General features: G+C 62.3%; 45 protein-coding genes and 1 tRNA gene (1 of these 46 running past the window's edge). 22 read left to right on the top strand and 24 right to left on the bottom strand.

Features of this window, described 5'->3' with window-relative positions:
- Nucleotides 1-201 carry the beginning of an Lrp/AsnC ligand binding domain-containing protein gene (locus I6F35_RS31560; protein WP_225121545.1) on the bottom strand. The gene continues 264 nt to the left of window position 1, outside the view, so 201 of the gene's 465 nt are visible here — the first part of the coding sequence; the start codon lies at nt 199-201; the stop codon falls past the left edge of the window.
- Between the two features lie 112 nt (nt 202-313).
- On the opposite strand from I6F35_RS31560, the gene putA reads away from it, so the two are divergent.
- Both putA and I6F35_RS31550 read left to right on the top strand, forming a co-directional pair.
- The gene (putA, locus tag I6F35_RS31555; RefSeq protein WP_225121544.1) at nt 314-3,313 is read left to right on the top strand and encodes a bifunctional proline dehydrogenase/L-glutamate gamma-semialdehyde dehydrogenase PutA; all 3,000 of its coding nucleotides are present in this window, start codon (nt 314-316) and stop codon (nt 3,311-3,313) included.
- A gap of 212 nt (nt 3,314-3,525) precedes the next feature.
- The gene (locus I6F35_RS31550) at nt 3,526-4,731 is read left to right on the top strand and encodes a CoA transferase (protein WP_225121543.1); all 1,206 of its coding nucleotides are present in this window, start codon (nt 3,526-3,528) and stop codon (nt 4,729-4,731) included.
- 54 nt (nt 4,732-4,785) lie between these two features.
- On the opposite strand, the gene I6F35_RS31545 is transcribed toward I6F35_RS31550, so the two are convergent.
- The 8 genes from I6F35_RS31545 to I6F35_RS31510 all read right to left on the bottom strand — a co-directional run bounded on the left by I6F35_RS31545 (nt 4,786) and on the right by I6F35_RS31510 (nt 14,810).
- Nucleotides 4,786-6,342 (bottom strand): hypothetical protein, encoded by a 1,557-nt coding sequence (locus tag I6F35_RS31545; protein ID WP_225121542.1) that lies wholly within the window; start codon nt 6,340-6,342, stop codon nt 4,786-4,788.
- Nucleotides 6,343-6,449: 107 nt separating this feature from the next.
- A complete protein-coding gene (locus I6F35_RS31540; RefSeq protein ID WP_225121541.1) occupies nt 6,450-7,493 on the bottom strand; it encodes a hypothetical protein in 1,044 nt (347 codons plus the stop codon).
- A 230-nt stretch (nt 7,494-7,723) separates the two neighbouring features.
- A complete protein-coding gene (locus I6F35_RS31535; protein ID WP_225121540.1) occupies nt 7,724-8,221 on the bottom strand; it encodes a TPM domain-containing protein in 498 nt (165 codons plus the stop codon).
- A 1-nt stretch (nt 8,222) separates the two neighbouring features.
- Nucleotides 8,223-9,110: a YgcG family protein gene (locus I6F35_RS31530; RefSeq protein WP_225121539.1), complete on the bottom strand. Its 888-nt coding sequence runs from the start codon at nt 9,108-9,110 to the stop codon at nt 8,223-8,225.
- A gap of 22 nt (nt 9,111-9,132) precedes the next feature.
- The gene (locus I6F35_RS31525; protein ID WP_225121538.1) at nt 9,133-9,753 is read right to left on the bottom strand and encodes a LemA family protein; all 621 of its coding nucleotides are present in this window, start codon (nt 9,751-9,753) and stop codon (nt 9,133-9,135) included.
- A 204-nt stretch (nt 9,754-9,957) separates the two neighbouring features.
- Entirely contained in the window at nt 9,958-10,809 is an 852-nt protein-coding gene (locus I6F35_RS31520; RefSeq protein ID WP_225121537.1) for a division plane positioning ATPase MipZ, read from the bottom strand.
- A 445-nt stretch (nt 10,810-11,254) separates the two neighbouring features.
- Nucleotides 11,255-13,579: a xanthine dehydrogenase family protein molybdopterin-binding subunit gene (locus I6F35_RS31515; protein ID WP_225121536.1), complete on the bottom strand. Its 2,325-nt coding sequence runs from the start codon at nt 13,577-13,579 to the stop codon at nt 11,255-11,257.
- Nucleotides 13,580-13,721: 142 nt separating this feature from the next.
- Complete coding sequence (locus I6F35_RS31510; protein WP_225121559.1) at nt 13,722-14,810, bottom strand: trypsin-like peptidase domain-containing protein; 1,089 nt, start codon at nt 14,808-14,810, stop codon at nt 13,722-13,724.
- 351 nt (nt 14,811-15,161) lie between these two features.
- Here I6F35_RS31510 and ftsH point away from each other — a divergent pair, with 351 nt between their 5' ends.
- Nucleotides 15,162-17,000 carry an ATP-dependent zinc metalloprotease FtsH gene (ftsH, locus tag I6F35_RS31505; protein ID WP_225121535.1) on the top strand — a complete coding sequence of 613 codons (1,839 nt, stop codon included), beginning with the start codon at nt 15,162-15,164 and terminating at the stop codon, nt 16,998-17,000.
- 544 nt (nt 17,001-17,544) lie between these two features.
- On the opposite strand, the gene I6F35_RS31500 is transcribed toward ftsH, so the two are convergent.
- Genes I6F35_RS31500 through pgm form a run of 3 tightly spaced genes read right to left on the bottom strand, consistent with a single transcriptional unit; the run spans nt 17,545 to nt 21,034 of the window.
- Nucleotides 17,545-18,423, bottom strand: a complete 879-nt coding sequence (locus tag I6F35_RS31500) for a dihydrodipicolinate synthase family protein (protein ID WP_225121534.1) — start codon at nt 18,421-18,423, stop codon at nt 17,545-17,547.
- Nucleotides 18,416-19,372, bottom strand: coding sequence for an NAD(P)-dependent oxidoreductase (locus I6F35_RS31495; RefSeq protein WP_225121533.1), 957 nt, complete (start codon nt 19,370-19,372; stop codon nt 18,416-18,418). The genes I6F35_RS31500 and I6F35_RS31495 overlap by 8 nt, the downstream gene beginning before the upstream one ends.
- 18 nt (nt 19,373-19,390) lie before the next feature.
- A complete protein-coding gene (pgm, locus tag I6F35_RS31490; protein ID WP_225121532.1) occupies nt 19,391-21,034 on the bottom strand; it encodes a phosphoglucomutase (alpha-D-glucose-1,6-bisphosphate-dependent) in 1,644 nt (547 codons plus the stop codon).
- A 313-nt stretch (nt 21,035-21,347) separates the two neighbouring features.
- Here pgm and I6F35_RS31485 point away from each other — a divergent pair, with 313 nt between their 5' ends.
- Both I6F35_RS31485 and I6F35_RS31480 read left to right on the top strand, forming a co-directional pair.
- Nucleotides 21,348-22,361, top strand: coding sequence for a glycoside hydrolase family 16 protein (locus I6F35_RS31485; protein WP_225121531.1), 1,014 nt, complete (start codon nt 21,348-21,350; stop codon nt 22,359-22,361).
- Nucleotides 22,351-23,832, top strand: coding sequence for a GH1 family beta-glucosidase (locus tag I6F35_RS31480; RefSeq protein ID WP_225121530.1), 1,482 nt, complete (start codon nt 22,351-22,353; stop codon nt 23,830-23,832). Before I6F35_RS31485 ends, I6F35_RS31480 begins: the two co-directional genes overlap by 11 nt.
- A gap of 109 nt (nt 23,833-23,941) precedes the next feature.
- On the opposite strand, the gene I6F35_RS31475 is transcribed toward I6F35_RS31480, so the two are convergent.
- Both I6F35_RS31475 and I6F35_RS31470 read right to left on the bottom strand, forming a co-directional pair.
- Nucleotides 23,942-26,347, bottom strand: coding sequence for a patatin-like phospholipase family protein (locus I6F35_RS31475; protein WP_225121529.1), 2,406 nt, complete (start codon nt 26,345-26,347; stop codon nt 23,942-23,944).
- 454 nt (nt 26,348-26,801) lie between these two features.
- On the bottom strand, nt 26,802-27,149 hold the full coding sequence (locus I6F35_RS31470; RefSeq protein ID WP_225121528.1) for a cupin domain-containing protein: 348 nt from the start codon (nt 27,147-27,149) through the stop codon (nt 26,802-26,804).
- A 161-nt stretch (nt 27,150-27,310) separates the two neighbouring features.
- On the opposite strand from I6F35_RS31470, the gene I6F35_RS31465 reads away from it, so the two are divergent.
- Nucleotides 27,311-27,538: a hypothetical protein gene (locus I6F35_RS31465; RefSeq protein ID WP_225121527.1), complete on the top strand. Its 228-nt coding sequence runs from the start codon at nt 27,311-27,313 to the stop codon at nt 27,536-27,538.
- A 130-nt stretch (nt 27,539-27,668) separates the two neighbouring features.
- Complete coding sequence (locus I6F35_RS31460) at nt 27,669-29,297, top strand: DASS family sodium-coupled anion symporter (RefSeq protein WP_225121526.1); 1,629 nt, start codon at nt 27,669-27,671, stop codon at nt 29,295-29,297.
- Here the strand turns inward: I6F35_RS31460 and I6F35_RS31455 are convergent.
- A complete protein-coding gene (locus tag I6F35_RS31455) occupies nt 29,212-30,096 on the bottom strand; it encodes a hypothetical protein (RefSeq protein WP_225121525.1) in 885 nt (294 codons plus the stop codon). The genes I6F35_RS31460 and I6F35_RS31455 overlap by 86 nt on opposite strands.
- Before the next feature lie 319 nt (nt 30,097-30,415).
- Nucleotides 30,416-31,465 carry a transporter substrate-binding domain-containing protein gene (locus I6F35_RS31450; protein ID WP_346283222.1) on the bottom strand — a complete coding sequence of 350 codons (1,050 nt, stop codon included), beginning with the start codon at nt 31,463-31,465 and terminating at the stop codon, nt 30,416-30,418.
- A 734-nt stretch (nt 31,466-32,199) separates the two neighbouring features.
- Between I6F35_RS31450 and I6F35_RS31445 the strand changes: the two genes are divergently transcribed.
- Nucleotides 32,200-37,029 carry an NAD-glutamate dehydrogenase gene (locus tag I6F35_RS31445; protein ID WP_225121523.1) on the top strand — a complete coding sequence of 1,610 codons (4,830 nt, stop codon included), beginning with the start codon at nt 32,200-32,202 and terminating at the stop codon, nt 37,027-37,029.
- Between the two features lie 45 nt (nt 37,030-37,074).
- Here the strand turns inward: I6F35_RS31445 and I6F35_RS31440 are convergent, their stop codons facing one another.
- Nucleotides 37,075-37,425 (bottom strand): 2Fe-2S iron-sulfur cluster-binding protein, encoded by a 351-nt coding sequence (locus I6F35_RS31440; protein WP_225121522.1) that lies wholly within the window; start codon nt 37,423-37,425, stop codon nt 37,075-37,077.
- Nucleotides 37,422-39,122 (bottom strand): FAD-dependent oxidoreductase, encoded by a 1,701-nt coding sequence (locus I6F35_RS31435; RefSeq protein WP_225121521.1) that lies wholly within the window; start codon nt 39,120-39,122, stop codon nt 37,422-37,424. The genes I6F35_RS31440 and I6F35_RS31435 overlap by 4 nt, the downstream gene beginning before the upstream one ends.
- Before the next feature lie 555 nt (nt 39,123-39,677).
- On the opposite strand from I6F35_RS31435, the gene I6F35_RS31430 reads away from it, so the two are divergent.
- The 7 genes from I6F35_RS31430 (at nt 39,678) to I6F35_RS31400 (ending at nt 47,750) form a co-directional block, all read left to right on the top strand.
- On the top strand, nt 39,678-40,325 hold the full coding sequence (locus I6F35_RS31430; protein WP_225121520.1) for a hypothetical protein: 648 nt from the start codon (nt 39,678-39,680) through the stop codon (nt 40,323-40,325).
- Nucleotides 40,322-40,588: an HGGxSTG domain-containing protein gene (locus I6F35_RS31425; RefSeq protein ID WP_225121519.1), complete on the top strand. Its 267-nt coding sequence runs from the start codon at nt 40,322-40,324 to the stop codon at nt 40,586-40,588. Before I6F35_RS31430 ends, I6F35_RS31425 begins: the two co-directional genes overlap by 4 nt.
- A 337-nt stretch (nt 40,589-40,925) precedes the next feature.
- A complete protein-coding gene (locus I6F35_RS31420) occupies nt 40,926-41,561 on the top strand; it encodes an NADAR family protein (RefSeq protein WP_225121518.1) in 636 nt (211 codons plus the stop codon).
- 6 nt (nt 41,562-41,567) lie between these two features.
- On the top strand, nt 41,568-43,505 hold the full coding sequence (locus I6F35_RS31415) for an HAD hydrolase family protein (RefSeq protein WP_225121517.1): 1,938 nt from the start codon (nt 41,568-41,570) through the stop codon (nt 43,503-43,505).
- Nucleotides 43,502-44,635: a hypothetical protein gene (locus I6F35_RS31410; protein ID WP_225121516.1), complete on the top strand. Its 1,134-nt coding sequence runs from the start codon at nt 43,502-43,504 to the stop codon at nt 44,633-44,635. Before I6F35_RS31415 ends, I6F35_RS31410 begins: the two co-directional genes overlap by 4 nt.
- Nucleotides 44,635-46,557: a hypothetical protein gene (locus I6F35_RS31405; RefSeq protein ID WP_225121515.1), complete on the top strand. Its 1,923-nt coding sequence runs from the start codon at nt 44,635-44,637 to the stop codon at nt 46,555-46,557. The genes I6F35_RS31410 and I6F35_RS31405 overlap by 1 nt, the downstream gene beginning before the upstream one ends.
- The gene (locus I6F35_RS31400) at nt 46,554-47,750 is read left to right on the top strand and encodes a hypothetical protein (protein ID WP_225121514.1); all 1,197 of its coding nucleotides are present in this window, start codon (nt 46,554-46,556) and stop codon (nt 47,748-47,750) included. Before I6F35_RS31405 ends, I6F35_RS31400 begins: the two co-directional genes overlap by 4 nt.
- 139 nt (nt 47,751-47,889) lie before the next feature.
- On the opposite strand, the gene I6F35_RS31395 is transcribed toward I6F35_RS31400, so the two are convergent.
- Both I6F35_RS31395 and I6F35_RS31390 read right to left on the bottom strand, forming a co-directional pair.
- A tRNA-Glu gene (locus I6F35_RS31395) sits at nt 47,890-47,964 on the bottom strand.
- Between the two features lie 53 nt (nt 47,965-48,017).
- Nucleotides 48,018-48,353: a hypothetical protein gene (locus I6F35_RS31390; protein ID WP_225121513.1), complete on the bottom strand. Its 336-nt coding sequence runs from the start codon at nt 48,351-48,353 to the stop codon at nt 48,018-48,020.
- Between the two features lie 153 nt (nt 48,354-48,506).
- Between I6F35_RS31390 and I6F35_RS31385 the strand changes: the two genes are divergently transcribed.
- Both I6F35_RS31385 and rpoH read left to right on the top strand, forming a co-directional pair.
- Nucleotides 48,507-49,511, top strand: a complete 1,005-nt coding sequence (locus I6F35_RS31385; RefSeq protein ID WP_225121558.1) for an RluA family pseudouridine synthase — start codon at nt 48,507-48,509, stop codon at nt 49,509-49,511.
- Nucleotides 49,512-49,703: 192 nt separating this feature from the next.
- Nucleotides 49,704-50,600: an RNA polymerase sigma factor RpoH gene (gene rpoH / locus I6F35_RS31380; RefSeq protein ID WP_225121512.1), complete on the top strand. Its 897-nt coding sequence runs from the start codon at nt 49,704-49,706 to the stop codon at nt 50,598-50,600.
- Nucleotides 50,601-50,669: 69 nt separating this feature from the next.
- Here the strand turns inward: rpoH and I6F35_RS31375 are convergent, their stop codons facing one another.
- The 3 genes from I6F35_RS31375 to I6F35_RS31365 all read right to left on the bottom strand — a co-directional run bounded on the left by I6F35_RS31375 (nt 50,670) and on the right by I6F35_RS31365 (nt 53,529).
- The gene (locus tag I6F35_RS31375) at nt 50,670-51,293 is read right to left on the bottom strand and encodes a peptidoglycan recognition family protein (RefSeq protein WP_225121511.1); all 624 of its coding nucleotides are present in this window, start codon (nt 51,291-51,293) and stop codon (nt 50,670-50,672) included.
- 22 nt (nt 51,294-51,315) lie between these two features.
- Nucleotides 51,316-52,533: a GGDEF domain-containing protein gene (locus tag I6F35_RS31370; protein ID WP_225121510.1), complete on the bottom strand. Its 1,218-nt coding sequence runs from the start codon at nt 52,531-52,533 to the stop codon at nt 51,316-51,318.
- Between the two features lie 606 nt (nt 52,534-53,139).
- A complete protein-coding gene (locus I6F35_RS31365) occupies nt 53,140-53,529 on the bottom strand; it encodes a response regulator (protein WP_225121509.1) in 390 nt (129 codons plus the stop codon).
- Nucleotides 53,530-53,653: 124 nt separating this feature from the next.
- Here I6F35_RS31365 and I6F35_RS31360 point away from each other — a divergent pair, with 124 nt between their 5' ends.
- Complete coding sequence (locus I6F35_RS31360; RefSeq protein ID WP_225121508.1) at nt 53,654-54,508, top strand: SDR family NAD(P)-dependent oxidoreductase; 855 nt, start codon at nt 53,654-53,656, stop codon at nt 54,506-54,508.
- Nucleotides 54,509-54,537: 29 nt separating this feature from the next.
- Here the strand turns inward: I6F35_RS31360 and I6F35_RS31355 are convergent, their stop codons facing one another.
- Nucleotides 54,538-55,344: a lytic murein transglycosylase gene (locus I6F35_RS31355; RefSeq protein ID WP_225121507.1), complete on the bottom strand. Its 807-nt coding sequence runs from the start codon at nt 55,342-55,344 to the stop codon at nt 54,538-54,540.
- A gap of 236 nt (nt 55,345-55,580) precedes the next feature.
- Here I6F35_RS31355 and I6F35_RS31350 point away from each other — a divergent pair, with 236 nt between their 5' ends.
- From I6F35_RS31350 to I6F35_RS31335, 4 genes are all read left to right on the top strand, one after another.
- A complete protein-coding gene (locus tag I6F35_RS31350; protein WP_225121506.1) occupies nt 55,581-55,937 on the top strand; it encodes a DUF6152 family protein in 357 nt (118 codons plus the stop codon).
- Between the two features lie 6 nt (nt 55,938-55,943).
- The gene (locus I6F35_RS31345) at nt 55,944-56,432 is read left to right on the top strand and encodes a hypothetical protein (RefSeq protein WP_225121505.1); all 489 of its coding nucleotides are present in this window, start codon (nt 55,944-55,946) and stop codon (nt 56,430-56,432) included.
- A 14-nt stretch (nt 56,433-56,446) separates the two neighbouring features.
- Nucleotides 56,447-57,019, top strand: a complete 573-nt coding sequence (locus I6F35_RS31340) for a histidine phosphatase family protein (protein ID WP_225121557.1) — start codon at nt 56,447-56,449, stop codon at nt 57,017-57,019.
- A gap of 167 nt (nt 57,020-57,186) precedes the next feature.
- Entirely contained in the window at nt 57,187-57,549 is a 363-nt protein-coding gene (locus I6F35_RS31335) for a hypothetical protein (RefSeq protein ID WP_225121556.1), read from the top strand.
- The last annotated feature ends 122 nt before the right edge of the window (nt 57,550-57,671 follow it).

Below are 57,671 nucleotides of genomic sequence, written 5' to 3'. Positions count from 1 at the left end.
GAGCAGCCCGAGGCCGAGACGATGCGGATTGAGGCGTGCGCCGAAGCCCTCGACAAATCCCTCGCGCTGCAGCCGCTTCAGCCGCTCGCCGATCGAGGTCGCGGACAGGCCGATGCGCTCCGCCAGGTCGACATTGGCGATTCGGCCATCGTCCTGCAGGATTTCGAGGATCTTGCGGTCTATTTTGTCCAACTCCGGCATATATCAACCATATCTACTATGTAGCCTTATTTTCTACGCCATATAGACGAATTTGTCTATCGAAGCACGGTTCGGATGGAAGTAAGGTTCTGATGGGTCTGAGGAAAACGCCATGCCAGTCGAATATGCTTCTCTTCCACCTTTCAGCGCCGCCTACGCGCCTGATGATGTCGCGATAGCATCGCGCCTGCTGTCGGATGCGCGGCTCGGCGCAGCGCAGGAAGCGCGGATCGACGCCACCGCGACGCGGCTGATCGAGGCGATCCGCACCAATGACGATCCGCTCGGCGGCATCGAGGACATGCTGCGGGAATTCGCGCTCTCGACCAAGGAGGGTCTGGCACTGATGGTGCTGGCGGAAGCGCTGCTGCGCGTGCCGGATGCGCGCACAGCCGACCAGTTCATCGAGGACAAGCTGGCGCAGGGCGATTTCGTCAATCACGAGACCAAGTCGGCCGCCTTCCTGGTCAATGCCTCGGCCTGGGCGCTCGGCATGTCCGCGCGGGTGATCCAGCCCGGCGAGACGCCGCAGGGCACGATCGGCCGACTGACCAAGCGACTCGGCGCGCCGGCGGTGCGCGCCGCCACGCGGCAGGCGATGCGGCTGATGGGCAGCCATTTCGTGCTCGGCGAGACCATCGAGGCGGCGCTGTCGCGGGCGAATTCGCATTCCGCGCACAAGCCGCGCTATTCCTTCGACATGCTCGGCGAAGGCGCGCGCACCGCCGAAGATGCCGAACGCTATTTCACTTCCTATGCGCGCGCGATCGAGGCGATCGGGCGCGCGGCGGACAGTCGCCCACTGCCCGACCGGCCCGGCATCTCGGTCAAACTTTCCGCGCTGCATCCGCGTTTCGAGGCGGTGAGCCAGACCCGCGTGATGCGTGAGCTCGTACCGCGGCTGATCGAGCTCGCGCGGCAGGCCAAGGCGTTCAATTTGAATTTCACCGTCGATGCCGAGGAAGCCGATCGGCTGGAATTGTCGCTTGACGGAATTGCCGCGGCGTTCGCCGACGGCGCGCTTGCCGGCTGGGACGGTTTCGGCCTCGCGATCCAGGCCTATCAGAAACGCGCCGGCGAGGTGATCGACTACGCCAGCCAGCTTGCGCAAAGCCTGGACCGGCGGATGATGGTGCGGCTGGTCAAGGGCGCCTATTGGGACACCGAGATCAAGCGCGCGCAGGAGCGCGGGCTCGACGATTATCCGGTCTTCACCCGCAAGGCGATGACCGATCTGAACTACGTCGCCTGTGCGCGAAAGCTGTTGGCGTTGCGGCCGCGTCTGTTTCCGCAATTTGCGACCCACAACGCCCTCACCGTTGCGACCATTCTTGAGTTGGCCGGCGACGGCGGCAGCTTCGAATTCCAGCGCCTGCACGGCATGGGCGAGGCGCTCTATGCGCAGCTTGCCAAGGACCGTCCCGACATCGCCCACCGCACCTATGCGCCGGTCGGCAGCCATCGCGACCTGCTCGCCTATCTGGTGCGGCGCCTGCTCGAGAACGGCGCCAATTCATCCTTCGTCGCGCTCGCCGCCGATGAGGCCGTGCCCGTGAAGGCGCTGCTGCGCCGGCCGGCCGACATCATCGGCACGGCCGAGCATGCGCGCCATCCAAACATCCCGCTGCCGCGGGACCTTTATCGGCCCGAGCGGCAGAATTCGCGCGGCATCGAGTTCGGCGAACGCGCCGCGCTGAATGGTCTCCTGACAGCGATCGGCGCCGTGACATTGCCAACAGCGGCAAGCAGCGAGGCTAGGCCGGAAACAGCAGTCGCCACCGCACGCGGCGGTTTTGGCCGCTGGAGCCGAACGCCGGCCGAGACACGGGCGAAAATCCTCGAACGCGCCGCCGACCTGTTGCAGCAGCGCGATCCGCATTTCATCGCGCTGTTGCAGCGGGAAGGCGGCAAGACGCTGGATGACGCGCTCTCTGAGGTACGCGAGGCCACCGATTTCTGCCGCTACTACGCCGCCCAGGGCCGCAAGCTGTTCGGCGACGGCGAGGCGATGCCGGGACCGACCGGCGAGAGCAATTTGCTCGTCTTGCGCGGCCGCGGCGTCTTCGTTGCGATCTCGCCGTGGAATTTTCCATTGGCGATCTTCCTCGGCCAGGTGACATCAGCGCTGATGGCGGGCAATTCGGTGGTGGCAAAGCCGGCCGAGCAGACGCCGTTGATCGCAGCGGAGGCGGTCGCGCTGCTGCACGCGGCGGGCGTGCCGGCTTCCGCCCTGCAACTGGTGCAAGGCGATGGCCGGATCGGCGCGGCGCTGGTGGCGCATCCGGACATCGCAGGCGTCGTCTTCACCGGCTCGACCGAAGTCGCGCGATCGATCAACCGGACCCTTGCTGCCAAAGACGGCCCGATCGTGCCGCTGATCGCCGAGACCGGCGGCATCAACGCGATGATCGTCGATGCCACCGCGCTGCCCGAGCAGGTCGCCGACGATGTCGTGACCTCGGCGTTCCGCTCGGCCGGACAGCGCTGTTCGGCGCTGCGGCTCTTGTTCGTCCAGGACGACGTCGCCGATCGCACGATCGAGATGATCGCGGGCGCCGCGCGCGAACTGAAGCTCGGCGATCCCAGCGATCCCTCGACCCATGTCGGACCGGTGATCGATGCCGAGGCGAAGCAGCGGCTCGACGCGCACATCGCGCGGATGAAACGAGAGGCCCGCGTCCATTTCGCCGGCACCGCGCCGGAGGGCAATTTCGTCGCCCCGCACATCTTCGAACTGGCGAGCGCCGGCCAGCTCACCGAGGAGGTGTTCGGCCCGGTCCTGCACGTGGTGCGCTATCGCGCCGAAAACCTTGGAGACGTGCTGCGCGCGATCGAGGCAACGGGCTACGGGCTGACGCTCGGCATCCACTCGCGCATCGATGACGCTGTGGAAGACATTGTCGAGCGCCTCGCGGTCGGCAACATCTATGTCAACCGCAACATGATCGGCGCCGCCGTCGGCGTGCAGCCGTTCGGCGGAAGTGGCCTCTCAGGCACCGGACCCAAGGCCGGCGGCCCGCATTACCTGGCGCGGTTTGCGACCGAACAGACCGTGACGGTGAACACGGCCGCCGCCGGCGGCAATGCCGCGCTGATGGCGGGCGGGGAGTAGCGCCGTTCGTCATTGCGAGGAGCGTAGCGACGAAGCAATCCATGCCTCCGCAAGCGGCGAAATGGATTGCTTCGCTTCGCTCGCAATGACGGCCCAAACAGCCGTTGCATCCCGCACCCGACATGGGTCAAATGCCCCCTCCTCGGGATCATCGGCAGCGGTAATTCCACCTCACGAACAACAGCAACAAACGTCACGGGAGCGACGGCACGATGGAAAAAGGCATCTTTGAAGGCTTGAAGGTTCTGGACTGTGCGAGCTTCATTGCGGCTCCGGCGGCCGCGACCGTGCTGTCCGACTTCGGCGCCGACGTGATCAAGATCGAGCCGCCCGGGGCCGGCGATCCCTACCGCAATCTGCCGAACCTGCCCGGCTATCCCCACACCGAGCATAATTTCGCCTGGCTGCTGGAGGCGCGCAACAAGAAGAGCCTGGCGCTCGACCTCACCAAGCCGGAGGCGCAGGCGGTGCTCTACAAGCTCGTGGCCGAAGCCGACGTCTTCATCACCAACATGCCGCCGCAGGTGCGCGCCAAGCTCGGCATTACTCATGACCACCTCGCCCATCTCAACGACCGCCTGATCTACGCTTCCTTCACCGGCTATGGCGAAAAGGGCGAGGAAGCCAACAAGCCGGGCTTCGACAGCAACGCCTATTGGGCGCGCTCCGGCCTGATGGATCTGGTGCGCGCGGATGAGGACACCACGCCGGCGCGCTCCGTCGCCGGCATGGGCGACCACCCCTGCGCGATGGCGTTCTACGGCGCGATCGTCACCGCTTTGTTCAAGCGCGAGCGCACCGGCAAGGGCTCGCATGTCTCGACCAACCTGATGGCGAACGGCGTCTGGGCCAACAGCGTGCTGGCGCAGGCAAAACTCTGCGGCGCGAAATTCTCCAAGCGCAAGCCGCGCGAAGAGGCGCTGAACGCCGTGACCAATCACTACAAATGCAGGGACGGCCGCTGGATCATCCTGTCGCTGCTCAACGAGGAGCGGCAATGGCCGACGCTGGCACGCTGCCTCGGCCGCGAGGATCTCGTCGCCGACGAGCGCTTCGCCACCAAGGCCGTCCGCCATGCGCGCTCGGTCGAACTGATCAAGATCCTCGATGAGATCTTCGCCACCAAGGACCTCGCCGAATGGCGCAAGATCCTCGACGGCAGTGGGCTGGTGTTCGGCGTGGTCGGCATCCTCGACGACATCCCGACCGATAAGCAGATGATCGAAAATGAGGTGCTGGTGCGGTTCGAGAACGACACCATGCTGACCGTCAACAGCCCGATCTTCATCGACGGCGAGAAGAAGGTGCAGCCGCGCAAGCCGCCGGAAGTCGGCGAGCACAGCGATGAGATCCTGCGGCAGGCGGGCTATGACGAGGCTGCGATCAGCAGGCTGCGCGCTGCGGGTGCAGTGGCGTAAATCGAACGCGTACCATTCTTCTCCTCTTATCGCTGGCGAGAGGTTGGGGCCGCTTTACCGGCCCTTGATGAAGCACATGCCCATGCGCGACGTCTTGCCGGCGACCTGGCAGGCGAGACCCTCGGCGCAGGTCCAGTTGCGGAAACTGCGGTCGTTGTCGGCAGGTTTCGGGCTTTGCTGATAGCAATGGGCGCCCCAGCCGTCTTCATATTCGGTGCCGGCAAGCTCGGTGCTGCCGCGCAGCTGCGGGCGGTTGGAGAAGCCGCGGGAGAAATCGGGTTCGGCACCGCGGGCGAACGCGGCCAGGATGTCGCGGCGGCGGACCTGGTCGCCGAAGAAATGCGGCGAGGCCGGCACCACAGTCGTGTTCGACGGCTTGGCCGCCAGCCAGTCGGCGCCGGGGAAATGGAAGCCGCCGATGCCGCGGGTCTGGTGGCAGCCGGCGCAGGTAACATCGTTGAGCCGGCGCTCGAAGCCTGCGACCGAGCGGATGTTCTGCAGCCTGGTGCCGTCTTCCGCTGCCTTCTTCAGCGCGCCGACGATGTCATTGTCATCGAATGCAGCCGCACTGCTTTCACCCTTCATCATCCCATATTCGGGCTGCAGCTCCGAGACGTCGAATCCCGCCGGCGTCGGTGCGATGGCAGCCTTCGCGAGGAATTTTTCCGGAATCAGGATCGTACCGCGGTCGAGCTCGGCGAAATGCCTGGCGTCGAGCAGCCAGCTCTTGAACTCGCGTTTCAGGTTCGCGTCGGCCAGGATGCGATCGCGGTCGATCTGGTTTTCCAGCGGCGCTTCCTCGAAACGGCCAGCGTCGCCGATATAGTTGAACACCTTCAGGAGATAGTCGGTGCGGAAATCGCGGGTCGGCGATTTCGGCGCGTGGGCGATCTGCAGGTTGGTCTCGATCTGCTCGATATTCCGATTGTCGATGAGGTCGAGTGGGCCGTCCTTGCCGATGAGCTTTTGAGGATCCATTGAGGCGGCGTCGCCAATGGCGAGCCAGCGCCGCGCGATCTCGCCGCAAGTGATCGCGGCGCCATTTCGATCGTGCGCGCCCTCGCCCTTCGCCTTCAGGACCAGATTGAGCGTCATCGGCAGCCGCTGCGAGACCGCGTTCTCGCCGATCACGGGCGCATCGACGCGCGTCAGCCGATAGATCAGGCGGATCTCGCCGCAGCTATCGGACGATACATAGGCGCGGTCCATGCGGTTGATGATGCCGGCCAGCACGAAGCGCGTTGCGGCGGAGTAGAGCTGCGCGCGATCGAATAGCTGAAAGGCGAAGCTATCGCCGACGCCGATGGTTTCGTTCGGAAGGTTTTGCTGGTGCCTTGCGATGTAGCGATCGAACTCGCGATCGATCGCCGCGCGGATCGGCGCCATCGACGGCAGCGCGAACAGTTCGGCGTCATCGAGCGGAAGATCGGTCGATCGCTGCGGCGACAGCATGCGCCCAAGGCCGAACCGGCCGCGATCGAGATCACGTAGCACCGATGGATCTGTGATCGCGGCGCCCCGCTCGAGCGGCTTGTCCTCCGCGGCACGCGCCGCCAAGGCGCCGCACGACAGGGCGAGCAGGATCACAAGAAAACGCAGCGCGCGGCTCATGCCCCACTAACACCGCGTGATGCGGCGTATTCAAGTCAAAAGCCGCCTCACATCGCGGTGAGGACGTAGCCCGGGTGGAGCGAAGCGCAACCCGGGCTATGAGATCGCTAGCGCGCGACGATCAGGCCCTTGCTGGTGACGACGACCCAGCGGCCGTCCTGGCGGCGGATCGCATCGACGCGGCCGAGGCCGGGAATGGGATCGCCGGCATAGACCTCGTAGAGGCCGCGGCGGCCTTCGATCAATGCACCGCCATTACTGACGTCGCGCAGCACCCAGCCTTCCACCGTCGGCAGCCGACCGATCTCGGGCTTCGGAGCCGCGGCAGCGGCCGTCGTCGCCGGCGGCGTCACGCTGCCGGTCACGTCCCTGGCTGCGGCGGGCTGAGCCGCGGCGACCGGGGCCGGCGCGGCTGCAGCGGCCTTCAGCTTCTCGACGGTGTCGCTGAGCTTGGCGAGCTTCGCGGCCGGCTCGGCCTGCGCCTTTTCGAGCTTGTCGAGACGGTCGCTGGTCTTGTTGAACTGGCTCGCCCCCGTCTTGGAAGCGTGCTCGAGCCCGGCTTTCAGCGCGGTGACATCGGCATCGATGCGCGCGATCGAGGCTTCGAGCGCGGTGTCCTTCGGCGGAGGCGCTGCTGCTACCGCGGGCTTGGTGAAATAGCCGAGGCCTGCGGTGGCGAGCGCGCCGCCGATCGCGCCTGCCGCGGTCGCGAGCACGACGACTGCCGCCATCGCGGCGAAGCGGCGCTTGCCTGACGATGCCGGCTTCTCGTCATTGGCGGACTTGGCGGCCACGCCTTCGTCGTCCCAGATGCGATCGCCGGGCGACATGATCATGAGCTTGCCGGGCGTGCGCGGTGCCTCCGGCGCGGTCGGCTCGACTTTGGGCGGCTCGACCTTGGGCGCTTCCGCCTTGATCGCTTCGAACTTGGGAGCATCATGCTTCGGCGCCTCGAACTTCGGCGCCTCAGGCTTCGGATCGTCCGCGATGGGAGACGTCTCTTCCTGGTTGGCCGCGATCTCCGGCGCCTTCATGTCGGCCGAAGACGCAGGCGCGGTTTGTGCGCTTGCGGCGGACGGAGCGGCCGGCCCGGCGCCGCTGGCTCCGGCCTCAGCTTGGATCGGGGCGGGCTCTTGGTCACTCACGTTCAAAATCTCCAGATTAGGTTGACCATTTGGTAACTTTTATTGCATGCGAATTCGTTACTGGCAGGAGCCCTTACCGAAATTTAAGGAACTTTCCGGGGCCATCACGATGTGCCGCACTGACTCTGAGGCAGATGACGTCAATTTTGAGGAAGACCGGATGAACCGGACATGACCGGAACTGCAGCGGTATTGAGACGCCGATCCGCACGTCATTCCGCGTTCGCTTCGCGCCCCTACATCACGACCGGCTCATCCGGCAGTTCGTTCGGACCGCGGTCTTGCTGTGGGAAATGCCGGGCCAGTTCGCGTGAAACGGCTTCGATGCCCTTGATCACGCCATGCTCGAAATCGCCGGCACGAAAATCTTCCTCCATCGTGCGACAAATCGCCTCCCAGCCTTCGGCGCCCACTTTGGCGTGAATGCCGCGGTCCGCGACGATCTCGACGTCGCGGTCGGCGAGCAGGAGATAGATCAGGACGCCGTTGTTGTGCGCGGTATCCCAGATGCGCAAATGCGCGAACACATCGAGCGCGCGCTCGCGCGCAGTTTGGTCACGCAACAAGGGCACGCCGTCGAGCGCGCCTTCGACGACGAACCGGATCTGGCCCGAATGGGCGGCTTCGCCTGCCTTGATCGCCTGCTCGATCGCGTCGAGCACGCGCGGCGGAAACAGGCGCTGCACCCGCCAGCGGTGTTCGACGAGGTGCCTGCCGATGCGCCGGATGTCCATGCTACCAGCTCCCCGATGCGCCGCCGCCGCCAAAGCCGCCGCCCCTGCCGCTGAAGCCGCCGCTATCGCGCGAACGGCCGCCGCCGGACCAGCCGCCGCCATAACCGCCGCCCGGCCAGCCGCCGCGGCGATAATTGCCTGGACCGCCCCAACCCCAGCTGCCGGCGAGCAAGGTGACGACCACGGCGATGATCGCAAGCAGCACGGCTGCGGCGACTGAACCGGCAAGCAGCCAGGCGAACAAGCCGACGATGCCGCCGGTGGCGGCGGCGCCGAGCAGCCGGCCCAGCATCGTCCGCAGAAACGAGCCCAGCACGAAGATGCCGACAATGACGAAGGGATTGAAAGGATCGATCTGGTTGAAGACGTTCGGCGCCTGCCAATGTTCCGGCTCCGGCGCCGGCAGTTGCTCGCCGTCGATCAGGCGGATCATCCGGTTGACGCCGGCGGCGACGCCGCCTGCGAAATCGCCGGTCTTGAATTTCGGCGTGATGATCTCGTCGATGATGCGCCGTGTGGTGGCATCGGTGAGCACGCCTTCGAGGCCATAGCCGACCTCGATGCGCAGATGGCGGTCGTTCTTGGCGATGACGAGCAATGCGCCGTCGTCGATTTTCCTGCGGCCGATCTTCCAGGCCTCCGCGACGCGGATCGAGAACTGCTCGATGGTCTCATCGCCCGTGGTCGGCACGATCAGCACCGCGATCTGGCTGCCCTTGCGCTTCTCCAGATCCTCGAGCGTCTGCGTCAGCGAGGCGATGTCGCCCGACGACAGCGTTCCGGTCTGGTCGACGACGCGACCGGTGAGCGGCCGCACTGCGACTTCGGCGAAGGCTGGAAAAATCCAGCCCACCAGCAGCGCAAGCAGGATAGCGCGTGCAGCATTCATCGGAAGTGAATCGCGCGTTGGACTATTTCGCCGGCGACGGCGATGGCGATGGCGATGGACCAAAGTCGACCTTCGGTGCGACCGAAATCTCCTTTTCGTTCTCGACCGTGAAGTTCGGCTTCTCCTTGTAGCCGAACGCCATCGCGGTCAGATTGTTCGGGAAGGTGCGGATGCCGACGTTATAGTCCTGCACCGACTTGATGTAGCGGTTGCGCGCCACCGTGATGCGGTTCTCGGTGCCTTCAAGCTGGGACACCAGATCGCGGAACAGGGCATCGGACTTGAGCTGCGGATAGTTCTCGGTGACGACCAGCAGCCGTGACAGCGCGCCCGTGAGCTCGCCCTGCGCCTGCGTGAATTTCTGGAACGCGGCGGGATCGTTCAGCACTTCCGGCGTCGCCTGGATGCTGCCGACCTTGGCGCGCGCATTGGTGACGCCGAGCAGCACGTCCTTTTCCTGTTGCGCAAAACCCTTCACGGTATTGACAAGGTTGGGCACGAGATCGGCGCGGCGCTGATACTGGTTGACCACTTCCGACCAGCTCGACTTGACCTGCTCGTCATTGGTCTGGATCGCGTTGTAGCCGCAATTGGTCAGGCTCAATGTCGCCAGCGCCGCCAGCACGCTCCAAAATTTCCGCATCGCAATTCTCCCGGTCTGCTGCTTGCCGTCTAACGTAGCAGAACGGCGGCGTGAAGCCGCACGTTTTTGTCATTCCGGCGCGCGCAGCGCGAGCCCGGAATCCATTTCGCCGCCGCGAATGCGGCCGGATGGATTCCGGGCCTGCGCCCAAGAAGGCGCATCCCGGAATGACCGGAGGATGACGGGGGTTTAGTTTAAATTGGTTCAGGCCGCCGCGACGGCCTGGAGGCTGTCGGCCATCTCGCCCGCGGTCACGGCGTTGCCGAGCCCGATCGTCGTGATCAGCTTCAGCATCTCCAACCGCGCGGAGACATGCGACATGGTCGGGCGCGTGCCGAGCGTGAGTTCGTCAAGATCGTCGACAGCGGTGAGCCCACGCGGAAAAAATTCGCGGAAGATCACGCGTTCGGCGAGACCGTCCACGCAGCGGAACTGCAACCGGTGCGAAAGCTGTTGCAGGCCGTCCCCGACCAGGCGCTTGTTGCGCGAGCCGAGCGCGGATAGGCGGTTGCGCAAGACGATCCAGTCGATGGCGCCGTGATGCGCCACGCGGCGGCGGCCGCGGGCTTCCTCGACCACGTCGGCGTAATGACTGGTGCCGATGATGTGGAAGGTCTCGGGGTGCACGGTGCCGAGCACGTCGAGATCGACGAAGCTGTCGTTGAGCGGCGTGATCAGGGTGTCTGCCAGCGCGTGCGCCGTCCGCGACAAATAGTCGTCATGGCCGGGCGTGTCGATGACGACGACATCATAGCGGCCGGCCAATGTGCCGATGGTCTCCTCAAGCGCCTTGCAGCCAGCCGTCTCCTCTTCCGCGGAAGGATATGCAAGCTGGCCGAAACAGAAATGTTCTGGAACGCCGATATCGCGCTGCAGGTGCCTGGCCCAGGCGCGCCGGTTCTCGATCAGACGGGTGAAGCTGCGCTGCCTGGTATCGAGATCGATCGTGGCGACCGCTTGACCCGACTTCATCAGCGCGGCCGCCACATGGATGGCGACGGTCGATTTCCCCGAGCCGCCCTTTTCATTGCCAATGACGATTACGCGAGCGGACATGCCTTCGTCTCTCAAGTTCCAATTGAGTCATCGCTTAGCGCAACCATTGGGCTTGATTCGCGCGAATCCCGCAAGAGTCCGGGGGTCAGATTTCGTTGCCAGAAATTCCCGCGCCGCGAGGCGATTTCGTAGCCCGGGTGAAGCGAAGCGCAACCCGGGCTGCACTTGCCCGCTCTCAGACCCTCATGGTGAGGAGCGCGCAGCGCGTCTCGAACCATCAGGCCCCGCCGGTGGCGTCGCCCTTCGAGACGGCCGCTGCGCGGCCTCCTCAGGGTGAGGGGATAGATTAGATCTCGTTGCTCTTCTTCTCGCGCTGGCGGCCCACCCGGGCTACGCCTCGCACCCGTCATTGCGAGCGCAAGCGAAGCAATCCATGACGCCACTTGCGGAGGCGTGGATTGCTTCCTCGCTGCGCGCCTCGCAATGACGAGAAGAGAATGGAGCTTTAGGCCTTGGCCTTGGCGTCCTGAATCGCCTGCCAGACCTTTGCCGGCGTCAGCGGCGTATTGAGCTGGGAAATGCCGAGTTCGCTCAGTGCGTCCATCACACCGTTGGTGATGCAGGGCGGGCCGCCGATCGCGCCGGATTCGCCGCAGCCCTTGGCGCCGAGCGGATTGGTCTTGCACGGCGCGGACGGATCGAGCGTGACCACGATCGGCGGCACGTCGGCCGCGCGCGGCACGCAATAATCCTGATAGGTCGCGGTCAGGAGCTGGCCTTCATCGCTGTAGGCGACGCTCTCATAGAGCGCCTGCCCGATACCTTGCGCGACGCCGCCGTGAATCTGGCCCGTCACCAGCATCGGATTGACGGCAACGCCGACGTCGTCAACCGTGGTGTAGCGCACCACGCGGGTGACGCCGGTCTCCGGATCGATCTCGACCTCGCAGATATGCGTGCCGTTCGGCCAGCTCGGCCCGTCGACCTCGCCCTGACTGTCGACAGAGAGCCGCGCGCCGTCTTCCTTCTTGGCGATCTCGAACAGGCTGACGCGCTTGTCGGTGCCGACCACGGTGAGAAAGCCGTCGCGATACTCGATGTCTTCGACGGAGGCTTCCAGCGCATTGGACGCCTTTTCGCGCGCCTTGTTGATCATGTCGTTGGTCGAGACCGCCACGGCCGTGCCGCCGACAAACAGCGAGCGCGAGCCGACGCTGCCGAAGCCGGTGGCCAGATCGGTATCGCCCTGCACGACGTCGATCTTGTCCAGGGGAATGCCGAGCGTGTCCGAGATCATCTGGGTGTAGGTGGTCTGCAGGCCCTGCCCCATCGCCATGGTGCCGGAATGCAGGATGATGCGGCCCTCCGCGGTCGCATGCAGGCTGACCTTCTCGGTGTGGGCGCGACCGCCGGTCCATTCGATATAGCTGGTCAGGCCGCGGCCGTAGAGCAGGCCCTTCTTCTTTGCGGCCTTCTTGCGGGCAGAGAAGCCATTCCAGTCGGCGAGATCGGACGCGCGCTCCAGCATGTGCGCGAAGGCGCCGGAGTCATAGACCTGGCCGACCGCGTTGGTATAGGGCAGTTGCGCCGGTTTGATGTAGTTCACCTTTCGGATGGTGCGCGGATCCGTGCCAATCTGGCGCGCCGCGGCATCGAACAGCCGCTCGACGATGAACACCGCTTCCGGCCGGCCCGCGCCGCGATAGGCGCCGACCGGTGCGGTGTGGGTCATCACCGACTTCACTTCGAAATGCACCAGCGGCAGATCGTAGACGCCGGTTTGCACGAACGGGCCGAGCACCAGCGGAATGATGTTGCCGGCGCCGGAGGAATAGGCGCCGGTGCCGCCGATCGAGCGCACGCGATAGGCCAGCACACGGCCCTTGGCATCAAGCGCGAACTCCCCGGTCGAGGTGAGGTCGCGGCCATGGGTGCCGCCGACGAAATCGTCGGTGCGGTCGCCGCGCCAGCGGATCTTCTTGTTCAGCTTGGTCGCGGCATAGGCGACGATGCCGTCCTCCGGATAAAGATTGGTCTTCTGGCCGAAGCCGCCGCCAATATCGCCGACCAGCACGCGGATGCTCTCCTTCGGCCGCTTCAGGACCGCGTCCGCCAGCACGTCGCGGGTCGAGGCCGGTGTCTGCGATTGGACATGCAGGATCAGGCGGCCGGTCTTCTTCTCGATTTCGGCAATGGTCGAGCGCGGCTCCATCGCCGACGGCACCAGGCGCTGGCTGACGAGATCGAGCGAGACCACGTGGTCCGCTTTCGCGAAGGCTTCCTCGACCTTGGCGGCATCGCCATAGCTCATGGCGGCGACGATGTTATCGGGCGCTTCCGGCCACACCAAAGGAGCGCCGGGCTTGATCGCCTCGAGCGGATCGACCACCGAGGGGAGCACCTCGTAATCGACCACGATCGCTTCCGATGCGGTCTGCGCCAGCACCCGGGACGCGGCGACCACGACCGCCACCGGCTCGCCGGCAAAGCGCACCACTTCATGCGCGAGCAGGCGGCGCGGCGGCACCGTCATCGGCGAGCCGTCCGGCCGCTTGAAGATAGCAAGCGTCGGGATGGTGCCGATGTTGTCGGCCACGAGATCGGCGCCGGTATAGACCGCCTCGACGCCGGGCATCTCCTTGGCCGCCGTGGCATCGATCGAAACGATCCTGGCGTGGGCATGTGGTGAGCGCAGCACATGCAGCCACAACGCGCCATCTTCCGGCTTGTCGTCGATGAACTGTCCCTTCCCGGTGAGCAGTCTCTGGTCTTCCAAACGCTTGACCGGCTGGCCCGCACCGAAACGCAAATTGCCGGGAAGAATGTTCATCAGTTCGTCCTTCAAAGTCTTCTTGGGATGGCGCGTTTTAACGGATTTTTCCCGCGAGACAACCGACGGCAGACGGGCGCAGACGCGCCATCCCGCCCACGCATAAGGACGAGTGACTACTCGCAGACCAATGACGGGAATTTTATTGCGTGCGGCCGATATCAACGATGTCGACATCGACATCACGCGTTTCCGAGCCGCGCTTCAGGCTGATCTTCACCTTCTTCCCGGCGCCAATCTGCTCGAGCTGATCGGTCAGGTCGGAGAGGCGGTGGACCGGCTTGCCGTCGGCGGCCGTGATGACGTCGCCGAGATTGCCTGAGGCAAGATCGACGCCGCGGATCCCGGCGCGATCTGCCGGAGAACCGGGCGCCGTGCGCACGACGATGACGCCTTCGGTGCCCAAGCGAGTGGCAACTGCCTCGCTGGCGGCGACAATGCCGATACCCGGCGTCGGCACGCGGCCATTGCGGATCAGTTCGGGCACCACGCGGTTGACGATGTCGACGGGGACGGCAAAGCCGATCCCGGCATTCGATCCCGACGGCGACAGGATCGCCGTCGTCACGCCTATCAGCCTTCCGGCGGAATCGAGCAGCGGGCCGCCGGAATTGCCGGGATTGATCGCGGTATCGGTCTGGATCACGTTGGCGATCTCGCGCCCTGTGGAGGTCGGAAGCCGCCGCTTGAGCGCGCTGATGATGCCGCTGGACATCGACTGGTCGAGCCCGAAAGGATTGCCGATTGCGAAGGCAAACTGGCCGACCTTGAGGTCGGAAGAACTGCCGATCGCAACCGGCGGCGGCAGCGTGCGCGCGCTCCTGATCCGCAGCACCGCCAGGTCATAATTCGGCGCGGTGCCGACAAGCTCGGCGCGCGCCACTTCGCCCGAGGCAAAGCGGATCGCCAGCACGCTTGCCTCCTGCACGACGTGGTTGTTGGTGACGACATGGCCGTCATTGTCCCAGACGAATCCGGTCCCCGATGATCCGCCGCCTTCCGACTCCTCGCTGAGCGGGTTGGCGGCGGACTGCGCCGCCACCTGCACGACCGAAGGCGAGACCCGTTCGAAGATCTCGATATTGGCGCGCTCGGCATCGGAAAGCGGGCCGCGCTGCTCGACCGAGCGGGCGGCCGAGCTAGTCCACGGCGCGTTGCGAATATTGCTGAGGGTCATAGCCGCCAAAATGGCCGCGACCACAGCGAGAACAACAAGATAGCGACGATTCATCGGCATCGGATCTCCTGGCAACAAACGCGACAATTGGCAGGAGGTTTCTGCTACGTGAACTGACCACAGCGTCGCATGAGAACATGATCCGATTACACAAATCGGATCACGATCTCATCTCTTTGTTGGAACATGATCTTTTCGGAAAACCGGTCTCCACTTTTCCGGATCATGCTCTAGCGCTTTTTTCGCGTTGGCGACCCGGCGCCATTTGTCGCGCGGAGGGTTGAAACCCGGCCGTGGCGCGCTAGTTGTCCCATTACGGTAAATTGTCGGCTGCCCGCGGGGCACGTCCAAGGCCATGGACCGACGCTTGCAGCGGCCCATGTCGGTGTTGATCGGAGGGCGGTCATGAACAAGCAGACGCGTTTCAATATCGGATATGCGGTCGCCGCGATCTTCGCGGTCATGCTTATTCAGTACATATACACGACCGCCAGCAAGATCGCCGTTATCCCTTATAGCGAATATCAGCAATTGCTGCGCGAGGGAAAGATCGAGAGCGTCGGCATCTCAGACCGCACGCTTCAAGGTACGTTGAAAGAGCCGCTGCCTGGCGGACAGAAGCAGTTCATCACCACGCGCGTCGATCCGGAGGTCGCGCAAGAGCTCGAGAAACATAATGTCCGCTTCACCGGGCAGATCGAGAGCACGTTCCTGCGCGATCTCCTGTCATGGGTCATGCCGGTGCTGTTGTTCTTCGGCCTGTGGTGGTTCATCGCCAGGCGCGCCGCGCAAGGTGGAGGTCTCGGCGGCGGGCTGATGGCGATCGGCAAGAGCAAGGCCAAGATCTATGTCGAGGCCGACACCGGCGTGAATTTTAGCGATGTGGCCGGCGTCGACGAAGCCAAGGACGAATTGCGCGAGGTGGTCGATTTCCTGAAGAACCCGACCGACTATGGCCGGCTCGGCGGCCGCATGCCCAAGGGCGTGCTGCTGGTCGGCCCGCCCGGCACCGGCAAGACGCTGCTTGCCAAGGCGGTCGCCGGCGAGGCCAAGGTGCCTTTCTTCTCGATCTCCGGCTCCGAATTCGTCGAAATGTTCGTCGGCGTCGGGGCGGCGCGCGTGCGCGACCTGTTCCAGCAGGCGCACCAGAAGGCGCCCGCGATCATCTTCATCGACGAACTCGACGCGCTCGGCCGCGCCCGCGGCATCGGCCCGTTCGCCGGCGGCCATGACGAGAAGGAGCAGACGCTGAACCAGCTCCTGGTCGAGCTCGACGGCTTCGACTCGCGCTCCGGCCTCGTCATCCTCGCCGCCACCAACCGGCCGGAAATCCTCGATCCCGCGCTGCTGCGCGCCGGCCGCTTCGACCGCCAGGTGCTGGTCGATCGCCCGGACAAAAAGGGACGCACCGAGATCCTCAACGTCCACGCCAAGAAGGTGAAGCTTGCGCCGGGCGTCGATCTCGAGGCGGTTGCAGCGCTGACGCCGGGATTCACCGGCGCCGATCTCGCCAACCTCGTCAACGAGGCCGCGCTGCTGGCGACCCGCCGCGGCGGCGAGGCCGTGACCATGAGCGACTTCAACAATGCGATCGAGCGCATGGTGGCTGGGCTGGAAAAGCGCAACCGGCTGCTCAACCCGAAGGAGCGCGAGATCGTCGCCTATCACGAGATGGGCCATGCGCTGGTGGCGCTGTCGCTGCCGGGCGTCGATCCCGTGCACAAAGTCTCGATCATTCCGCGCGGTGTCGGCGCGCTCGGCTACACCATCCAGCGTCCGATCGAAGACCGCTTCCTGATGACGAAGGAGGAACTGGAGAACAAGATGGCGGTGCTGCTCGGCGGCCGCGTCGCCGAGTTGATCGTGTTCGACCATCTCTCCACCGGCGCCGCCGACGACCTGCGCCGGGTGACCGACATCGCCCGCAGCATGGTGACGCGCTATGGCATGTCGGAAAAGCTCGGCAGCATCGCCTATGACCGCGAGCCCGGCAATTTCCTGGCCGGAGCCGACCGGCCCTACCCCATGCCCGAACGCGACTATGCGGAAGAGACCGCTGCTGTCGTCGACCACGAGGTGCGCGACATCGTCGAGCGTGTGTTCCAGCGCACGCAGGGCATCCTGAGCGCGCGGCGCGCAGTGCTCGACCGCGCGGCGAAGAAGCTGCTGGAGAAGGAGACGCTGGAGCAGCGCGATCTCGAAGCGTTGATCCGCGAGACGCCAGAGGGGTTACGTGCGGTGTGAACCGCAGAGTTGCAGGGTTCGCATAGCGAAGCGAGCACCTTCACGAGCGGAGCATGAAATGGTGGGCACGGCGCAAGCGCGCCTTTGCCCACTCTAAGGCGGCCTACCTGCGAAGCGTGGAAGCGCCGATCGATGCACTACCCGACTGCAGCCGACCAGGCAGAGGGCCGGCATTTGTCGTATTCCTCCAGGTGGGAACCGCGTTTGTCGAGCCAACCGATGGCCAATAATACGATCCCACTGACGGCCCGACGACCGCCCCGTATCCGGCAGTTCCGGCTGTTTGCGCCAGCGCCGCTGTGCTCGAGAGAGCAAGTGCAGTCGCCAGCATCATTGCTGCGAGTTTCATGGCTGGTCCCTTTCTCGTTGTGTCTCATAACGAATGTGGGGAGCCAATTGACTGCTTAAAACGAACATTTTCGTCACGCTCTTTCAATCCAGCGCGATCGGGAATGCCCTGCGGCCCCCTCCATTCATGATTGCGAGCCAACGGGCGCGCGTTCGCGCGACCCGTTGGCTCGCAATGACGTGGAGAGAGCGGCAGCTAAGAGCCGATCTCCTGCAGCGCGGCCTCCACCACCCTGCGCTGCTCTTTCGTCAGCGGCGCCTGGGGCGGGATCGGGTCGCCGACGTCGTAGCCCTGGATCGAGAGGCCCGCCTTGATGCAGGCGGCGAGGTTGAAGCGGGCAAAGGCCTCGTTGATGCGCCAGAGCTTTCGCTGCAGCGCCATCGCCTCGTCCCAGCGGCCGCGGCGGCAGAGGTTGTAGAGCTCGACGCTCTGGCGCGGGATGATGCAGGCGGGGCCCGCCATCCACCCCAGCCCGCCGATCAGCATCACCGCCGCGGGAATATGGGCGGAAGCCGAGAACACTTTGATGTTGTCGCCGCAGCGGTTCATGATCGACAGCAGCCGGCCGGTATTGGTCGAGGCGTCCTTGATGTAGCCGATGCGCGGATGGGCGGCGAGGCGCTCGATGACGTCGAGCGTCAGGTCAGAACGCTGGAATTGCGGGTTGGTGTAGATCACCACGGGAATGTCGACCGCGTCCGCGATGGCGCGGAAATAGGATTCGACCTGCGCATCCGGCAGCGGGAAATAGGCTTCGAGGATCGCGAGAATGCCGCTGGCGCCACGCTTCTGATAGGTTTTGGCCTGCGCCACCGCATCAGCCGTCGAGGTCGAGGCGACGCCGGCAACGACCGGCACGCGGCCACCCGCCGCCTCGATGGTCGTGTGCACCACCTGCGCGCGTTGCGCATTGTTGAGATAGGCGAATTCGCCGGTCGAGCCGAGCGGCGTCAATCCGTGCACGCCCGCCTTCATCAGGTCATCGCACAGCCGGCCCAGCACCTCGCTGCGGATATGGCCGGCGGGATCGAGCGGCGAAACCAGGTAGGGAAAGACGCCGTGGAAATCAGCCATGCTGCAACCTCGTGGACGGCGAGACATAGTCGGGATCATGCGCGAAGGGAAGCGGCGCACCGGCCCGCAGCGCCTCCAGCACTTCAGCGAAATCGGTCCGGGCGCGGAAGCCGAGCAGACGCTCGGCCTTGGCGGGATCGTAGATGCGGCCGATGCTGTGCGGTAACCGCCAGTTTCGCCTGGCGTAGAGCGCTGCCGCATCGGGGAAATGGCGCGCGATCACGCTTGCGGCGTCCGATTTCAGCGCCTCGGCCTCGGCCGGCGCGAAAGGCGGCGGCGCGCTGATGACGAAGATCTCGAAGCCTTTGGCCCTGTCGAGCGCCGCCAGATGCGCGTCCGCGGCGTCCTCGACGGTGAGGCGGCGATGCAAAAATTCGTTCGCCTTGAGATTCTCGCCTTCGAAGCCCCGCTCGGTATCGTCCTCCTCCGGAAAGAAGCGGCCGGTGCGCAGCACGGCGCAGTTCAGCCCGTGCTCCCGGCTATAGATGCGACACAGTCCCTCGGCGGCGAGCTTGGTCACGCCATAGATATTGCGGGGCTCGAGCGGCCCCGCCGTCTCGTCGAGCCACACTGCAGCATGTCCCTCGCCTTCCCTGATCGCCTGCGAGATCATCAACGAGGTCGTCGAGGTGAAGATGAAGCGATCATGACGCGCGGCGACCGCGGCCTGCAGCAAATTGAGCGTGCCCGACACGTTGACATCGACAAATGCCTGCGGCGAAAAGCGCGCGATATCGGGCTTGTGCAGGGCGCCCGCATGGATCACGGCCTCGATGCCGTAGTCGGCGAACACCCGCTCGACGAGCGCGCGGTCGGCGACCGACCCGACCACATCAGTCGCTTCGCCCGCGACGATATCGAGGCCCGTCACATGATGGCCCGCTTGCCGCAATCTCGGCGCAAGGAAGCGCCCCAGCCAGCCGGAGGAACCGGTGAGCAGAATACGCATGGCGATGACGGCAGGCCCCTATCCGAAAACTTTCGCGATCGCGGCCTGCGCATCGCCCTGGATCCGCTTCAGGTGATCTTCCCCGCGAAAGCTTTCGGCGTAGATCTTGTAGACATCCTCGGTGCCCGACGGCCGCGCCGCGAACCACCCTGAGTCGGTCTCGACCTTGATGCCGCCGAACGACTGATCGTTGCCCGGCGCCTTGGTCCTGACCGCGCGCACCGGCTCGCCGGCGAGTTCCTTCATGTTGAGCTGTTCCGGACCCACGGCCTTGAGCACACTCTTCTGCTTCGGCGTCGCCTCGACGTCGATGCGCTCGTAGAAGGGCACGCCGAGCTCGGCGGTGAGATCGGCGAACAGATGGCTCGGATCGTGCCCGGTCCTGGCGATCATCTCCGCCGCAAGCAGGCCCATGATGATGCCGTCCTTGTCGGTGGTCCACACCGAACCGTCGCGCTTCAGGAACGAGGCGCCGGCGCTCTCCTCGCCCACGAAGCCGAATGCCCCGGTGCCGAGACCTTCGACGAACCATTTGAAGCCGACCGGCGTCTCTACGAGCTTGCGATTCAGCTTCTTCGCCACGCGGTCGATGATCGAGGACGAGACGATGGTCTTGCCGATCGCGGCGTTGGCGCCCCATTGCGGGCGCTGGCCGAACAGATAGGCGATCGACACCGCTAGGAAATGGTTGGGGTTCATCAGGCCGTTCGAGCGCGTCACGATGCCATGCCTGTCAGCATCGGTGTCGTTGGCGAATGCCACGTCGAACTTGTCGCGCATGCGGATCAGGCTCGCCATCGCGTAAGGCGAGGAGCAATCCATGCGGATCTTGCCGTCCCAGTCCGCGGTCATGAAGCGGAAGGTCGGATCGACCGCATCGTTCACCACGCTGGCATTGATGCCGTAACGCTCGATGATCGGCTGCCAGAAATGCACCGCCGCGCCGCCGAGCGGATCGATGCCGATCCTGACGCCGGCGGATTTGATCAAGGCCAGATCCACCGTGTTGCCGAGATCGGCGACATAGGGTGTGATGTAATCACAAAGATGCGTCGACGATGCCTTGCGCGCGCGGTCGTAAGTCATCCGCGCGACGCCCTTCAGGCTGGCTTCGAGGTAGCCGTTGGCGTTCTTCTCGACGATGCCGGTGACGTCGGTATCGGCGGGTCCGCCATGCGGCGGGTTATATTTGTAGCCGCCGTCTTCCGGAGGGTTATGTGACGGGGTGATGACGACGCCATCCGCGAGGCCGGAGCTCCTGCCCTTGTTGTAGGTAAGGATCGCGTGCGAGATCACCGGCGTCGGCGTATAGCCGCCGCGCTCGTCGATCATGATCTCGACGCCGTTCGCGGCGAACACCTCGACCGCGCTCGCCAGCGCCGGCTCCGCCAGCGCATGGGTGTCGATGCCGATGAAGAGCGGCCCGGTCAGTCCGGCCCCGCGGCGATAATCGCAGATCGCCTGCGTGGTCGCGAGGATATGATCCTCGTTGAAGGAATTCCGCAGCGAGGAACCGCGATGGCCCGATGTTCCGAAGGCGACCCGTTGGGTGGCGTCAGCGGGATCGGGTTTTGATGCAAAATATGCCGTGACGAGCCGCGGGATGTTCGCAAGCGAAGCGGGATCAACCGGCTTGCCTGCTGCAGGATTTTGTGCAGTCACGTGACCTCTCAGGACCAATGCTGTCTTTGACACATCACTATAGGGGCGAGCCGGTTGCAGGCAAAGCGTAATGCGGCGCCGCTGCAACAGGCCACGAGCATCAAGAGATCCGGTTGAACTCTATCCGCGAGCCATTCATGGGCCGAACTCGAGCCTCTCCCGAATAGCCGATCAGATGACCGATCCCTCCCGGCGCCTGGATCACTGAGCCGTCACATTCCCGGCACGGTGTCCCGTATGCCGCACCCACGCGTCTTGCCCAGCAGCGGCACGAGAGGTTAACGTGGATTAACCCACCCGCTGCAGGCCGGAGATGATCGGCGAATTGACCCCGAGAATTCTGCTCGCGATCGGTTATGTCGCGATGACGGCGCCCGCCCTCGCCCAGGACGATCTCGAAGCGGCGCCGGCAACGCTCACGTTGCAGGTGACTACCGACCCCACCACCAGCGAGTGCCGCCGCGTTGCGAATCAGCCGCCGACCTCGCTCGCCTTCCTGCCCACGCATCGCACTTTCAGCGACGATTTCAACGAACATCCGCTGGCGCGAGAAAGGTGGGTGCCGCATTATGCCGGCGGCGCGGCGTGGCCCGAGGCCCGCTACTGGGGCGGCGACGGCTCCGATTTCAAACGCAAGACCAGCGCCAACGGCGAACAGCAGATCTATGTCGATCCGCGCTATGGCGGCAGAATGAATACCCCGCTGGGGCTCGATCCGTTCAGGGTCCACAATGGCGTGTTGTCGATCGTCGCCAGCCGGACGCCGCCCGACCTGAAGCCGGCGCTGTTCGACAACGAATACGTCTCGGGTATCCTGACGACGCAGGGCAGGTTCTCGCAGAAATACGGCTATTTCGAAATCCGCGCGAAGATCCCGGTCGGCCGCGGCGTGTGGCCGGCGTTCTGGATGCTGGCCGACGACGGCGGCTGGCCCCCGGAAGTCGACGTCGTGGAAGGACGGGGCGAGCGGCCCGGCGACATCGTGATGACGACGCACTGGCGGATTCCGTCGACCCAGCGCATCCAGTCCTGCGGATTTGATTTCACGGTGCCAGGCGCGGATTCCGAATTCCACAATTACGGTGTGCTGTGGCAAGAGGACCGCCTGATCTATTTCATCGACCGCAAGCCGGTGGCCGATATCGAGGTTCCCATCGGATATGATGATCCCATGTACATGATCGTCAATCTGGCGATGGGCTCGAAGTTCTTTCTTGGCGTCGGCTTCGTCGATACCAGTTCGCCCCAGAGCGTCGCCTTCGAGATCGACCGGATCTCGGCCTACCAGATTGATGCCATCCCGACCGGAGAGACCGATGTTCGGTAGATTTTCGCGCCGGCATTTCGCCAAGCTTGCGGGCATTTCCGCGCTCGGCATGGCGGCGGCGCCGGCCGCTTCTGCCGCAGAGAACAACGCGACGCCGGCCGCGGCCGCCGACCCGCATGCGCCCAGCCCTTTTCCCGCGGGCTTTATCTGGGGCACCGCGACATCGTCCTACCAGATCGAAGGGGCGGTGAACGAGGACGGCCGCGGCCGCTCGATCTGGGACACCTTCAGCCACACGCCTGGCAAGATCGAAGACAACAGCAATGGCGATCGCGCCAACGAGCACTATCATCGCTACAAGCAGGATGTCGCGCTGATCAGGGATCTCGGCGTCAAGGCCTATCGCTTCTCGATCGCCTGGCCGCGGGTGTTTCCGGAAGGCACGGGCCGGCCGAACCCGAAGGGACTCGACTTCTACAACCGCCTGATCGACGAATTGCTCGCGAACGGCATCGAGCCCTACGCCACGCTCTATCACTGGGACCTGCCGCAAGCGCTGGAAGATCGCATCGGCGGCTGGCGATCGAGCGAAACCTCAAAGGCGTTCGGTGACTACGCGGCCTACGTGGCCGAGCGCATTACCGACCGAGTGAAGAACATCTTCACCGTCAACGAGGCCGGCAGGTTCGTCAATTTCGGCTATGGCTGGGGCATCGACGCCCCCGGGCTCAAACTGCCGGCTGCGCAATTGAACCAGGTCCGCCATCACGTCGCGCTCGGCCATGGGCTCGCGGTGCAGGCGATCCGCGCCGGCGGGCGCGCCGGCACCAAGGTCGGCGTTGCAGAGAATATCGCGGCCTGCGTGCCCGCGATCGCGACGGCGGAAAACATCCGCGCTGCCGAGATCGCCACGCGCGAATTGAACGCAGGCTTCCTCGGCGTAATCCTGGAGGGCAAATACACCGAGGGCTTCCTCGAATATGCCGGCGCCAATGCGCCCAAATTCACGCCCGAGGAACTGAAGATCATCGCTTCGCCGAACGATTTCGTCGGGCTCAATATCTACGCGCCGCAATTCTACATCACGGCGTCCGACCGCAAGCCGCACTTCAATGTGCTGCCGTTCCCGACCTCGTTCCCGCACATGAATTCGGAATGGCTACGGGTCGGCCCGGAGACGATCTACTGGGCGCCGAGGCTCGCGGCGAAGATCTGGAACATCGAGAATATCTACATCAGCGAGAACGGCACCTCGTCGGACGACAAGCTCACGGCCGACGGCAACGTCTACGATCTCGACCGCATCATGTATCTGCGCAACTATTTGATGCAGCTCCAGCGCGCAACCTCGGAGGGCGTCCCGGTGCGCGGCTATTTCCTCTGGAGCCTGATGGACAATTTCGAATGGATCTTCGGCTACGGAAAACGCTTCGGGCTCTACCGCGTGGACTTCGAGACGCAAGCGCGCGCGCCGAAACTGAGCGCGACATTCTATCGCGACGTGGTGGCGAGGAACGCGATCGGGGTTTGAGGCGAGCCTCGGGACAGGATCGTCTGCCGGATGGCCGCGGCGGCGCCGGTTCGCCACCAGGCATTCCTCGTCGAGGGGTCAGTTTGCCATTGGTGCGCGTCAGAACTTGTCATGAAGCATTGACTGAGCCCGATCGCTCCCGTTCTGGCGTAACGCTTTGAGATTGATCGGCCGACGCAACCACATCGAGATCTTCGATCGCCTTGAACGCCTCGTGAAATCCAAGCGCGCGATAGACCTCGAATTGCTCTTCCGAAAAGAACTGGTCGGCGGTGGGCTCATGGGGAAAAATGGGATAGCGGCGCTTGTAATTGAGGATGTAGTCGTTCTCGTCGCCGGTTAGCGAAGCCTTGATATAGAGAAGCCGCCCCTCGGCTCCGCCGGGATAAAAAATGCGGCCCCATGCAGCATGCGGACCTGAGTGGCGAACCGGATCGGTCCCGTTCACAGCAGCCGCCATCTCGGCCGAGGTGGCCAGCGCGCGCTCCCTGATCGATTGCCAAGGCAGTTCGATACGAATGCCGAGATCGATGCGCGCATAGCGTTGCAGAACCACAAAATCGAAAAACGTCATTTCCGCATCTTCATTGCAGTCGACCGCGATAATGGTGCCGCAACGTCGGCGCAACAGCTCATAGATTCCCAGCGCTTCGATATGACCGCCATCCGTGAGATAGACTTGCCGACTGGTCTCATCGAGAAGTCCGAACATCTCCTGGAATAGATAGAAGGGCTTCGAGGCCGGCGCCGCGTGACGGCCCTCGGCTTGGATCAATGCCGGGTTTCGTAGCCAATATCCCAGGCGGATGTTAAGCAGCGCAAGCGTCGGTGTGAGCAAACGGACGGTTTTTGACCCCATGCTGGGCGAATATGCCGCGGCCGAGATGGCCATGGCTGCACCAAGATCCAGATCGAGCTCTGCGACCTGCGCCTTCGCCGTTTCAGCATATCCGGTTGCTTCGCTTCCGATGTAAAGGGGGCTCAGAATAAAGAACTCTGCATTACGTCCGCGCTTGTTGACGTAGCGCGAACCCTCGATGTTCAGGGCGACGTTGAAAATCGGATAAGGTGCATAGGTGTTGGCGAGGCTGGAAAGTTCGATCCGTTTAGCGATCTCGACTTCGTCGTCATCGTGCGAAAGCGAATCGCGTTGTGCCGTATTTTGCGGATTCTTTGGCCCAAAGAGGAAGGCGCTGCTCAACCGGTCGCGGTAGAGCCTGTGCAGTGAATTCGCGTTCGGCGTCAGAAGGCTTATGATGGTCACAAAGAAAAGACCCGCTGCAAGGTACAGCAGCGCAAATATGTGGCCGCTCGGAGGGCCGAAGAGCGAAGCGCTGACAAGCAGCCATTGCGGCGTCTGTGGAAACGGGTTGGAACCCGGCGCCTCGATTCCCCAGTAACACAGGTAGAGATAGACCGCCCAGAGCAAGAGCGGAAGCGACAGTGCCGCGACCAAAAGCGCGATTTGAGCGCTGATCCTGACGACCCATATCGACCATCGTTGTTCCATATCCTTGCCGGATGGATTGGCGTTTGCCAGGGCACCAAGTTGACGAGACAGAAATGCCGCTATCGCGCCCAACGGCGAAAGGATGGACGTTGTCCATTTCATCCCTTCAACAATGAGCGTGCCGCCTCCACCGTCCCCTACAAGTCGTGCGAGCTTGAAAAGTCCGGCAATACACGGTGGCTGGAACTCGGCGAAGGCGGCCAAGAGCGTCGCAATCACAAGCAGGCGACCAATTCGCGGGAACGGTCCGACGAATTCCCGACCACCATCGCCGTCACGACGCTCCTTGACCGATTTCGCCATCGCCCAACAAAAGAAGAAGACGATCGCGATGAGAGTGATCAGCGTCGTCAAGCCGGCGCCGGGAATCAATCCCAGGTCCGATAGCGATATGCCAAAGAGAACTGGATTCGAAAGATCGGCATAGCGAGGATTGCAGAAGACCGTAAAGGCGGCCGCCAGCAACAGTGGGCCGACGACCAACGAAAGCGAGGCGACCAAACCCCTGATAACGCCAACCAGAAAATCAAACAGGTCACCGACGCCTTTCGGAATCAAATAGGACGCGTAGTCGCGGATATGTTCGATCGCGGGGCTGTCCCTCAGATTGTTGCGATCCGGCATGACGAATGGAAATTCACCGTGCCCGAGATAGAGGTTGGCGGCCAGCGAGGATGCGATATAGCCGCCGCCGGAGACGGACGAGATATAGTCGAGATTGTCGAACTTGCCCCCGACTTCAAGCGCCTGCAAAACCCCCAGCGAAAATGCTGCGGATCTGATGCCGCCACCCGACAGTGCAAGGCCGGTCGTCAGCGGCAGAACGCCGTCGGCTAGTCTTCCAGGGGCCGGCCTGGTAACGCCACCAACCAATTCCTTCACTGTGTCGCGCTTGCGTGCACGACGACGCGCATTCAACTGTTCCAGTTCGTCCCGATAGACTTCCTCAAAGGTGAGTGTTCGTCCCTTCTTTGGTTCAGTCGGCAACTCGTCGTTCAGCGGCATGCTCGTCGCTCCAAAGCCATCAACGGCGGCTCTCAACCATACCGAAGCGGGACCGCTCATCTTCGTACAGCAATCCCAAGTGGCTGGCCTCGGTGTTGGGTCGAGCGTGGCGAGTTCGATTGGCACGGAAACATTCTTCAACTGAATGTTTCTTGTTCGCCGGTCACAGCGTGATGTCGGAACGAGGAAAATTGATTACAGATGAAACTCGGATTTCGATCGACGGGCTTGTGGCGGTCCAGAAAGGACGGAGCCGGCTCGATAATCGAGTCGGCTCGATAGGTGAGAATGTATCACCTGGACTATTCACAGACGCCGCCTGTCGCTCATCGGATTCCGAGACGACGTACGTTCGGGGCCCGCTTCTGCAAGCGTCTGAATGGCTCACGGGGCTGGCGGATAGCCGCCGGTCTGAGCGACAGCTGGCACGATCGTCAGACGACCACCCTGCACACTACCGCTTCATCGTCTCGTCGCGGCCGTGCACCTGCGCCGGGGGAGAAGTCGCCTCGATCGCGGTAAACGGTTCGATGATTCGGTAGCTATGCTCGGCGTCCGCCGGCACCAGCCAGGAATCCCCGGGGCCGAGCTTGATGGTTTGTCCCTCCAGCATCAGTTCGGCGCGGCCGGCGATGACATAGCCGACGGTCTCGTAGTCGCGTCGATGCGGCAGGTCGCTTTGCGGCCGTTCATTGTCCCATAGCCGCATGGCAACGCGCTTGCCGGATACCAGATAGGTCTGTCCCATCGCGCCTTTCGGCGAGGTCTTTTCCGATACTTTCTTGACGGTGCTGTCGTGCATGGTTGCAGCTCCCGGTTCGTCAATCGCTCGGTATCAATCGATCGACCCACAGCCAGTTCCTTTTGGCCCGTGTGTTCCTTCGCCTGCCTCCGGAACCTGATGGAACATCGCGTACGAGCCGACGTTTTCAACTGCAAGGGCGATCTTCCGCGAGGCACATCATGACGGACACCAGAGATATCCAGCATGGCGTCAACGATCCCGTCAGCGGCGTCGACGTGAAGCGCAAGTTCAAGGACAATCAAAGCCCGCATGAACGGGCGCAGACCGCGGCCGATGTCCGTTCCGATCCCTCCCCCGCGCCGGACGAGCCGTTCCTTCCCGAGGCGCTGCGGCGACCGCCGACCGATCCGCTCAATCCCCGCACCGGGCGCCGCCCGACCAAGTGAGTGCCTTCGAGGATCACCTATGGCACGGGCCATGAGGGCGCAGGCGTGTTGCACGATCGCGCAGCCTTCTTGATTCTCCTCAAAGCCGCGCAGCCTTCGCCGTGCAGAGTGCTACCGAGAGGAGCACTCCATGTCGACTGCAGATTCATCAGTATCCATTGGCGCACCTTCCGGCCGTCCCGCCGAGCGATCCTGGCTCCGCGCCAATTGGGGACTTCTGGCCGCCACTGCCGTGCTGGTCATCGTGCTGCTGTTGCCGACGCCGCAGGGATTGTCGGTGGCGGGCCATCGCATGCTGGCCGTGCTCGCTTTCGCCGTGATCGTCTGGATGACGGAGACGCTCGACTATGCGGTATCAGGAGTGGTGATCGCCGCGCTGATGACCTTTCTGCTGGGCACGGCACCGAGCCTCACCAACCCGGCCGTAGCGATGGGCACCAGCGCAGGCTTGGGCCTTGCGTTCAGCGGCTTCGCCAACACCGCCTTGGCGCTGGTGGCGTCGGCGCTCTTTATCGCCGCCGCCATGACCGCCACAAAGCTCGACCGGCGCATCGCCCTCTTCATTCTCTCCCGTGTCGGCACCGAAACCCGCAACGTCGTGATCGGCGCGATCGCCGTTGGCTTCATCATGTCGTTCCTGGTACCTTCGACGACCGCGCGAGTCGCCTGCATCGTACCGATCATGCTCGGCATCATCGCTGCCTTTGGCGTCAGCAAGAAGGGCGCCTTTGCCGGCATGCTGATGATCACCGCCACACAGACGGCCAGCATCTGGAATGTCGGCATCAAGACCGCGGCGGCGCAGAACATGGTCGCCGTCGGCTTCATCGAGAAGACGCTGAACCAGACCATCACCTGGCTCGAATGGTTCATCGCGGCGGCGCCGTTCGGGATCATCATGCCGGTCGTGCTCTATTTCGTGATGACCCGCATGATGCCGCCGGAGGTCAAGGAAGTGCCGGGCGGTCGCGACGCGATCCGCAAGTCGCTCGCGGAACTGGGTGCAATGAAAGCGTCCGAAAAGAAGCTGCTGGCGATTTCGCTGACATTGCTCGCATTCTGGGCGACCGAAGGCCTGTTGCACCGCTTCGATACATCATCGACCACCATTGCGGCCGTCGCATTGCTGTTCATGCCCGGCATCGGAATCATGACATGGAAGGAGGCGCAGCCGAAGATTCCGTGGGGGACCGTGGTGCTGTTTGGCGTCGGCATCAGCCTTGGCACCGCCCTGCTGCAGACCGGCGGCGCGGTCTGGCTCGCCAATCTGGTCGTGACCAAGTTCGGACTTCAGAATGCCAGTCCGCTGTTCATCCTCGGAGTGATGAGCCTGTTCCTGACGGTGATCCATCTCGGCTTCGCCAGCGCGACCGCGCTCGCGTCCGCGATGATCCCGATCGTCATTGCCGTGCTTCAGCATGTGGCGACGCCCGGGATCAACATGGTGGGCATGACCATGTTGCTGCAGTTCGTCGTGAGCTTCGGCTTCATTCTCGTGGTGAATGCGCCGCAGAACATGGTCGCCTATGGCACCGACACCTTCGAGGCCAGGGACTTCGTTCGCACCGGCCTTGTGCTCACCGTCGTCGCGCTTGCGCTGGTGATGCTGCTCGGCGCCACTTATTTGGCGTTGGCTCGGATACGTCTGAACATCAACTCCCCGTACGCCCGCGTCACTTCGGCCGCTCGGCCGCGTGGGCATCCTGCGCCACTTCCACGCGTTCCGACCTCGACGGAAGCATCGGCTCCACGACGTTGAACAGCACGAAATTGGTCACGCGCCCTAGCGCGGTCCGCGGCAGAACACGCCGGAAGCGCCCGTCCGGGGGCGCGAGGCAGATCGGATTCATCGAGACGCCATACTTCAATGCCGCTCCGGCGAACAGGCGCCCCTCCTTGTCGACGACGCTCTGATCGCTCTGCGACTCGACCGCAAGTTTCATGATGTTCTTGATCTCGTCGGACGCGGTCTTCGCCTTGGCCGCAAGCCTGTTCTGCGCGTCGCGGTCAAGCTTGAACTCCGCGGTCGCCTGCAGGATCTTTTGCCCCTGGCACACATAGCCGCCGGCATGGAGGTACTGCATGGCGACTTGGCTGCATTGCGGCTTTTCCATCAGCTTGGTGAAGATCAGCCAGTTTGGACCGAGCGGAATTTCCTCGAGCAGAACGTCGTTCAGGGAGGCTTGCACCCTCACGACATAGTTGTTGTCGAGGCCTGCGTTCAGCATCCAGCCAAGGTCGATCTTCACACCGGTGTTGAAGCGTCCGTTGCGTTCCAGGTTTTCCTGCATCTCCCAACTGGGCGACGACACGACGGCACCGTCGAGGTCAGCCTTGTCGGCGTGACAGATCGCCTTGAACTCCTTGACCTCGGCATCGACATAGTAGAGCGATCCGACCTCCATGAGATTGGAAGGCGGATTGATCGGCACGAAGCCGTATCCTCGCAATGTATCGCCGAGCGGATCCTCGCTGGGTCTGGTCAAGTAGAACGCTCCAGCCGGAACGGCCACCGTCACGGCTACTGCGGCGAGCGCCAACATCGTCATGGTCCGCATGACTGCCTCCTGCCATTACATCCCGGTCAGACGTTCATCGACGCGGCTTATCGGCCCGGGCAGCAAGCAGCCCCGCAGGCGACATAGCCCGTGGGGCAGGCGAAGACCGGTGTGGCAGCGCAGGTCGCCGCCAAGATTATTGCGACTGTTCCAAATATCCTGATGGTACGCATGACACTCTCCTGGTCATACCGGCCCGGCTCATCGCATCCGGGCACGCCCCCCATCAGCGCACCCATGCTATGCAGTCACTCGGTCTGGTAGTATGAAGTAGGTCACACTCGCAGGCCCAACGCGCACAGGATCAGCGCAAGGAAAATCAGGGAGATCGGGCGTTGCCGAGGGTCTGGAATAGCGTCCGTTGCCACCAATCGCTTTCGATCTGATCGAGCGTGGCGAGATCGAGCATCGGCCGCAAGGCGCTGCCTTTCGGCAGCACGATCGCATATCTCTCGCTGCTGAAGCTGGTATCGACGACTCGAATCGAAGTTGAGAAGTCGTTCCGAACGACCCAGGTCAGGAGCGGCTTGTCATGGACGAAGGCGTCGATCTCGCCGCGGCTCGTGGCAGACAGGCCGCTTTGAGTATCTGGAAATGCGCGGAAGGAAAGCTGTTGACGGGTGAGATAGTCGGCCGTCGCCGAGTTCGTCACGGCGCCGACGCGCACCGAGCGCAAGTCGTTGAAGCCGTGGACGGCGCCTTGGAGTTCTCTGCGCGTCAGGGTGGAGGTGATGCCCGCGGTGAAAACGGCGATCGCGATGACGGAAGCGATCATCCAGCCGGTCGCGACGATTCGGCCAGGGAGTGTTGCCGGTGCATTCGCGGCGGCTCCCGCTTGCGTCATGGCAATGGTCGACCACCAGAAGCTGGAGCCGAGCCCCTTGGCGCCCCCGCTGAAATGTTCGGTTTTCCGGCGTTCGAATAGCCAAATGAGGAAGCCTACCGCCAGCGCAAAACCAAGCAGCAGACCGACGGCCTGGAAGAAGCCGAAAGAAAGCAGCGCTCGCCCGATCGAGACCCAGGGGCTTTCATTGACGGGCACCGCAATCCCGAGCCCGGTATTGTAGAAAGGTTGAGTAAAGTCGACGCCGCGTGCCCGCGCAGCAGTGACGGTTACCGCTGCGACACCGGCGTCGAAGGTGCCTTTCGCAACGCCATCGATGAGGTCCTGCACGCTCTGGGTTTCAACCAGACGAAAACGCAGATGCGCGCCATCAGCGATTCTTTTCCAGAGATCAATGCTGATACCGCCCCAGCTTCCATCCTGCTGCTTCATTGCGAAAGGCGGGGCTTCCTTGGTTGCCACCACCAATTCTTTGTCGGGGACTGTGCCTTGCGCGCGGACCGCGCTACAGCCGAATGCAAGCACCGCCAGCGACAGAAGATATATCCGGACTGATCGAAACAACAAAATCACTGCGTCGTCTTCAGGGTGTCAGACCTAACGAGCTGGTTCGATGCGACCGTTGAAAGGCTATGGCCTCGCCTTCGCAGGTGCGCCAACGACACTCCGGAACGCACAGGCGTGCGTTCCGGTTGCATCGTCAAAGTGACTCTCAAAAGAGGACGACAATATGTTGAGTGACCAGTCTCGCTGGAGCTGGAGGATCTAGTCTCTGATGGCGCGTTTCTCAGCCTCGGTCAAACCGACTGTTTCCGGGTCGCTGAGCGTCGAATAACCAAGGACCTGCACATTGCCATTGGGATTATAGGATTGCTGGCCCTGTGTTCTGCGGCGCTGGTCGTCCTGCTGCGGATTCTGTCCAGGTTCCCCGTCTCCTCCGCCAAAACCGAGGAACTCGACCACGATGATCGAGGACTGTTCCGCGTTGGCTTGCGTCGGCGCAGTCGTCTGTTGGGTTGCCGCTGCGGTGTTGGAAGCCGCTGTCGATCGCCGTTTTACGCTGCACTGCAAAGCGCCGCGCGATGATGACGTCTCACCCCTTTGCTCGCGCCAAGATGATATAACATCGGACAGCAAGAGCTACCGAAGTTCTGCGACCAAGGGGCTACACAAGCAACTGCGGTCAAGACAATAGCGCTCGAAGAGATGCACTCCGACATCAAGCCGGCGATCGTGACTGCGGTCGACCGACGCGGCAAATGGAGGACATTATGGCGTGGCGTGACGACAAGGCCCGAGCAACCCTGATCCGCGAGGCCGGTGGGAGCGTGCAGCCGGGCAGCACGCCCCGGACCTTTGCCGAGCTTCTGTTTGGCCACTGCAACGTCGAGGACCTCGCCAGCTACGATGCCGTGTCCCTGGCCTTTCTGGCAGAACAAGCCTGGGAACATGTGCAGCGGCGGACCGCTGGTAGCGCCGACATCCGCGTCATCAATCCGATGATGCCGGACGGGCGCGAGATATCCGTGCTCGAAGTTCTCAACGACAACATGCCCTTCCTGTTCGATTCCACCATGGCGGAGCTCGCCGAGCAGGGCATCGAGGTCACGCTGGTCGCCCACCCGATCATTGCCGTCGAGCGGGACGAGCAAGGCAAGCTGCTGCGTTTCTTCGGCGAGACGCTCCCCGAGGGGGTGAAGGGCGAGCGCGAAAGCCTGATTCATCTCCATATCGCGCGTCTGGATGCCGATGCCGACCGACGGAAGCTGATCGACGGCCTCTCCGAGACGCTGAAAGACGTGCGCGCCTGCGTCAGCGACTGGCGAGCCATGCGCGCCCGCGTGGAACAGGCGATCAAGACCTTCAGCTCCAATCCGCCGCCGATGCCGATCGACGAGGTCGCCGAGGCCACCCAGTTCCTGCAATGGCTGTGCGCCGACAACTTCACCTTTCTCGGTCTGCGCGAATATCGTTTCGTGCCGAACAGCGGTGCGTCGGACGATATCACGACCGGCGAAGGCCTCGGCATCCTGCGCGATCCCGATGTGAAGGTCCTGCGTCGCGGCACCGAAATGGTGGTGATGACGCCGGAGATCCGCGAGTTCATGCGGGAGCCCACCCTGCTCATCGTCATCAAGGCCAATGTGAGCAGCCGCGTTCATCGCCGCGTCCGGATGGACTATGTGGGTATCAAACTCTATGCGCCCGACGGCCGGCTCGAGGGCGAATTGCGCCTCGTCGGCCTGTTCACCTCGGGCGCTTATACGCGCTCGGTTCGGCAGATCCCCTATGTTCGCCACAAGGTGGCGCAGGTGCTCGAGCGCGCTGGCTTCGAGCCGGACAGCCATTCGGGCAAGGCGCTCTTGCATATCCTTGAAGAATATCCGCGCGACGAGCTCCTCCAGATCGACGTCGGGACCGTCTACAATTTCGTCATGGAAATCCTGACGCTCTTTGAACGCCCCCGCGTGCGGGCGCTCGCACGGGTCGACAAATTCGACCGCTTCGTCTCCATCCTCGTGTTTATTCCGCGTGACAAATATGACACCGACGTGCGCACGCGCGTCGCAGCATTCCTGGCGCAGCTTTACAAGGGGCAAGTGGCGGCCTCCTACGCAGCCTTTCCGGAGGGATCGCTCGCCCGCGTCCACTACATTATCGCGCGCTATGAAGGCGGCACGCCTGTCATCGAGCGCGCCACGCTCGAAGCCGGGATCAGTGCCATCGCCGCAACATGGGCTGACAAGCTGAGAGCCGCGCTTGCGACCACCACCGACGGCATGCGGGCGCGCCTGATCGCCAACCGTTACGCTCGAGCCTTTACCGGCGGCTACACCGAAGTCTTCGACACCGCACAGGCGATAGCCGATATCGCCACCATCGAAAAGCTCACTGCCGCGCGTTCCGTGGCGCTTTCGGTCCACCGCATTGGTGGCGATGATCCGACGCGTTTCGGCCTCAAGGTGTTTTCGCTCGGCGAGCCCTTGTCGCTGTCCTATCGGGTGCCGGTGATCGAGCACCACGGCTTGCGCGTCGTCAACGAGCGCACCTATGAGATCAGGCCCAGCGCCACACCGGCACCTGCGCCGGTCTGGCTGCACGACATGACGATCGAGGCCAATGACGGCAAGCCGATCGTTATCACCGCGGAATTCTCCCGTCGCCTCGAAGCCTCGATTATGGCTGTCGTGGGCGATCGCGCCGAATCCGATGGATATAACGCGCTGATCCTGCGCACGAGCCTGAGCTGGCGCGAAGTTTCGGCCATCCGCGCCCTCTCCCGCTACCAGCATCAGATCCGCGCGCCGTTCAGCCAGGACTACATGTCGGAGACTCTGCGCAAGAACACCGCGATCACCACCAGCATCGTCGCTCTGTTCCAGGCCCGCTTCGATCCGCGCCTCGCCGCCACCGAAACCGAGCGTTCGACGCGTGAGACGGCGCTCCTTGCCGAGATCGAGGAGCAGCTCAAATCCGTCGCCTCATTGGATGAAGACCGCATTCTGCGCCGTTTCACCAATCTGGTGCAGGCCGCCATCCGCACCAATCTGTGGCAGATCGGTCCGGACGGGCATCCGCGGCCGGTGATCTCCTTCAAGTTCGACGCGCGCAAGATTGAGGAACTGCCTGCACCTCGGCCGCTCTACGAGATTTTCGTCTATTCGCCGCGCGTCGAAGGCATTCATCTGCGCTTTGGCAAGGTCGCGCGCGGCGGCCTGCGCTGGTCCGACCGGCCGCAGGATTTCCGCACCGAGATCCTCGGCCTGGTCAAGGCGCAACAGGTCAAGAACGCCGTCATCGTGCCTGTCGGCGCCAAGGGCGGCTTCGTACCCAAACGCCTGCCGCCGCCCTCCAATCGCGAGGCCTGGATGACGGAAGGCACCGAAGCCTATCGCATCTTCGTTCGCTCGCTGCTTGAACTCACCGACAATCTCGACGGCGACACCATCGTGCCGCCAGAGGACACCGTGCGGCACGATGGCGACGACCCCTATCTCGTTGTCGCCGCCGACAAGGGCACCGCGACCTTTTCCGACGTCGCCAACGCGATCTCGGTGGAGAAGGCACATTGGCTTGGCGATGCTTTCGCCTCCGGCGGCAGCCAGGGCTATGACCACAAGAAAATGGGCATCACTGCCCGCGGCGCCTGGGAAGCCGTCAAGCGCCATTTCCGCGAACTCGGCACCGATATCCAGGTCACGCCATTCACCGCTGTCGGCGTGGGCGACATGTCCGGCGACGTCTTCGGCAATGGCATGCTGCTCTCGCCGGCGACGAGACTTGTTGCGGCTTTCGATCATCGCGATATTTTCATCGACCCCTCGCCTGATCCGGCGGTCAGCCGGGCCGAGCGCCAACGCCTGTTCGACTTGCCGCGGTCGAGTTGGCAGGACTACGACAAGTCAAAGATCTCGCAGGGTGGCGGGGTATTCTCGCGTTCGCTCAAGGCGATTCCGCTGGCGCCGGAAGTGCGGGCCTTGCTCGATCTCGACAAACCGCAGGCTACCCCCTTCGAGGTGATGACGGCGATCCTCAAGGCGCGTGCCGACCTGCTCTGGTTTGGCGGCATCGGCACCTATATCCGCGCGTCCTGGGAAAGCGACGATCAGGCCGGCGACCGCGCCAACGATCCGATCCGTGTCACGGGCGCAGATATCCGCGCGCGGGTGATCGGCGAAGGGGCCAATCTCGGCGTCACGCAGCGTGGCCGCATCGAAGCCGCGCAGAAAGGCGTCAAGCTCAACACCGACGCCATCGACAATTCGGCCGGGGTCAACACCTCCGACGTCGAGGTCAATATCAAGATTGCACTGGCACGCCCCGAACGCGAAGGGCGCCTCACTTCGAACGACCGCAACAGCCTGCTTGCCGCGATGACCGACGAGGTCGGCGCCCTGGTGCTGCGCAACAATTATCTGCAGACGCTGGCGCTCTCATTGGCCGAACGCAAGGGCCTGGCCGAGACCGGCTTCCTTGCCCGCCTGATGCAATCGCTCGAGCAGCGCGGGCTGCTGAGCCGCGCGGTGGAATTCCTGCCAGACGATGCGGCGATCGCCGAGCGGGCGCGGCGCGGCCAGTCGCTGACCCGGCCAGAACTTGCGGTGCTGCTGGCCTATGCCAAGCTGACACTTTACGACGATCTGCTCGTCAGCAGCGTGCCTGATGATCCATATCTCGCGCGCGAATTGTCCCAGTACTTCCCGCGCGAGGTTCAGGACAAATTCCCCGCCGCGGTGAAACACCATCGCCTTCGGCGGGAGATCATCGCAACCAATCTCGCCAACGCCGTCGTCAATCGCGGCGGCCCGGCCTGTGTCGTGCGCCTGATCGACGAGACGGATGCTGACGTATCGACCATTGTCATGGCCTTCGTGGCCGTGGAGGAGTCCTACGGCCTGAAGCGGCTGAATGATGCTATCGACGGACTCGACGCCCGCATCAACGGGCAAGTGCAGCTTGGCCTCTACGCGGCGATTCAAGATCTGCTGATCTCCCGCATGGTCTGGTTTGTGCGCAATGTTGATTTCAAGCCAGGTCTGGACTCCGTGATTGCGCGCTTCGGCCCGAACATCGGCGAAGTCGCCGCCGGACTCGACAAGACCCTGCCGGAGGACTTGCAGACCGGGCGCCGCAAGCGGCGGCAGGAGCTGATCGATGCCGCCGTCCCGGCCGATCTCGCAAGCGCGCTCGCCGATCTCGACGCCCTGGTCTCGGCACCGGATATCGTAACCGTCGCGGAGCGCACCAATCGGACCATCGGCGATGCCGCCACGACCTTCTTCGCCGCCGAGGCCAATTTCCGCCTCGATCGCCTCATCGCCGCCGCACGCAGCGTATCGGCAAACGACAATTACGAACGGCTCGCCATCGATCGCGCCGTCGACCAGATCGCCGCCGCCGAAAGAAGACTGGCTGCGGATATGCTGGCGACAGGCCAATGCGGCCAGCAAGCCGCGGGCGACTGGCTCGCGGCTCACCCCGAAGCGATGCGCATCCGCCGCTCGGTCGAGGAGATTGCGGCCGGCGGCCTGACGCTCGCCAAGCTGATAGTGGCCGCGAACATGCTGGGGGACATGGTGAAGAGCTGAGTCGGCTCGTTCAGGATGAGCGATTTGCGAACAGACTCGCGTCAGCTATCCAGCACCGTTGTTGGTGGCTCGATCGAGGCGTTCATCAGGAGGCGCGATTTCGGTGACAAGATCCCGAAGCAGCGCCTTCTTTGGCAGCGGCGACAGAGTGGTGACTCCCTCCTTGAGGCGGACGGTACACGCATAGTCCACTGCGCCGTCGATCAGCATCATGCATTCCTTGCAGGCGTTGGCGTTGATGCAGGAAAAACGGAAAGCCAGCGAGGGGTCCTGATCGCGGCGGACCAGACGCAAGCCATCCAGCACCGACTGGCCGGGTTCGAACTCGACCTCGAAGCTGTCCACGCGCGACGCCTGCCCCGGTCCGCCGCGTTGAATGGCAAGTACCGCCCTCATGCGGCAACCCTCCTGCTCAATGCCTTGATGTTGAGCTTCGCGCCCGCAAGCTCCACGATCTGGTGGATACCCCAACCGTCGTCGAGGCCGGGATAATCCTCGCGCTGATGCGCTCCGCGGCTTTCCGTTCTGGCGAGCGCCGGCAATGCGACAGCCTGGGCGACCAGCAGCATGTTTCGTAGATCGAGCCAATCGACCAGCACCGGATCGACACCGCCTGGCGATGATGCGATCGGATCGCTACCGAGCTCATTCCCGATCGCGGCAAGGCTTTCGATCGCTGACCGAAGCTTGCCATCGGTGCGGAACGGCCCGACCTTGTCGGACATCACGGACTGCACCGACGCAATGACCGCGGCCGTGTTCGGTGTATCGCGGCGCGTCGCACGGCGCAGAAGATCCATCGTCGGTCCGACGGCATCCGGCGACCACACGATCGATTGCTTCGATGCATGCAACGCTGCGTGATGGCCTGCCCGCGCCCCGAACACAAAAGCCTCGGTAATCGCATTTCCTGACAGCCGGTTGGCGCCGTTGGCGCCTCCGATTGCCTCGCCGCAGGCAAAAAGGCCCGCGACCCGTGTTTCGAGCGTCTCACCGACGCGGATTCCGCCCATGTGATAGTGCGCGATCGGCGCCACCTCGACCGGCTGGCGCGCAAGATCGATCCCGTTGGCCGCGAGCCGATCGACGACGGGGCCGAAGGCACGGCGGATCTCATCCGGCGGCACGTGCTGGAAGCTTAGATAGGCGCCTCCCGCCGGACTGCCCCGTCCCGCCTCGACTTCCTTGGAGATCGCATAGGTGGCGAGATCGCGTGTCAGCACATAGCGGCCGTCGCTGCGGATATCGCGGCTTGCATAACTCTCTTCGAACTCACGCATCTCCGAGTTCAAGAGCTTGCCGCCGAGCTTGTAGCGGAACGGGTCCCACATGATCGGGTCCATACCGACAAGGCGCGGCGCGAGATGGCCGATGGGGAAGAACTGGACAAATTCCATGTCGATCAGTTCCGCACCGGCGCGCAGCGCGAGCGCATACCCGTCGCCGCCCATGTTGGAGGAGGCGCTGTTGCGGCGATAGAGCCGCGTCAATCCTCCCGTCGCTATGATGACAGCTTTCGCCGCGATCGTGACAATGCGCCCTGTCGAGATGTGCAGCGCCGTCGCGCCGCAGGCTGCACCATCATGGACGGCAATATCGACGATCAAGAGATCACCGATCCGGCGGATGCCGCTCGCGTCGTTCAGCCGCGTCCGCAGGGTTCGCGATACGGCAGGTCCCGTCGACAGGAAGTCCACATAGACACAGCGCGGCCTGTCATGCCCCGGTGCTTGAACCTGCCTGATGTGGCCATCCTCGCGCGCCCATCCGACCTTCCAGGCGTCCATTTCCCTGATCCGGCGAGGGCCGTCCTCGCACAGGATCGCGGCAAGCCGTTCATCGCAAAGGTCGCGGCCGGCAGCAATGGTGTCGGCCAGATGATGTTCCCAATGATCCGGCGTCTGCTCGCCGAGCGCGGCCGCCACGGTCATCTGCGCCATGACGGTCGCGCCGCCGCGGCCAATCAGGCTGCGCTCCGCCAGTATGACGTCGGCGCCTGCACGGGCGGCTTCGAGCGCGGCATACATCCCCGCCCCACCCGCTCCGACGACAAGGACATCGGTCTTGAGATGCGTCGTCGCGGTCTCCGGCAACATGACCTCCTTACGCCGTCATCAGCGGCAAGCAAATGCGGGCAGACTGGCCGCCGCATCGGGCCTTGATAGGATCGAAGTCGCGGGAATGGCAATGCAATTCGAATGAGGCTCTTGCCAAATTTCTGGTCGGACTGCACTCCAATACGGCAGGCGCCACGCAACGCGATACCCGCGACCATGCATATCGCACCGTGCCTTTGCCGGCATGACCGCGGGCGACGCTGGCGCCGCTTCGAAGGTGCGCGCTGCCCAAAAATATCGAAAACAACCCCATGCAAAGTAGCAGGCGGCCGGCGGCATGAATGCTTCGACAAGGCAACTTGACACGTCGGGCAAATCAGGGGCATTCCTTCATCATCCCGCAATCCTGTAAACGCCCGTCGGTCCGCAACAGCGGGCTGCTTCGGTGCGATTGCGGCTCAGAATCCTCACCCACCATTGAAATTGCACCGGCTCACCGCGGCGACCGATCGCCTGCGCGTGCCCGAACCGCGCGCTTTCGGCGCGCGTGCGAAGGGAATTAAGGACATGACCAGCGCTCCGGACCTCACCATGCCGACGGCGATCGCCGCAACCGACGGGGCCAAGGGGGCCAAGGCGGCCGCGGCCCCGCGGATAAGGCTCTCGTCGCACGGCTTCTCCATCGACCATCCTGACCAGGAGCTCGGCGAACAGCTCATGGCGAACGCGCTCGGGGTCGCCGATCGCGAAGCGATGGATGGCATCCTCCGGCAATTGGTCAGGGCCAGCGTGAGCGGCGGGAGCCCCGACGAGGTCAACCTCTCCTTCATGATTTCGATGGTGAAGAGCATTCGCCCAAGGGATTCCGTCGAGGCCATGCTGGTGGCGCAGATGGTTTCGGTTCATGTGATGGCGATGCGATGTGCCCATCACCTCGCCAGTGCCGACGACCTCGCCCAGCACGACAGCGCCGCGCGCGCATTGGGCAGGCTCGCCCGCACCTTTCCCGCCCAGATCGAGGCGCTCAACCGCTACCGGAGCCATGGCGAGCCCGCCATCACCGTGCAGAACGTGTCGGTGGGCGACGGCGGCAACGCCATTGTCGGCAACGTCACGCAGCACGCGCGCGTGATCGTTTCCGACAAGAACCCGACATCCGCGGCGCGGAAGGCGCCGAAAACCGCTGGCTCCCAGCGACGGCGCGATTCCGCTGACGCCAAGCGGGACGCACAGCCATGAGCGATCACATCAGAAATACCGGCCCGATGCTGGCGAGCCCACGGTGTGGCGCCAAAACCCGCACCAGTGGCGCGTGCCGCTCGCCGGCGGTGCACGGCAAAAAGCGCTGCCGCATGCACGGCGGTGCACCGGGCTCCGGTGCGCCAAAGGCAAACCAGAACGCGCGCAAGCACGGCCTGTTCACCAGGGATGCGATCGCCGAGCGAAGGCGGATTCGGGCGCTGTTGGGTGAAGTGCGGAAGCTGCTGGAGAAGATGAAGTGATTTGGGTTGCAATCGGCCCACTTCGGCCGCGTGCGCCGCCCTAAGGTCTCTTACTTACCTACCTGTCTCTCGCCCTCTTCGGTGGAGTGGGATTCAATTTGGAAATCTTCGTGCCACCCAGGCGAATCACCACGACTCAAGTAACCCGATTGATATTGCTTACTTTTTTTCCGGTCAAGCTGAGTACGTGTAGCACATTTGCTCCCCCCCGTCGAGCATTCACTGATCACGTATCCAGCCAGGCTTCGCGGCGGTTACCCAGCCGACAGAATCGCCTAGTGGTATTAGGGAAACTAGCTCTGGCATCGCCAAACGTTGGAGTTTTACGGGGACTGCAATGGTGCAAAAGGTCAGAAAGAAAAATCACGCGACGGGTGTTCCGTCGGTCACAACTGACGAGATCAGATTTTATCGAGCCAACGAGAAGCCGTATGGCCCTTTTAGTAATTTATACAAGTGCGAGGTTAAATTTGAGGGCAAAACATACCCGACAGCTGAACATGCTTATCAGGCGGGCAAGGCGGTCAAACCCGCGGTACGCGACTGGATTCTTTCCGCCCCCACACCGGCATTAGCCGCTATGGCGGCTCACGGCTTGTATACTTGGGACGTGGTGCCCGACTGGGCCACCATCAAGTTTGACCGCATGCGGAAGGTTCTGAAAGCAAAGTTCTCTCAGCACGCGAACCTTGCGAAGCTCCTTATAGAGACTGGTGACAAACGTCTGGTGGAAGTCGGCACCGTCAACAACGCCGTCAATCGGCTATGGGGCGAGGTGGACGGCTCCGGCCAAAATATGCTCGGCGTTATGCTGATGGAATTGCGCAAAGAGCTAATCGACGGAAAGGTTTTGCCCGCCCCGGCTGCAATGGAAGAAACAACACCCAAGGTTATCAAGCGGTCAAAGAAAAAGGCCAAAGCAAAAAAGAGCGCAGCGAAATCCACTCGGGTAAAAAGCAGAAGTCGAAAGTAGAAGTAGATGACGCCCTACGAACAAGAACTGTCGAAGATAGGGGAAACAGTTGGGACAGCAACGACCACAGACATCAAGAAGCTCAAAATAGCGATAGCTGCGGCGAGCGAAGCTAGCATCATAGCTGTCGGCTCCGGGGGTTCATTTACGGTAGCCTCTCTTCTTTGCAGCTTACATGAAGCGTTTACAGGGCGCGTCTCGCGGGCAGTGACACCGCTTGAACTGATTTGCAATCCCACCTTGGCATCAACCAGTCCGATCTTCATTGTTTCTGCTGAAGGAAAGAATCCCGACATACTGGAAGCTCTCCACAGGGCCCGGCAACATAGCTCCCGAACGGTTCACGTCATTACGAACCGCCAGCAGAGCCCGTTGATGGAGCAGGTAAAAGAACTGAACGATGTCACTCCCCATGTTTTCGAGTTGAAGGAAAAAGACGGCTATCTTGCAACAAACAGTCTTGTATTCGATGCGACACTAATCGCCCGAACATACGGCGAACTGGATAGACAAGGCGTATCGATAGATTGTCGCGTGGATCAAATCGCTTTTGGAGAGCTTTCTCTCGAAGATTGGCTTCAATCCTCTGCCTTGTTTATTGACGAAACTGCCAAACGCGGAAGCCTCATAATAGTCTTCTCGCCGAATCTCCGCCCTATAGTGGAGGATCTGGAATCCAAGCTATCAGAGGCTGCGCTATTATTTTGTCAACTCGCTGACTTTCGATCATTCGCACATGGACGCCATCTCTGGCTCACCGAGCGCTCGAACGATAGCTCCCTGCTGGTGCTAACTGAACCAGCAGTTGAAAAGCTTTGGACCGATATGAGTCCTCAAATTCCACTGGAAGTGCCTACATTCTGTATGCCGCTATCAGGAGCGAAGCCTAAGGACCTAATTTCGGGCCTCATCGCGGGGATGCATCTAGTTTCAGAACTTGCAAACGCAGCAAAACGCAACATCGCGAAACCCACCGTCTCCCCGTTAGGGAGAAGTTTATATTACGCTAACCTTCAGAGTCTCATACCACCTCCGCTTGAGGATACCCTTCGCGGCGAAATTTCTAAATACGAAGTTTTGGGTGCGCACTGGCCGTCATCGAGAAACAGCGGGAAGATAAGGCGGGCGCTAGAAGACACCGAATTGGCCTTCGAGACACAAAAATTCCGCTCCATTGTTTTTGACTATGACGGAACTCTCTGCAATTCAAACGACAATGATCGCCCACCCTCGCCTCAAATCGTTGATCACCTAATCCGGCTCCTTGAGCGGAACGTCGTGGTCGGAATCGCGTCAGGCCGAGGCGGCTCAATGGCTGATAATCTGACAAAAGTTTTCGACCAGTCACATTGGCCGAAAATTCGACTCGGACTCTACAACGGCGGATGGGTTGGCAAGCTTGGAGAAAGACCTCCAGAAGCCGAGCGATTGAGTGAATTTCTGATCCACGCAAAACGAATAGTCACCAACCTGCAATCATACGGCGTGCCCATCGCAATAATAAAGGCGACCGCACCATTTCAACTCAGCATCCGATTTGAAGCAGGCGTCAGCACAGAAAGTATGTGGTTCGTAATAGTTGATGCATTCAAGCAAGCCGGATTGGAGACCAGCACAATCGTGCGAAGCAAACACTCTATCGACGTGCTTTCGCGAGGAGTGAGCAAGTCCCATCTTGTTGCACAGATTGTGCGCGACGAGCAAATTGATCCTTATGAAATCGTGACTATGGGCGATCTCGGTGCGTGGCCGGGCAATGATGCCTCGCTCCTCCAACACAAGTTTTCGCTGAGCGTCGATCTTCCGTCCCGGAGGCTGGATCGCGGATGGAAACTGGCGCCACGCCATAGGCGCGATGTTGATGCCACTTTATGGTACCTCGAACGACTAAAGCTTGATGAAGATGGCACGTTCTCGTTTGCCCTAGCTGGGGGTCCACTGTGAAAGATGACAACGCCGCTCAACTGCTCGCTACGGTCATGGGATGGAAAGAACCGGACATTGTCCAGGCGCACGTGCCCAGCCTTCAACTTTTGGCGGACTATAAATACGATCAGTACCAGCGATACGGGCCCGGTAAGCGCTTTGTAGAAAGCTTGGCGCTTTGGCTGGTGCAGTTCGATGAGAAAGATCGAGCTAAGGCCCTATCATTGGTTCAAGACAAACTAATCTTCATATCTGAATCAGAGATCTCACATCTGGTAACGTTGGCGTACCCTGACGTGATAGTTCAAGAGCGCCTTCGTCTCGTGGCTGAAGAAAATGACATCGCGCCGTATCGAGTCGGCCAATTAGTAAAGCATCCCCGCTTTGAAGAATTGCGGTTGAAATCACTATATCTTGGCCTGAGTGATGGAGCTCATACGAACGATCTCCGACGCGCTAGCTACGGAGCTATAAGTAACGAACAAATCTGGCAAGCTTATGAGTTGGGCGAGGCGAAAGCGGACGACATGCTGCGGGAATTGCGAACGTCGCTCGCAACTTCGGGGCGAATCGCCAATCTGCCAGGCGACCTTAAAATGAAGGAGAATGAGAGGTTCAGCCTTGTTTGGCTCGTTGATGATTTTTCTGGAAGCGGGAACACATATATACGCTTTGATAGTAAGGAAAAGCGATTCAAGGGAAAGATCAGAAAAATATACGACATGGTCCTTGATGGTGGTCTGGTAGACCCGGATTATTATGAAGTTTATCTCTTGCTTTACGTCGCGACCCGGCAAGCAATTGATCACATCGAATATTGGGCGGAACGCTTTACGTCTGAGCGCGGGCTTAAACCTTTACGTCTTCATGTGCTGCACCCGATAGAAAAAGACGCAGCCTTGTCTCAAGCTCAAGATTTTGAAATTATGAGCATGCTTGAAACACCCCGATATTATGACAGCCAAGCGTCTGACCGCCACATTGCTATCGGAGGAACTACTGATGCCCGATTTGGTTTTGCTAACTGCTCGCTACCGCTAGTGCTGTCGCACAATACGCCCAATAACTCAGTCTACGTTCTTTGGGGGCCCGAGGAATTCAACTTCTTCGGACTGTTTCCTCGCGTTAGCCGTCATAGAGAGAGCTGATGGCTTATCGCGCTAATCCATTTCTCGAAAGAATGTCAGAGCGCACAACGTCTGACCAAGAATTTGTGCAACTTTTCGCGCCGAAGATACTAGAGAAGCTAAACGAGGATTGCTTCGAGGGCGCCGTGCATGTTTTCCACAGCCCACCCGGCGGTGGTAAAACCACGATTCTACGGGCGTTCACTCCAAATGCTCTTCGTGCCTTCTGGCATGCACGGCATGTACAAGCTGATACTTACCGACAGCTAGTAGATCGCGGCGTGATCGATGACCATCTTGGACCACAAGTTCTGTCCGTTCTTCTGTCGTGCGCGGCGGGTTATGCGGACTTACCCCCGGGCGCGTCAGCGGTAAATGAAGGATTGTTCCGCGCACTGCTCGACTGCCGTATCGTTCTAAGGACGTTGCGTAGCGTCGCTGACCTCATCGGCGGCCCCGCACAGACCGTCTTGCAATCCCTTCGCCTTGAATACGAGGCCACCTTGGAGGGCCTCACCTCAATTCCTGCTAAAGAAACAGCGGTTGAGATGTTGAGTTGGGCGGAGACCCGAGAGCGACAGATATATAGTCAGCTAGACAACATCTCCCCTGCACCCGATGCAAAATCACCTACCGATGTGAGATTTGAATCACTGCTTTGGCTCCAAGCAGTTCGGTTCGTTTACGAGGGAAAAACAGTCGCACCGAAGCGGCTATTGATGATCGATGACATTCATCGACTTAGAAAGACTCAACGAACGCTCCTGATTGACGAGATTGTCACCTTACGTCCAACGATTCCGGTTTGGCTGGCGGGTCGAAGCATAGCATTCGCAGACGACTTTCTCTCCCAAGGAGTGAGAGAGGGGCGGGACATACGGGAGTATGCGCTCGAAGACCTATGGGGGGCCGGCCGCAATAGCCAGTTCGTCCTTTTTGCTCAGAACATTTTGGATCGCCGCTTCAAGTTACAACAAGCAGTACCCGGGAATTCCTTCAATCAATATCTGGCCGAGAACCTGACACCTAAGGAACTTGAATCCGCCTATCAGGAAGCTCGCAAAAAGTTTAGGGCGGACACACAATCTCTTCGCAAGAACATCCGCTACTCGGAATGGATGAGCGCTGTCGAAACTACACCAGATGTTCTTGATCTAAACGCATTGGTCGATCTCTACACTACTCGCATACTTATCGAGCGAGATAGATCGAGCCGCCAGCTTTCGCTTCAACTTACCCCGCTCTCAACGGAAGAGCTTGAAGATCGCGACAGCTCTTCAACGAGAGGCGCAGCTGAAATATTTCTAAATTACGAATTGAAGGTTCCTTACTATTTCGGGACAGAGCGAGTCTGCACCATGGCGACCAACAACGTTGAGGAGCTACTTGCGCTTGCAGCCGCTCTCTATGATGGTATGAAGGCTAAGCAAATTTTGCGTAGGCAAGCAGACCCGCATCTCCTTCCGGGTGAGCAAGAGAAGCGAGTCAGAGAGGTTGCTACTCGCAGATTGGAATTCATACCCCGTAGCCATTCTGAAGGAACACGAGCGCAAAGACTCTTAGAAGCTATTGGCACGTTTTGCAAAGAACGAACGTTTCAGTTGAACGCGCCGTATGCTCCCGGGGTTACAGGTGTTCGTCTATCAACTTCTGAAATTGCGAAACTTCAACGTGTCTCGAAGCCCGCCCAATCTGTTTTCTCATCTTTAAAGAGAGTTTTGGCTGAATGCGCAGCGGAAAACCTTCTTGTAACACGAGAAAGTAGTGCAAGCACTTCGCGTGAAAGCGGAAAAGTTTTCTATCTAAATCGCACGCTGTGCGCTCATTTTGGCCTGCCACTTCAATACGGCGGGTGGCAGGATGTTTCAGTTCAGGCTCTCGGCGAATGGATGGAAAGTGGCCTACAGCCTAGCCGTGCTCTGGGCCTCGAGGTCTCCCAATGATCTGGGAAAGTTATGTTTTCCGTAGAGGAGTCGAAGTTGAAGAGCTTTGGGATCAACTCTTCACGGACAGAAAAAAGAGCGGAAAACCTCTTCGGCTGCTCTATGTCACCGGGCGAGGTTTTGACGTTAGAGCCAACGCCGTGCTCGCAAAGTATGTCGAGCGGCTAACTGCGTCAGGTTGCCCTGTTGAAAAGGCAGAATTACTGCTTGTCGGATTCTCAGGCTATAATCTTTCGACGGAACTTCACGCCCAAACATCGAAGAATGAAGCAGAGTTGAAAGCTGTATTTGATGCGGTTGGTAGTTCTAAGGCCATAGTGATTGGCGCGACTGCTGAGGGCGAGGACGACATTAGCTCGACTGTTGCGCTTAGGCGCGGCGCAGATGAGGTTCTCCGCAATATCTCCGACCAAACCGACATCGTATTGGATGTGAGCTCACTTCCTCGCGTGGCCTATTTGACAATCTTGCTAGCGTTACTGGCAAAAGTACTCCCAGAAGGAAAAAACGGCGACGGACTGCATGCAAAGGGATTGTCCCTTCAGGTTCTTGTTGCGGAGGATGCCGCGCTAGACAGCAAAATTAGTTCGGAAGACCCGGCGAACGATTTAACTTTGATACCCGGATTTTCCGAGGCGCTGCAATCTGAAGCGCAAACAGACGAACCGCTAGTGTGGTTTCCTGTGCTTGGCGAGAATAGACTAGCGCAAATCGTGAAACTTGAGTCATCTATACCGGAGTGGGCAGAAATCTGTCCGGTACTGCCGCACCCATCGCGAAATCCTCGAAGGGGAGACAAGCTCTTAGTTGAATACGAGAGCATACTCTTCGCTAAACGAGATACCCCGTTGAGTAACATTCTTTATGCTAACGAGTCGCATCCCTTCGAGGCATATCGTCAACTGTTCGCAGCCATGATGCGCTACCGAAAAACCATGAGCGTGATTGGTGGTTGCCGCATGGTAGTTACGCCTTTGGCCAGCAAGCTAATTACAGTTGGCACCGCTCTCGCTTGTTTCGAGATGAAAGTTGAATCCGCGCAGCATCGGTCGAGCGTAGCTATTCCGTACGCTGAACCAAAAAGATACGAGGCTTCAGTTCAAAACATGCTTGAATCTCGACCCGTTATCTCTGCGCTTGTCCTCACAGGAGACGCATATCTAGATTCCTCGCCGCCAGCGCCGCTATTGTAAGCAGGAGTCGGCGGCGCTGCATGTAGCTCAAAGCCGCCATTGTGGACCATCTTTTGTGGGCTACGATTGTGTAGCAAGGTGGCCTCTCTAAGCTCATGATTCTTAGAGTTTTGGGCTTTTCAACGGCTTAGGTGACGTCTGGCGCTCCCTAGGGGAATCGAACCCCTGTTTCAGCCTTGAGAGGGCCGCGTCCTAACCGCTAGACGAAGGGAGCGTTGCGGCTTCAGGCAATAACCTCGAAAGCCGAAAACTGCAAGCGGGCCCGGTTCAGGGCTCGCTGACGAAGCGCAGTTTTCCTGCGGGTTTCAGCGTTTTCGCGTCGAAGGTGCGGATTTCGGTCGTCCCGCCTATATCGAGGGTCACCACCAGGCGGTCGCCGGCAACGCCGGTGGAGACGATGCGGGCGCCCTTCGGCAGGGCCGCCGTGACGTCGGTCGCGGCGACGGGGCTTCCATCCCCGCGGTAAAAACGATAGCCGATGGCGATGAGGACCACGGCGACTGCCAGCGCCGAGGTCAGGCCCGCGATCAGCATCATCCGCCGCACCCGCGCGAGCAGGGCGGCCTGCTCCTGGGTCGGTTCAGGGAAAGTCGTTTCGCTCATGCGCGGCTCTTTAAACATGATCGGCGGAAGTGGAAACCGGTTTTGCCGAAGAAAGTAACCGCGAACGAAGAGGAACAGGCCCTGCCGGCCCTTGGCGTTCCCTTTGCCGTTCCCCCTGGCGTCCCCCTTGGCGTCTCCCGCGGCGCGCAGCGGCTGGCCGTCGTCGTCCAGGGCGATGAGGGATCGGCCCGGCTCGACCGTGTCCTCGCCCAGCGCGTGCCGGAATTGTCACGGTCGCGGCTGAAGGCGCTGATCCTCGCCGGTTCCGTCGCGGTGAAGGGCGCTCCAGTCCGCGACCCCGCTTTTCACGTCGGCAAGGGCGACGCGGTCGAAATCGAGGTTCCGGAAGCGGCCCCGCCGGAGCCGAAGGGCGAGGATATCGCGCTCGATATCGTCCATGAGGACGACGACCTCATCGTCATCGACAAGCCGGCCGGCCTCGTGGTGCACCCCGCCGCCGGGCATGAGAGCGGCACGCTGGTCAACGCCCTGATCGCCCATTGCGGCGCCAGCCTTTCCGGCATCGGCGGCGTGCGGCGTCCGGGCATCGTCCATCGGCTGGACAAGGACACCACCGGGTTGATGGTGGTTGCGAAGAACGATCACGCCCACCAGTCGCTGACCGCGCAATTCGCCGACCATGGCCGCACCGGGGAGATGGAGCGCGGCTATATGGCCTTCATCTGGGGGGTGCCGAACCGGCAGCGCGGCACCATCGATGCGCCGATCGATCGTCATCCGCATGCGCGCGAGAAGATGGCGGTGCGCGACGGCGGCCGCGAGGCGGTCACCCATTGGGAGCTCAGGGAGGTGTTTCAGGGACGCGACGGCAAGCCGGTGGCCTCCCTGCTCGCTTGCCGGCTCGAGACCGGACGGACCCACCAGATCCGGGTGCACCTTGCCCATATCGGCCATCCGCTGCTGGGTGATTCGCTCTACGGCCCGCACTTCAAGACCAAGGCAAGCCAGCTCGGCCCGGAGGCGCAGGCCGCGCTGACTGCTCTCGGCCGCCAGGCGCTCCACGCTTACCTTCTTACCATCGAGCATCCCCGGACCGGGGAAATTTTGCATTGGGAAGCGCCTCTACCGGAGGATTTGCTTCTCCTGAAACGCAGCCTGGAAGGTGGCGCTATGACGCACCCCTTGAAAAACCGATGATATGACAATAGGTTATACCAGCCACACGGGGACGTGACGTCAGCAATCCTTCCCTATCACGACCCATTGGGTGTATTGTTGCACCTGCGTTGAATATCCAACGCGGAACATCGCAAGCCGGCCGGCTTTAACACAGCGGCCGCCTGCCAGGCCCGCCGCTATCGGGGGCCTGAACCACTGGAGGGCGCAAGTATGGCCCGTACAGCCTCGTTACCGGTTCTCAATGGAGAATCCGGTCTTTCTAGATACCTCGCCGAGATCCGTCGGTTCCCGATGCTGGAACCGCAGGAGGAATATATGCTCGCGAAACGTTGGCGCGAGCACGACGATCGCGACGCGGCACATAAACTCGTCACCAGCCATCTCAGGCTCGTGGCCAAGATCGCCATGGGCTATCGCGGCTACGGCTTGCCGATATCCGAAGTCGTTTCGGAAGGCAATGTCGGCCTGATGCAGGCGGTGAAACGGTTCGAGCCCGACAAGGGCTTCCGTCTCGCCACCTACGCAATGTGGTGGATCAAGGCGTCGATACAAGAGTACATCCTGCGTTCCTGGTCGCTCGTGAAAATGGGCACCACCGCGAACCAGAAGAAGCTGTTCTTCAACCTGCGCAAGGCGAAGAGCAAGATCTCCGCGCTGGACGAGGGTGATCTCCACCCCGACCAGGTGAAGCTGATTGCGAGCCGCCTCGGCGTGACGGATCAGGACGTGATCGACATGAACCGCCGTCTCGGCGGCGATGCGTCGCTCAACGCACCGATCCGCGACGACGGCGAAGCGGGCGAATGGCAGGACTGGCTGGTCGACACCGCGCCGAACGCGGAAGCCCTGATGGCGGAGAGCGAAGAGTTCGATCATCGCCGCCAGGCTTTGACCGGCGCCATCAACGTGCTCAACCCGCGCGAACGCCGCATCTTCGAGGCGCGGCGCCTCGCCGACGAGCCGATGACGCTGGAAGATCTCGCCGCCGAATTCGGCGTCTCGCGCGAACGCGTGCGGCAGATCGAGGTCCGCGCGTTCGAGAAGGTGCAGTCGGCCGTCAAGGGCACGATCGCCAAGCAGGAAGCGGCGCTCGAAGCCGCGCACTAGAAGTGGCGACAGCACAGCATGCAAAGCCGGCGGCAACGCCGGCTTTTTTTTGCGCCGATGACCCCTCGCCTACTCGCCCCACTCCCGCGCCATCGTCGCCAAAGCGCAGCCCTCGCAGTAGCGGGCGTCCTTGAAGTCGATCCAGTTATGGGCGTAGACGCGCTCGAGCGGGATGTTGTAGCGGGCGCGCAGCACCTTCACCAGGATCCGCCACGCCGCGACCTGCGCCTCCGTCGGCGCACGCGTCACATCGGGATAGTTGCCGGCGAATTCGACGCCGATCGAATTGCCGGCGACGACCTGGCGATAGGTCGGGCGGTTGTCGATATATTTATTGTCGTTGCGGTTGGCGCCGTCGCCATGGGTCGTCACCAGCTTCTCGTCCACCGCCCAATAGATCGTGCCGTCGGTCTCGACCCACACCATCACCCCGCGCCGGCTCGGGTTCTTCGATTGCGCCTGCGCGCCGCTGCGGGCCGAGCCTGCCGGGCCCTCGGTCTGGTGCACGATGATGTTGCGCCAGGGATGGGATCTTGCGACGTCGCCCCAGGGCGCGAGCCACACCACCCTGAGACCGGGGATTTCGGGTGTGCCCGAGGACCGCGCGATCGCCGCAAAGTCAGGCGTCTGCGCGAAGGCGGACGTGATGAGAGCTACGGTGCAAAGCGCGGCCGCAAACAGGCGAAGGTTCATGCATCAGCCCCGTGATGCGGCTTCACGCCGTCTTGCGCCTCACGATCCCGGGCATGTCGGGGATTTCGGGCACCAGCGGCGGGGCCGGCTCGGAGATCGCGTAGCCGTCGCGGCCGCGCTTCTTGGCTTCATAGAGCGCCTGGTCAGCAACGGCGATCAGCCTGTCGGGATAGGCGCCGATCTCACTGCTCCATTGCGCGACCCCGATCGACACCGCGATCGGGATCTCCTTGCCCGAGCATTCCGCCGCATCGACCCGGCAAACCTCCAGCACGCGTCGGGCGATCATCGCCCCCTCGCGCAGCGTGGACGACGGCAGCACGATGCAGAACTCGTCGCCGCCGCTGCGCGCCAGCATGTCGCCCGGCCGCAGCCGGGTCTGCGCCATCAGCGCGAAATGCTGCAGGCAGGCATCGCCCGCGGCATGGCCGTGGGTGTCGTTGATGCCCTTGAAGCCGTCGAGATCGATCACCAGCAGCGCGAACGGCTCGCCGCTGCCGACCGAGCGGGCGCATTCCTCGGTCAGGCGCTGCACCAGATGCCTGCGATTGCCGACGCCGGTGAGGTCATCCACCAGCGCGAGATCGGCGACCTCATTGCGCAGCCGGTCGATCGCCATCAGGAGCAGGCCGAAGTTCCAGGCCATCGACAGGAAGATCACGATCAGGATCAGCGCTGCCTGAAGCCCGTTGAAGTCGACGATCGAGAGATCGCCTCCGACCTGCAGCAGCGCGAAGACCGAGCGCGCTGCATAGCCGATGATGAGTAGGACGCAGCAGATGACGGCCAGCCCGGCACCGGCATTCTGGTCGTCGCGCCGCATCATCAGCAAGTGCAACGTGACCGCCGCAGGGACGATCTGCCCGAAGGAATAGATCGCGATCCGCATCGGCATGTCGTCGTGCACGAACTGGAAATAGGCGAGGCCAAGACAGGTCAGGCCGGTGCCGAGCGCGGCGGCGCCCCAGGAGACGGGCACATTGTAAAACCGCTGGACGCCCATCACGACGAACCAGCAGGCGAAGATCAGAAGCGCGTTGCAGCCGACCAGCAGCAGGCGGAAGTCGACCACGCCGCGCAGCATCGAAGCCGCGGCGCCCGCGGTTGCGGTAAACGCCGCGGCGGTCCAGAACCGCGCCGCCTCGAACTTCGGATAGCAGCGCAGCACATAGACCCAGACCAGGCCCAGCGCGACAAAGTTGGTGAGGGATACCGTCCACAGCGTCGGAACGCTCAGCACCGCAAATCCAGGATGTGCATCCTGCCCCTTCTCAAAGGTGAACGGACCGCCCGTGACGGCTCTCTTTCGCCGGCAACATGCCGTCGTCTGGCTTAACGGAATCTCAATTCGACCGCCCATTCGGCACTTTGGTTTTGAATCAATGAAGATCCAATTTGCGCGGCATTAACCTTGCCGGGTCGGCCATGCGATGCGGCGGAGGGCTGTGGACATGGCTGGTTCGGCGGAAAATCGCGCCAAAAATGCATAACAGTTGTGGATAACGCGATGACAGCGAGGTGACAGCCCGCGGCAGCGCGCCGCGAATCTGGTGAGCTTGTCACCTGAGGATGTTGCGAGGTTGGCCCTCCGCCAAGCATGCCTCGGTGTCGCGTTTCAATCCATTAAACCCTGAGAGGATACTATGGCTAAGAAAGCGAAGAAGGCGAAAAAGGCGAAGAAGGCCACCAAGAAGAAGAAGGCCAAGAAGTAGCTGTTTCAGCCCGGGCGGCGGCGCGCGCTCGCCCTGCCCGGGCGCTCAAATCCGGGGTTGTCAAACCGGCGGGCTTTCGGCCCGCCGTTTGATTTTGCGCTTGCCGGATCTGCGAGGCGCAATCGGATCACGCTCTACCGCGCGCCATCCCGCGCCATCACCATGCGCTCCGCCTCGCGGATCACATCGAGCGGCACCCAGGGCTTGGCCCAGAATTTCGCACCATCCGGCAGCTTCCGCCGCAGCGGCTTGCCGGAGGTGACGATGACGCCGAGCGCGGGGTTGCGGCGCTTGGCAATATGGGCGAGCTCGACGCCGTCCTTGTAGCCGGCGAGTTCGACATCGGTCATCATCAGATCGAGGTCCTCGCCGTCGCGCTGCAGAACCACCTCGGCGGCTTCGGCGCTGGCGCATTCGATCACGTCGAAATCACTCTCTTCCAGCAACAGCCCGATCATCTGCCGCTGCATCGGGTCGTCTTCCACGATCAGCGCTCTCGCGCGAAGCGGCCTTGCCTGTTCCATCGGGGCCTCCGTTCGTGAACTAAAGCAGGTTAAGACCTGCACCTCGAACTGGTTCATTTGCAATTCTGAAAAACTTGCGGAACCCTGTGCTACAAACAGTTCCTCGTCTTGGGAAACTGATCGCATGACGACAATCTCCGGAAGTGCGGTGGCGGTCACCGGCGCCGCCAGCGGCATCGGCCGGGCGCTCGCGCTCGAGCTCGCCGCACGAGGTGCAGATCTCGCGCTGGCCGACCGTGACGAGGCCGGCCTTGCCACGGTGGCCGCCGAGATCGGCAAGGCAGGCGCGCGAAAAGTCACCGTGCATCGCGTCGACATCGGCGTGGCCGGCGAGATCGCGGGCTTCGCGGAAGCGGCGATCGGCGCGCACCCTTCGCTGAACATCCTCATCAACAATGCCGGCGTCGCGCTGCTCGGCCAGTTCCACGAGATCGACCAGGCGCAGATGGAGTGGCTGTTCAACATCAACTTCTGGGGCGCGGTGCACGCGACGCGGGCCTTCCTGCCGCAGCTTGCGCAGCAACGCGAAGCGCATGTCGTCAACGTCTCCTCGATCTTCGGCATCGTCGCGCCGCCCGGCCAGACCGCCTATTGCGCCTCGAAGTTCGCGCTGCGCGGTTTCTCCGAGAGCCTGCGGCATGAGCTTGCGGCCGCCGGCAGCGCGGTGCGGCTGTCGGTGGTGCATCCCGGCGGCGTCGCCACCAACATCGTCCGCAATTCCCGCAGCGGCGTCGGCGTGTCCGACAATGCGCGCCGGGCGCGGCTGATCGAACGGTTCGATGCGGCGGCCAGGACGACGCCGACCGCCGCCGCGCGCACCATCATCGACGGCATCGAGAACAACAGGCCGCGCATCCTGATCGGCCGCGACGCGCGCTTGATGGATCTCCTGCAACGCTTCCTGCCGGCGACGTACTGGTCGGTGCTGCAGCGGCGGCTCGGAAGCGAGACGCCGCAGCCGGAGAAGTCCTCGCGATAATGCCGTATGGAACACGATCCGCGAAGCGGTCACCGGCCCATCAGTTGATCGGCGAAATAGCCGATGGTCTTGCGGTAGACCACGGCCCTGTTCCATTCGCGCATCGCTTCGAAATTGGCGCTGCCTTCCTCGTAGGATGCGCCCATCTTGAAGCCGTTGGTGTGCAACAGGTTCGCGGTGGAGGCGAGCACGTCGGGCACGCTGTGGCGCAGATCGACGTGGCCGTTGCCGTCGAAATCGACGCCGTATTTGATGTAGGACGACGGCAGGAATTGGGTCTGGCCGATCTCGCCGGCATAGGCGCCGATCATGTCGCTCAGGCGGAGGTCGCCGCGCTGCACGATCTGCAGCGCCGAGAGCAGTTCGTTCTGGAACAGCTCGGTGCGGCGGCAGTCATGCGCCAGCGTGGCGAGCACGCGGAACACCGGCAGCTTGCCCATGTCGCCCTTGCCGAAATCGCTCTCCAATCCCCAGATCGCGACCAGGATCTGCCGCGGCACGCCATACTTCTGTTCGATGCTCGCAAGCAGCGCCGCGTGGCGCTGCAGCATCGCGCGCCCGGTGTTGATCCGCCCGGGTCCGACGCGGGTTGCGACGTATTGCTCGAACGTCTTCCGAAACGTGCCGCGCTGGCGGCGGTCGAAGGCGAGCACGCCCGGGTCCTGCTGCACGCCATCGAGCGCCTGCGAGATCACGCTTTGCGAGATGCCGGATGCGGCCGCTTCCTGCGAGATATTGGCGATGAACGTACGGAAGTCGCCGCCGCAACGGGCAGCCCTGGCCGAGCCGGACGCGAACAGCGCGAGCAACAGGACGGCCAGAACAAGCCTCAGCATGTCGAATTTCCTTCAAGAAAAAGAGTGGTGGGCGGGAACGGCGATCATGCCCGCGAAACTCACATCCGTCAAAATGCCAACGGGACTATTTGCCGCGCGGCCTGCCGTGCGCGGTTGGCGTTTTCCCCGGCGGATTACAGCATCTGCGCGAGCCGCGCCGATTTGAGCGATCGCGCAAACCGCGTTATACGGGTGCGGCGCGGCTCGGTGTTGCCCTTCATTTGCGGAGGCAGCTTATGAGATCAATGACCCGTCGTTTCTTCCTGTCGCTGGCGGCTGCCCTCAGTCCGGCCGCGGCAATGGCCCATCACGGTTGGGGTGGCTACGACACCTCCAAGGCGTTCACCGTCACCGGCCAGATCCTGAAATCCGCATTCCAGAATCCGCACTGCGAGATCGAGATGGAGGTTGGCGGCAAGCACTGGCACTTCGTGCTGGCGCCGCCGTCACGCATGCAGCAGCGCGGGATCACGCCGGAGCTGATCGCGCCCGGCAAGACCTGCACCGTCTTCGGCTATCCCCACACCAGCAATCCGGACGAGGCGCGGATCGAATATATCGTTCTCGACGGCAAGCGCATCGAATTGCGGTAGGCCGGGGTGGAGCAGCATGCGGCCCCGCCGATCTTCCTGGCCTTGCAGGAGAGCGCACTGGGGCATCTGATGCGCAGCTCGCCCGCGCTCTATCCCGCGGTCGAGATCCTGCACATCCTCGGCTTCGTTATCCTGGTGGGATCGATCCTGGCGCTCGATGTGAGGCTGCTTGGCCTCGGACGCGCAATTCCGATCCAGCCGATGGCGCAATTGCTGCTGCCCTTGTCGCGCTTCGGGTTTGTGCTCGCGATCGTCATGGGATTCCTGCTGTTCAGCGCCGATGCGGCGCACGTGGTGCGCAATCCCGCGTTCCAGGCCAAGCTGCTCTTGATCGCGGTCGCGCTGGTCAATGTCGTGATCGCGCATGCCGGTCCGTGGCGGCAGGTTTCGCTGTGGCACGGCGAAGCCTCCGGCGGCGCAAAGATCACTGCGCTGTTGTCGCTGCTCCTGTGGGTCGGCGCTGTCTGCTCCGGGCGCCTGATCGCGTATTTTTAGGCGGGCTGTTGGCCGTGTCTCGCATGCGCTTCGTCATCATCACGTTTCTCCTTGCGGTCTGCACCGCGCCTGATGTCGCGAGCGCCGACCAGGCCGAGGCCTGGGCCGCGTTGCGCGAGGGCCGGCATGTGGCCCTGATGCGCCATGCCGACGCGCCCGGCGGCGCCGGCGACCCGCCGGGCTTCAGGATCGATGACTGCGCCACGCAGCGCAATCTCAGCAGCAAGGGCCGCGCGGACGCCGCAAGGATCGGCGCGCGGCTCAGGTCGGAGGGGATTGCGGTCGAGAAAATCCTCTCTTCGCCGTGGTGCCGCTGCATGGACACGGCAACGCTGCTGGCGCTGGGGCCGATCGAAGTCGAACCCACATTCGGCAATGTGGTGGTGCTCAGCGATCAAACCGCAGCTCTGACCGCCGGAGGACGCGCGATCATCGACAAATGGACCGGCAGCGGCATCCTGCTTGTGGTGACGCACGGCGCCAATATTCGGGCACTCACCGGCATTTCGCCGGCAAGCGGCGAGATCGTCGTGGTCCGAGGCGGAAGCGGCGGTGGCAAACCTGTCGGTCGCCTGACCTTCGATTGACGCATCTTGTATACACTTGGGACGCGATGGGCCGGACTTAGGAACGAAGCCGGAGCCATCGCGGTTATGCGTCAGAACTGGGCCTGGCTTTTCAATTCGCCCGTTTTGTCGAGCGAGCCACCGTCCCCGTCGCCCGGAAATTGCGATAGGCTTGCGTCATGAACGACATGCAGGAAGAGGCGTCCTCGCCGCGCCCGTCGCTCGTATTCGGAGCGCCGCTATTCCGGCTGCTCGCGATCAATCTCGCCATAGGCGCCTTCCTCGCGGTGCTGCTCGTCGGCGGCCTGCTGCTGCTCAATCCCGGCCGGCTGCGTGACCTGATCCTGGCCGATCACACGCCCGGCATCGCGCTCGGGCTGCTCTTGTTCGGCTTCGTCATCACGCTGGGCTCGAGCGCGATGGGCACGGCGATCATGGCGATGGGACAGCAGCAGACGGATGGCGGCCCGCGGCGCGGCCACGGCCAACTCGTGGCGCAGAAGGTTGCCGCCATGGCGCGAGCCGACGCGAAGGCGGCATCCGACGGCTAGAGGATGATCCGATCACGCTGAAGCTCCACCTCTCCCGGTTGGCTTGCGGGAGAGGTCGGCGCGTAGCGCCGGGTGAGGGCTCTCTCCACTCAAGGAATCCCAATGCGGAGACACCCCCACCC

Source organism: Bradyrhizobium sp. BRP22 (assembly GCF_020194175.1).
Classification (GTDB): Bacteria; Pseudomonadota; Alphaproteobacteria; order Rhizobiales; family Xanthobacteraceae; genus Bradyrhizobium.
The sequence above is the reverse complement of the archived record's forward strand: the minus strand, read 5'-3'. Positions and strand labels throughout refer to the sequence as shown.

Bases quoted from the DNA above. Each gene is read 5' to 3' on its own strand.
- putA (WP_225121544.1), top strand. From the start codon at position 314: ATGCCAGTCGAATATGCTTCTCTTCCACCTTTCAGCGCCGCCTACGCG.
- I6F35_RS31550 (WP_225121543.1), top strand. From the start codon at position 3,526: ATGGAAAAAGGCATCTTTGAAGGCTTGAAGGTTCTGGACTGTGCGAGC.
- I6F35_RS31545 (WP_225121542.1), bottom strand. From the start codon at position 6,342: ATGAGCCGCGCGCTGCGTTTTCTTGTGATCCTGCTCGCCCTGTCGTGC.
- I6F35_RS31535 (WP_225121540.1), bottom strand. From the start codon at position 8,221: ATGGACATCCGGCGCATCGGCAGGCACCTCGTCGAACACCGCTGGCGG.
- I6F35_RS31530 (WP_225121539.1), bottom strand. From the start codon at position 9,110: ATGAATGCTGCACGCGCTATCCTGCTTGCGCTGCTGGTGGGCTGGATT.
- I6F35_RS31525 (WP_225121538.1), bottom strand. From the start codon at position 9,753: ATGCGGAAATTTTGGAGCGTGCTGGCGGCGCTGGCGACATTGAGCCTG.
- I6F35_RS31520 (WP_225121537.1), bottom strand. From the start codon at position 10,809: ATGTCCGCTCGCGTAATCGTCATTGGCAATGAAAAGGGCGGCTCGGGG.
- I6F35_RS31515 (WP_225121536.1), bottom strand. From the start codon at position 13,579: ATGAACATTCTTCCCGGCAATTTGCGTTTCGGTGCGGGCCAGCCGGTC.
- I6F35_RS31510 (WP_225121559.1), bottom strand. From the start codon at position 14,810: ATGAATCGTCGCTATCTTGTTGTTCTCGCTGTGGTCGCGGCCATTTTG.
- ftsH (WP_225121535.1), top strand. From the start codon at position 15,162: ATGAACAAGCAGACGCGTTTCAATATCGGATATGCGGTCGCCGCGATC.
- I6F35_RS31500 (WP_225121534.1), bottom strand. From the start codon at position 18,423: ATGGCTGATTTCCACGGCGTCTTTCCCTACCTGGTTTCGCCGCTCGAT.
- I6F35_RS31495 (WP_225121533.1), bottom strand. From the start codon at position 19,372: ATGCGTATTCTGCTCACCGGTTCCTCCGGCTGGCTGGGGCGCTTCCTT.
- I6F35_RS31485 (WP_225121531.1), top strand. From the start codon at position 21,348: ATGATCGGCGAATTGACCCCGAGAATTCTGCTCGCGATCGGTTATGTC.
- I6F35_RS31480 (WP_225121530.1), top strand. From the start codon at position 22,351: ATGTTCGGTAGATTTTCGCGCCGGCATTTCGCCAAGCTTGCGGGCATT.
- I6F35_RS31475 (WP_225121529.1), bottom strand. From the start codon at position 26,347: ATGCCGCTGAACGACGAGTTGCCGACTGAACCAAAGAAGGGACGAACA.
- I6F35_RS31470 (WP_225121528.1), bottom strand. From the start codon at position 27,149: ATGCACGACAGCACCGTCAAGAAAGTATCGGAAAAGACCTCGCCGAAA.
- I6F35_RS31465 (WP_225121527.1), top strand. From the start codon at position 27,311: ATGACGGACACCAGAGATATCCAGCATGGCGTCAACGATCCCGTCAGC.
- I6F35_RS31460 (WP_225121526.1), top strand. From the start codon at position 27,669: ATGTCGACTGCAGATTCATCAGTATCCATTGGCGCACCTTCCGGCCGT.
- I6F35_RS31455 (WP_225121525.1), bottom strand. From the start codon at position 30,096: ATGCGGACCATGACGATGTTGGCGCTCGCCGCAGTAGCCGTGACGGTG.
- I6F35_RS31445 (WP_225121523.1), top strand. From the start codon at position 32,200: ATGGAGGACATTATGGCGTGGCGTGACGACAAGGCCCGAGCAACCCTG.
- I6F35_RS31440 (WP_225121522.1), bottom strand. From the start codon at position 37,425: ATGAGGGCGGTACTTGCCATTCAACGCGGCGGACCGGGGCAGGCGTCG.
- I6F35_RS31430 (WP_225121520.1), top strand. From the start codon at position 39,678: ATGCCGACGGCGATCGCCGCAACCGACGGGGCCAAGGGGGCCAAGGCG.
- I6F35_RS31425 (WP_225121519.1), top strand. From the start codon at position 40,322: ATGAGCGATCACATCAGAAATACCGGCCCGATGCTGGCGAGCCCACGG.
- I6F35_RS31420 (WP_225121518.1), top strand. From the start codon at position 40,926: ATGGTGCAAAAGGTCAGAAAGAAAAATCACGCGACGGGTGTTCCGTCG.
- I6F35_RS31415 (WP_225121517.1), top strand. From the start codon at position 41,568: ATGACGCCCTACGAACAAGAACTGTCGAAGATAGGGGAAACAGTTGGG.
- I6F35_RS31405 (WP_225121515.1), top strand. From the start codon at position 44,635: ATGGCTTATCGCGCTAATCCATTTCTCGAAAGAATGTCAGAGCGCACA.
- I6F35_RS31400 (WP_225121514.1), top strand. From the start codon at position 46,554: ATGATCTGGGAAAGTTATGTTTTCCGTAGAGGAGTCGAAGTTGAAGAG.
- I6F35_RS31390 (WP_225121513.1), bottom strand. From the start codon at position 48,353: ATGAGCGAAACGACTTTCCCTGAACCGACCCAGGAGCAGGCCGCCCTG.
- rpoH (WP_225121512.1), top strand. From the start codon at position 49,704: ATGGCCCGTACAGCCTCGTTACCGGTTCTCAATGGAGAATCCGGTCTT.
- I6F35_RS31375 (WP_225121511.1), bottom strand. From the start codon at position 51,293: ATGAACCTTCGCCTGTTTGCGGCCGCGCTTTGCACCGTAGCTCTCATC.
- I6F35_RS31365 (WP_225121509.1), bottom strand. From the start codon at position 53,529: ATGGAACAGGCAAGGCCGCTTCGCGCGAGAGCGCTGATCGTGGAAGAC.
- I6F35_RS31360 (WP_225121508.1), top strand. From the start codon at position 53,654: ATGACGACAATCTCCGGAAGTGCGGTGGCGGTCACCGGCGCCGCCAGC.
- I6F35_RS31355 (WP_225121507.1), bottom strand. From the start codon at position 55,344: ATGCTGAGGCTTGTTCTGGCCGTCCTGTTGCTCGCGCTGTTCGCGTCC.
- I6F35_RS31350 (WP_225121506.1), top strand. From the start codon at position 55,581: ATGAGATCAATGACCCGTCGTTTCTTCCTGTCGCTGGCGGCTGCCCTC.
- I6F35_RS31335 (WP_225121556.1), top strand. From the start codon at position 57,187: ATGCAGGAAGAGGCGTCCTCGCCGCGCCCGTCGCTCGTATTCGGAGCG.